Here is a 55,646-nt window from a genome sequence, read left to right as displayed (position 1 = left end):
GCGCTACAACCCACTCGGCCGCACCGGCCTGTACGTGTCCGAACTGTGCCTCGGCACGATGACCTTCGGCGGCGAGGGCTTCTTCGCCTATATGGGCCAGGTCGGGCAGGACGAGGCGGACGGGCTGCTCAAGGCGGCGGTCGATGCCGGCGTCAACTTCATCGATACCGCCAACGTCTATTCGCAAGGCCTGTCCGAACAGATCACCGGTCAGGCAATCAAGAACGTCGGGCTGAACCGCGCCGATGTCGTGGTCGCCACCAAGGTGCTCGGGCCGATGGGCGACGGCCTCAACAGCCGTGGCGCGTCGCGCGTCCACATCATCGACCAGTGCAAGGCGAGCCTCAAGCGGCTCGGCACTGATTACATCGATCTCTACCAGATCCACGGCTTCGACAACGCGACGCCGATCGAGGAGACGCTGCGCGCGCTCGACATCCTCGTCCAGCACGGCCATGTCCGCTATGTCGGCGTGTCGAACTGGGCGGCGTGGCAGATTGCCAAGGCGGTCGGCATCACCGAACGGCTCAACCTTGCGCGGCCGCAGTCGGTACAGTCCTATTACACGATCGCCGGCCGCGACATCGAGCGCGAGATCGTGCCGATGCTGCAATCGGAAGGGCTGGGGCTGATGGTGTGGAGCCCGCTCGCCGGTGGCTATCTGTCGGGCAAGTACCGTGACGAGGGCGCAGAAGGCCGCCGCGACACCCGCCAGTTCCCGCCGGTCGACGAAGTGCGCGGCAACGCGGTGCTCGACGCGATGGCGGCGATCGCTGAGACGCACGGCGTGTCGGTGGCGCGGATCGCGCTCGCCTGGCTGCTCCATCAGCCGGTGGTGACCAGCGTCATCGTCGGTGCCAAGCGCCGCGAGCAGCTCGACGACAATCTCGCCGCCGCGCAGATCGTGCTGTCGGCGGACGAGCTCGCCACGCTCGATAGGGTCAGCAAATTGCCCGGCGAATATCCCGGCTGGATGCTGGAGTTGCAGGGCGGCTACCGCGACAATGTGCTGAAACAGCCGGCGCGGGGCAGCTAAGCGCGCATGGCGGCGACCCGGATCGGCGTTCTCGGCGGGTCGTTCAACCCGGCGCACAGCGGCCACCGCGCGATCAGCCTCGCCGCGCTCGATGCGCTCGGGCTGGACGAAGTGTGGTGGCTGGTGTCGCCGGGTAACCCGTTGAAGGCGGCGCGGGGAGACATGGCGCCGCTTGCCGCGCGGCTTGCCTCGGCGCGGGTTATGGCGCGGCACACGCCGATCCGGGTGAGCGATCTGGAGGTGCGGCTGGGTACGCGCTACACCGTCGACACCATCGCGAAACTTACCCGGCGCTACCCGAAAAAGCACTTCATCTGGCTGATGGGTGCGGACAATCTCGCCCAGTTCGACCAGTGGCGCGGGTGGCGGCGGATCGCGCGTGAGGTTCCGATTGCGGTTATCGCCAGACCGGGTTATGAGCATGACGCTCGCGCGGCCCCCGCGATGGGTTGGCTGCGGCGCTCGATCCGGCCCGCACGCCAGGCAAAACGCTGGACGAAGTGGAGATTGCCGGCACTCGTGCTGTTGCGCTTCCGTCTCGACCCGACCTCGGCGACCCGGCTGCGTGCAGCCGATCCCGCCTGGCAGCTTCGTTTCGCCGAATCACCCGGGAATCCCCCGACCCTCAACGTATCATAGGAACCAACTTGGCCTCAGCTTCCCCATCGTATCGCGCGTCCGAACCCGAGGAGGTCGCGGCGCTGCACGCGCTCGTCATGACGTCGCTCGACGACGATCAGGCGGTCGAGACGATCTCGATCCCGCTCGCCGGCAAATCGACCATCGCCGACTACATGGTGATCGCGAGCGGCCGCTCGACCCGGCAGGTGGCGTCGATGGCGCAGAAGCTGGTCGAGAAGATCAAGGCCGAACTCGGCCGCATCGCGCGGATCGAGGGGCTGCCCACCGCCGACTGGGTGCTGATCGACGCGGGCGACGTAATCGTCCACCTGTTCCGCCCGGAAGTGCGCAGCTTCTACAATCTGGAGCGGATGTGGGCGTTCGGCGATGCGCCGACCCCGCCTGCCGTGCCGGATGTGACGCCCGAGGCGCCGGAGGCCTGAAGGCTTCGGCGCATTCCTTTCGTTAGCGTCGCTTCCCCGGCCTGCGCCGGGGAAGAATAGAGGCCGAAATGCTGCTCCACATCGTCGCACGCGGTCGGATCGGGCGCGGGCCGGAGGCGGAGCTGGTCGAGCGCTATGCCAAGCGGCTCGCCTGGCCGTTCCGCATGACCGAACTCCCCGACACCGGCGGCAAGATGCCGGCGGTCGATCCGGGCACCCGCATCGTCATGCTCGATGAAACCGGTGAGATGCTCGGCTCGCGCGATTTCGCCGGCCGGCTGGAAAAGTGGCGCGACGGCGGCGTGCGCGAAACGCGCTTCCTGATCGGCGCGGCGGACGGTTTCGACGATGCGCAGCGCAGCGGCGCCGACCTGCTGCTGTCGTTCGGCCGTGCGACGTGGCCGCATCTGCTTGCCCGCGCGATGCTCGCCGAACAATTGTGGCGCGCGACGAGCATTCTTGCCAATCACCCCTATCACCGCGAAGGATAGCGCGATGCGCTGGCGGTGGATCATGGGGGCGGGCGGTGCGGGCGTGCTGATCGCCGCGATCGCCACGGCGCAGACCGTGCCCGCCGATCAGGTTCGCCGGCTTGAGGATGCCAAGGCGCAGTCCGCCGCCGCCGCCGCACGCTCGGCCGCGCTGGAGGCACGCGCCGCCCACGAGAAGGACGAGGCCGCGCAGGCCAGCGCGCAGGAGGCGGCGGTGGCCGCGCGCGTCCAGCAGGCGCAGGCCGACATCGCAGCCGGGCAGGCGCGCGCCGCGATCACCGCGCGGCTGCTGGCGGACCAGCGCGCACGCCTGGCGGTGCAGCAGGGGCCGATCGCGCGGCTGATCGCGGCGTTGCAAGCGCTCGCCGCGCGTCCGGCGATGATCAGCCTCGTCCAGCCCGGCTCGGTCGACGATCTCGTCCATGTCCGCGCGGTGCTGGCGAGTGCCATGCCGGTGGTGCGCGCCCGCACCGCCGCCTTGCGCACTGATCTCGACCGCACCCGCGCGTTGCAGGCCAGCGCCGCACTCGCCGCCACCGCACTCGCCGAAAGCCGTACCCGACTCGAGACGCAGCGCCTTGCGCTCACCCGGCTGGAGGCGGAGCATCGCCTGAAGTCGCAGGCGCTCGGCCGTGATGCGCTGTTCGAATCGGACCGCGCCATCGCGCTCGGCGAACAGGCGCGTGATATCGTCGATCTGATGAGCAAGCTCGGCGACGCGGCGACCACCCGTGCGAGCCTTGCCGCGCTGCCCGGCCCGCTGCCGCGCCCGTCACGGCCCGGCGAAGTCGCCTCCGCGCTCGACGCGCCCGTCTGGTCCGCCGCATCGCCGCCCTACAAGTTGCCGGTCGCGGGAAAGGTGGTGATCGGCCTTGGTGAACTGTCGGACGCCGGCGTGCGCTCGCGCGGGCTGACGTTCGCGGTTGCATCCGGCGCCAGCGTCGTCGCACCGGCGGCCGGTCGCGTCGCCTACGCCGGGCCGTTCCGCAGCTACGGCACGATCGTGATCCTCGACCACGGCGGCGGCTGGACCACCCTCGTCACCGGCCTCGGCGCGGCGTCGGTCGCGGTCGGCGCGCAAGTTCCGCAAGGTGCTGCGATCGGCGTGGCGGCGAAGCGCGACGATCCGCGAGTCACGATCGAACTGCGCCGTCGCGACCGCCCGGTCGATATGGTGCCGCTGATCGGGTGAGCATTGGCGTCGCGAACGCAACGCTCGCTCACCCGGCGTTCAGCCGCGAGCGCGCTATGATCGCGCTGGAAATCCCGCTACGGTGGGCGGTAGCCCCTTTGCGACCGATGGAATTGCCTGCCTGATGTCCCGTCTGTTTCCGCGTGCCCTGCTTCAAGCCACCGCGATCGCGGCCGTCCTCGCGATCGTGCCGATCGGCACCGGTGCGATGGCGGCGGTCGATACCGGCACCTACAAAGAAATCGCGATCTTCATGGACGTGTTCAACCGCGTGAAGGCCGAGTATGTCGACAAGGTCGACGACAAGACGCTGGTGAAGGGCGCGATCGACGGGATGCTCGCCGCACTCGATCCGCACAGCAGCTACGAAACGGGATTGGATTACGACAACCTCCGCATCCAGACCAGCGGCAGCTACGGTGGGCTCGGCCTCACCGTCACGATGGAGGACGGCGCGGTCAAGGTGATCGCCCCGCAAGAGGATACGCCGGGTTGGCGCGCGGGCATCAAGTCGGGCGATTACATCACGCATATCGACGGCAAGCTGATCTTCGGCATGACGCTGGACGAGGCGATCCAGCAGATGCGGGGCAAGCCCGGCAGCAAGATCACGCTGACGCTGCAACGCCCCGGCGTGTCCGATCCGCTCGTCAAGACGATGGTGCGCGAGCAGATCGTGCAGAAGCCGGTCAAATGGTCGGTGAAGGGCAATGTCGGCATCATCAACATCAACACCTTCTCCGAACATACCGGCGATGCCGTGAATGCGGCGATCCGGGGTATCGACAAGCAGCTCGGGCATCTCCCGACCGGCTATGTCGTCGATCTGCGCGACAATGGCGGTGGCCTTCGCGACGAAGCGATCGCGGTCGCCGACAATTTCCTGTCATCGGGCGTGATCGTCTCGCAGCGCGGGCGCGACCGCTCGGACGTCGAGACCTTCTATGCGGAAAGCTATTTCAAGGGCGATCCCTCGCACGGTCTGCCGGTGATCGTGCTGACCAACGCCGGCACGGCATCCGCGTCCGAGATCGTCGCGGGCGCTTTGCAGGATCATCACCGCGCGCTCATTATGGGCGAGCGGTCGTTCGGCAAGGGTTCGGTGCAGACCGTGATCGACCTCGGCGACAACGCCGCGCTGCGGCTCACCACCTCGCGCTATTACACGCCGTCGGACCGATCGGTGCAGGAGGGCGGGATCGAGCCGGACGTGCTCGTGCCGCAGATTTCCGACGCCGATTACAAGAAGCGCCCGGTGTTCCGCGAGGACGATCTGCGCCGCCATCTCATCAACGAGATCAAGAACGACGATTCGGTAATCGAGTCGGACAGCAAACCCGATCCGCGCTTCTCCGCCACCCCCGAGCAGCTCAAGGCGAAGGGGATCGACGATTTCCAGCTCGATTATGCGATAAAGACGCTCGCGCGGCTCGGCCCGGCAGCGCAAGTCGCCGCGAAGCGTTGAGGGGCACATGACCAACCAGACTCACCTCGCGCGCTGGATCGCGCTGCTCGTCCCGCTCGCGCTGTTCGGCGGCGCGCTCGGCTTCCAGTATATCGGCGGGCTGTATCCGTGTGAGATGTGCTGGTGGCAGCGCTATCCGCATATCGTCGCGATCCTGCTCGCGCTGGTCGCGTTCATCTTCCCGGACCGGCGGTTCCGCAAGGCGCTGATCGCGTTCGCGGGCGTATCGATCATCGTCAGCGGACTGATCGGCGTCTATCACGCGGGTGTCGAATATCACTGGTGGGAGGGTATCACCGCGTGCAGCTCCACCATGAGCGGGCATGGCGGGTCGGCCAGCGACATGCTTGCCCGCATCATGAAGGCGCCGGTGGTGCGCTGCGACGTGCCGCAATGGACGCTGTTCGGCATTTCGCTCGCCGGGTTCAACGCGCTGATCTCGATTCCCGCCGGGTTGATCGTGCTGGCGCTGCTGCCGAAGGGACGCAGATGAGCTGGAAACCGGGTGACGCGCGGCGCGACACGCGCTCGATGGTGCGGGTCGATCAGGCCGGCGAATATGGCGCGACCCGTATCTACGCCGGGCAACTCGCAATCATGGGCGATCGCACCCCTGCCGCGCGCGCGATTGCCGGGATGGCGGGGCAGGAGGAGCGCCACCGCGCGTTCTTCGACGCGATGATGGCGGAGCGTCGCGTCCGCCCCACGCTGCTGCAACCGTTCTGGAACGTGGCGGGTTTCCTGCTGGGCGCCGGCACCGCGGCGCTCGGCCCCGAGGCGGCGATGGCGTGCACCGCTGCGGTCGAGACCGAGATCGACAAACATTACGAGGACCAGCTCGTCGCGCTCGGCGACAGCGATCCGGAACTGTCGGCGGCGATCCTCGATTTCCAGGCCGAGGAGGTCGAGCATCGCGAGACCGCGATGGCGTCGGGGGCGGAGTCGGCACCCGGCTACCTGCTGCTCAGCGGCGCGATCCGGCTCGGCTGCCGCGTCGTGATCGAGGCGGCGAAACGCATTTGAACCGGCTTGGCCGGGACAGGAGTAAGGCAATGAGGAAGCAGGTTTCGCAGGTCTTCATGGCGCTCGGCGCGGCGGCTGCGCTGCTGCCGACCCCGGTGCTGGCGCAGGGCAAGCAGGTGCCGACGCTGGTGATCTACGGCGAGCAGAAATGCCCGACCGATACCGACGGCAACGAGGTCGTCGTCTGCGTGCGCCGGCCGGCGAGCGAGCAGTTCCGCATTCCCAAGGAACTGCGCGACTTCAAAGTGACGCCGGAGAACGAAAGCTGGGCGGCCAAGGTCGTCGCCAACGATCATGTCGCCGATACCGGGATCGGCAGTTGCAGCAACGTCGGCGCGGGCGGCGCGACCGGTTGCTTCCTGCAACAGTCGGAGATCAACCGCGCCACCAACAAGGAACGCGCCAAGGATCAGCGCGTGCTGCAATCGACGATCGATCAGTAAAGTCACGGCCGGGGGCGCTATGACGGGAACGACAGCGGCCGCGTGTCGGCCGGCACCGCTTGCCGGGGACGCTTGTGGGACGGGGCTTGTGGTCGCGACGGCTCTGCGGCTGCGGTCAACGCGGTCGCTCGATCGCAGACTGTTCGGGTGATGCAGGGTAAGACGATGGTGCGCGGGCCACACGGCGTCGCGCTGGCGCTGTTCGCGCTGGTATGGTTTTCCTGCGTGTGGTTCGGATCGTGGGAACTGAACCCCAACAATGCGACGCGCCTGTTCGCCACCTTCGCCATCGCCGAACGCGGCGAGGCGAAGATCGATCGCTACCAGTCGCTGACGATCGACAAGGCGCAGTTCGGCGACCATTATTACATGGACAAGGCGCCGGGCATGACGCTGATGGCGTTGCCGGCGGTCTGGGGGCTGGAAAAGCTCACCGGCGTGCGATCGAGCGATCAGGTGATCGACGCGACCAACCCGCGGCTGGCCAGCTTCATGCGGCTGCGGCTTCGCGTGGCGGTTGCGATCGGGGCGGCGATCCTCACCGCCTTTGCCAGCGTGTTGTTGCTCGATATGGCGACCGGCGTGACCGGCAGCCCGGCGGCGGGGCTGTACGCGGCGCTGGCCTATGCGCTCGGCTCGATCGTATGGGGCTGGTCGACGACGATGCTCGGCCACGCGCCCGTCGCCGCACTGCTGCTGATCGCGACCTGGGCGATCTGGCGCGGCACCGCGACCCCGCGCGACCTCATGCGCTGGCGCTATCCGGTGATGGCGGGGCTGGCGCTCGGCTGGGCGGTGGTGATCGAGTTTCCGGCGGCGCTTGGCGGCGTGGCGCTCGGCGGGTGGGCGATCTGGCGGACGCGCGAGGTCGCGTGGCGGGCGCGGCGTAGCATCCTCGGGGTTGCCCTGTGTGGCGGCGTAGCGGCGCTCTTGCCGCTGTTAGCCTATAACCTGTTCGCGTTCGGCATGCTGTTTCGGCTGGGATATCAGGGCGTCGTCGGCTTCAACGGCATGCAGCAGGGGCTGTTCGGCCTGACCTATCCAAAGCCCGCCGCGTTGTTCGGCATCGTGTTCGGGGTGCGACGCGGCTTGTTGTGGGTGTCGCCGGTCATATTGTTGGGTGCGTTCGGATTGATAAGGATGGTCCGCGCCCGCGAAACTCGCGACATCGGCATCGCGGCGGCAGTGGTGATCGCCATCGTGCTGACCGTCAACGCCTCCTACATCTATTGGGACGGCGGTGCCTCGATCGGCCCGCGCCACTCGGTGCCGGCGATCCCGTTCCTGGCGCTCGGGCTGGCGGTACTGTGGCAGCAGTGGGAGCGGCCGGGGCAGCGCATCGTGCTGGTGGCGCTGCTGACGGTCTCGGTCGCGATCAACCTGATGATCGCCTCCACCGACGTGTTCGGATCGGAGGTCTACGCCAATCCGCTTTGGCAACGCACCATCAAGGCGATGTTTTTGCCAGGAAACCTCAGCACGATCCCGAACGATTTCTTCGGCTGGTCGGCGTGGCGCGGATTGTTCCTGTACGGCGATGTCGCGGTGCCGCTGCTGGTGCTGATGCTGGTGTGGACGCGCACGGCGGAGCGGCGGGTGCGAGCGGCCTAGCGCTTCTTCAGGCCATGCATGCGGTGCCAGACGAAGAACGCCACCGCGACCAGCAGCATGACCGCGATCGCCACGTCCGCGCTGTGGAAGGCCGCCTTTACGCGCGGATCGCTATCCCATTTCTCGCCCAGCGTCATGCCGAGCCACGCCAGCGCGAAGCACCACGGCCACGAGCCGAGGAACGTATACAGGTGGAACGGCACCAGCGGCATCCGCGCCACGCCGGCGGGAAAGGCGATGAACGAGCGGATCAGCGGCAGCAGCCGCGCGATCAGTACGGCCGGGCCACCGAAGCGGGCGAAGAACCGGTCGGCGGTGTCGAGCTCGCCTGGCCCAACCAGCACGTAGCGGCCCCAGCGTTCCGCGAGCGGGCGACCGCCGCGCTTGCCGACCTCATAGGCGACGATCGAGCCGAGGTTGCAGCCGATCGCGCCGGCGGTTGCCACCAGCAGCAGGTGAAGCTCGCCCTTCCACACGAGATACCCCGCAAATGGCATGATAATCTCCGACGGCAGCGGGATGCATGCCGATTCGATCGCCATCAGCAAAGCGATGCCGAGATAGCCGCCGCTGGAGATGATGTGGATGATGATGCCGGCGAGGACACCCAGTATCTTTTCGATCATCCGTGCGCTCTGCCCTGAATTGGCCGCAAATCACCAGAGCAAAAGCAGGCAAATACGATGCTACACATGGAAATCCGGCGGCTGTCGCCCTATTTCCATGAGGCATGGACTTCGGAAAGGCCGCGATGACCGCCGATGACGACAAACGCGCCGCCGCTCATGTCGCGGCCGACGACGTGGCGGACGGGATGCTCGTCGGCCTTGGTACCGGATCGACCGCCGCGTTCCTGATCGCGCGGCTGGGCGAGCGCGTGCGATCCGGGTTGAAGATCCGCGCGGTCGCAACCTCGCAGCGGAGCGCCGACCTGGCGCGCGAGGTCGGCATCAAGGTGCTCGACTTCGCCGATGTCGCGGCGGTCGATCTCGTCATTGACGGCGCGGACGAGATCGACGATCGGCTTTATGCGATAAAAGGCGCGGGCGGGGCGATGCTGCGCGAGAAGATCGTCGCGGCGTCCGCGGCGCAGATGATCGTGATTGCCGACGGGTCTAAGCGCGTCGACCGGATCGGCGCGGCCAAGCTGCCGGTCGAGGTGTTGCCGTTCGCCTACCGTTTCGTGCGCCGTATGTTGGGTGATCTCGGCGCGGAGGTGGTGCTGCGTGGCGGCGCGGAGGAGCCGTATCGCACCGATCAAGGCAATCTCGTCCTCGATTGCCATTTCGGCTCGATCGCGGACCCGCAGGCCCTTGACGCCGCTCTGTCGGCAATACCCGGGGTGCTTGGCCACGGCCTCTTCCTTCGGGAAGTTGGTAGCGCTATCATCGCAGAGCACGGGCAGGTGACACGCGTCGACCGTCCCGTATAAAGAAGATCGTGACGCAGCTGCATCGTCTCCTGATATTTTAGGACGAGTGCCACGCAACTACATCAGCGCGGTGGCGTTAGCCGTCGACGAGAAGAAAGGCCTTATTTCATGTCCGACGCCCCGACCATCAGCACCACGCCCGGCCTGCATGAGGACGGCTCGCCCGAGCGGTTGGCGATCGACACGATCCGCACGCTGTCGATGGATGCGGTGCAGGCCGCCAATTCCGGACATCCCGGCACGCCGATGGCGCTGGCGCCGGTCGGCCATACGATCTGGACCAAGTTCCTGCGCTACGATCCCGCGACGCCCGATTGGCCGAACCGCGACCGGTTCGTGCTGTCGGTCGGTCATGCCTCGATGCTGCTGTATTCGCTGATCCACCTCGCCGGCATCGAGGAGATCGACAAGGACGGCAAGAAGAGCGGCAAGCCCGCGTTGAGCCTCGACGACCTCAAGGGTTTCCGCCAGCTGTCGTCCAAGACGCCGGGCCATCCGGAATATCGCCACACCACCGGCGTCGAGACGACGACCGGGCCGCTCGGCGCGGGCGTGAGCAACGCGGTCGGCATGGCGATCGCAGAGCGTTGGCTGGCGGCGCGCTACAACAAGCCGGGCTTCACGCTGTTCGACCACGACGTCTACGCGCTCGCTGGTGACGGCTGCATGATGGAGGGCGTATCCTCCGAGGCGGCGTCGCTCGCCGGGCACCTCAAGCTGTCCAACCTGTGCTGGATCTACGACAGCAACCACATTTCGATCGAGGGCGACACCGCGCTCGCCTTCGACGAGGACGTGGGCAAGCGCTTCGAGGCGTATGGCTGGAATGTCATCCATGTGAACGACGCCAACGATACGGCAGCGCTCAGCGCCGCGTTCGACACGTTCCGCGCCACCACCGACAAGCCGACCTTCATCGTCGTGCATTCCATCATCGGCTGGGGATCCCCGCGCGCCGGCAGCGAAAAGGCGCACGGGGAGCCGCTCGGCGAGGAGAACATCCGCCTCACCAAGCAGGCCTATGGCTGGCCGGAGGACGCCAAGTTCCTCGTGCCGGATGGCGTGGCCGAGCATTTCAAGAAGGCGATGACCGATCGCGGTGTGCCGCTGCGCGAGGCATGGCAGGCGAACTTCGCCAAATATCACGACGCGCATCCCGAACTCGCCGCCGAACTCGACGATCTGTTCGCGAGCAAGCTGCCCAAAAACTGGGAAGCCGCGCTGCCGACCTTCGACGCCGATGCCAAGGGCCTCGCCAGCCGCGATTCGGGCGGCAAGGTGCTCAACGCGCTCGCCAAGGAAATCCCGTGGCTGGTCGGCGGTGCCGCCGATCTTTCGCCGTCGACCAAGACCGACATCAAGGGCATGGCCTCGTTCGAGGCGGATAATTACGCCGGCAGCAACTTCCACTTCGGCGTGCGCGAACACGGCATGGGCGGCGTGGTGAACGGCATGGCACTGTCGTACCTGCGTGCTTACGGTTCGACGTTCTTTGTCTTCACCGATTACATGCGCGCGCCGATCCGCCTCTCCGCGATCATGGAACTTGGTGTGGTGTGGGTGTTCACGCACGATTCGATCGGTGTCGGCGAGGACGGTCCGACCCATCAGCCGATCGAGCATCTCGCCATGCTGCGCGCGACGCCGGGCCTCGACACGATCCGCCCGGGCGATGCCAATGAGGTGTCGGTCGCGTGGAAGGCTGCGCTGGAGTCCGGTAACAACCCGACCGCACTGGTGCTGTCGCGTCAGGCGCTGCCGACGCTCGACCGCAGCAAATATGCGTCGGCCGAGGGACTGATGAAGGGTGGTTATGTGATCGCCGATTCGGAAGGCGATCCCGAGCTGATCCTGATCGCCACCGGCAGCGAGTTGAGCCTCGCCATCGCCGCGCACGATAAGCTGGTCGAGCAGGGTGTCGCCTCGCGTGTCGTCTCGCTGCCGAGCTGGCATCGCTACGAAATGCAGGACGCCGCCTATAAGGAGAGCGTGCTGCCCAAGGGCGTGCGCGCGCGCCTCGCGATCGAACAGGGCGGCGAGATCGGCTGGGATCGCTATGTCGGCCTTGACGGTGCCACCATCACCATGTCGACGTTCGGCGCATCGGCACCGCTCGCCAAGTTGCAGGACAAATACGGCTTCACCGTCGACAATGTCGTCAAGGTGTCGCGTGAATTGCTCGGAAAGGATGCATAATGAGTCTCCTCAAGGATCTCACCAGCCACGGTCAGGCGCTCTGGCTCGATTTCGTCGATCGCAAGTTTCTGGAGGCCGGCGGCCTTCAGAAACTGGTCGATGAGGACGGCCTGACGGGCGTGACCTCGAACCCGTCGATCTTCGAAAAGGCGATGGGCCACGGCGATGCGTATGACGAGACGCTCGCCGGCTATGACAAGGAGCATCCCGGCGCGGCGACGATGGACCGCTACGAGTATCTCGCGATCCAGGACATCAAGGCCGCGGCCGAGACGTTGGCGCCGGTATACGAGAAGCTCGACGCGAAGGACGGCTATGTCAGCCTCGAAGTGTCGCCGTATCTCGCCAACGATACCGACGCGACCATCGCCGAGGCGCAGAAGCTGTGGGATGCGGTCGACCGTTCCAACCTGATGATCAAGATCCCCGGCACCCCCGCCGGCGTGCCCGCGATCGCAGCGACGATCGCGGCGGGCATCAACGTCAACGTCACGCTGCTGTTCTCGAACTCGGCGTATCAGGCGGTTGCGCTCGCCTATGTCGAGGGGCTGGAGCAGCGTGTCGCGCGGGGCGAGCCGATCGACCGGATCGCCAGCGTGGCGAGCTTCTTCGTCAGCCGGATCGACAGCAAGATCGACGACAAGATCGACGCGCGCGTCAAGGACGGAGACCCCGAGAGCGAGGCGCTGAAGGCGATTCGTGGCAAGGTGGCGATCGCCAATGCCAAGCTCGCCTATGACTGGTTCCTGGAGTTCTCCAAGAGCGCACGCTGGCAGGCGCTCGCCGCCAAGGGCGCGCAGGTCCAGCGGCTGCTGTGGGCATCGACCGGCGTGAAGAACCCTGATTATCGCGACACGCTGTATCTGGACGAGCTGATCGGGCCAGACACCGTCAACACCGTGCCGCCCAAGACGATGGACGCGTTCCGCGACCACGGCACGCCTGGCAACACGCTGGGCGAGGGCATTGCCGAGGCGCGGCATGTGCTGTCGGAGACGGAGCGGCTCGGCCTCGACCTCGACGGCGTGACCGACGTACTGGTCGAGGAGGCGGTCGCATCCTTCTCCAAGGCGTTCGACGACCTGCTCGGCGCGATTGCCGCGAAGCAGCCTGCAACCGCCTGACCCTTCGCCCGTTTCGTATCGGCGACGTCGAGACACCTGAGCCAGTTACCGGCCCCTCGACGTCGCTCGGGCCGCAGCGCGTTGGAGGAATGACATGAAAATCGGTATCATCGGCCTTGGCCGGATGGGCGGCAACATCGCGCGGCGGCTGATGCGCGCGGGCCACGAGACGGTGGTGTTCGACCGTGACGAGAAGGCGGTGGCCGCGCTGGTCGGCGATGGCGCGGTGGGCGCGTCCTCGCTGGCTGACATGCAGGGCAAGCTGGCCGATCCGGCGATCTACTGGGTGATGCTGCCGGCGGGCGAGCCGACCGAGCAGACCGTTGCCGCGATCGGCGAGCAGTGCGGCCCGGGCGGGATTATTATCGACGGCGGCAACAGTTTCTACAAGGACGATATCCGTCGCGCCAAGGCGCTCGCCGAGAAGCAGGTCCATTACGTCGATGTCGGCACGTCCGGCGGCGTATGGGGCTTGGAGCGCGGCTATTGCATGATGGTCGGCGGCGACGACACGACGATCAAGACGCTCGACCCGATCCTGGAGGCGCTCGCCCCCGGCCTCGGCACGATCCCGCGTACGCCCGGCCGCGATGGCGGCGGCATGGATGCGCGCGCAGAGCTGGGCTACATCCACGCCGGTCCGGCGGGTGCGGGCCACTTCGTCAAGATGGTGCACAACGGCATCGAGTACGGCCTGATGCAGGCCTATGCCGAAGGCTTCGATATCCTGAAAGGCAAGGCGTCGGAGCATGTCGCCGAGGACGAGCGGTTCGATCTCAACCTGACCGACATCGCCGAAGTATGGCGGCGTGGCAGCGTCATCTCGTCGTGGCTGCTCGACCTCACCGCGATCGGCCTGGCCAAGGATCAGATGCTCGAGCAGTTCTCCGGCAACGTCGCCGACTCGGGCGAGGGCCAGTGGACGATCGACGCGGCGATGGAGGAGAAGGTGCCGGCTAACGTCCTCACCGCCGCGCTGTATGCGCGCTATCGCAGCCGGGTCGAGCATACCTTCGGCGACAAGCTGCTGTCGGCGATGCGCTTCGGGTTCGGCGGCCACGTTGAAATGCCGCAATGAGCGCTGGTGCCAAGCATGGTATCCGGCTGTTCATCTCCGATCTCGACGGTACGCTGGTCGACAAGAAGAAGCAGCTTACGCCCGGTACGATCGCGGCGGTGGCGCGGCTGAAGGCGGCGGGGATCGGCTTCACCGTGATCTCCGCGCGGCCGCGTTCGGGGGTGATGCCGATCGTCGAGACGCTGAAGCTGGACGTGCCGATCGGCGCGTTCAACGGCGGCACGATCTTCAGGCGCGACGGCACGGTGCTTAGCCAGCACCGCATCCCGCCTGCCGTGGTGAAGGGCATCTTCGAAATGGCCAAGGGGCTTGAGGTCGCGCCGTGGCTGTTCGCGGACGATCGCTGGTTCGCGCTTGCCGAGGAAGGTCCGCACTTCGCCAGCGAGCGAGTGTCGTCGGATCAGGCGCCGGTCGTGGTGGAGGATTTTTCGGAATGGTACGACCATGCCGACAAGATCACCTTCGTCAGCGATGATCCGCCGGTGCTCGCCGGGCTGCTGGAGAAGGCGCAGGCGGCGTATGGCGATCAGGCGACGATCGGCCAGTCGCAGACCTATTATCTCGACGTGACCGCCAAGTCGGCCAACAAGGGCGACGGGATCGTCGCACTGGCGGAGAGCTTCGGCGTGCCGCTCGACCAAGTCGCGGTGATCGGCGATCAGTTCAACGACTTGCCGATGTTCGCGCGCGCGGCGGTGTCGATCGCGATGGGGCAGGCGCCGGACGGCGTGAAGGCGAAGGCGCAGCACGTCACCGCCGCGAATGATGCGGACGGTGTAGCGCAGGCGATCGATTCGATCATCCTCGCCTGACAGTCTCCGGATGCAAGCACTTCCCCACCGTCGCCGGTGGGGGAAGTGCTTGCATCGGAGCATCACGCCGGGATGGGGACGCCCTCCGATTGCGGGGTCAGCGTGGCGTCAGTTTCATCAGCGCGCCGTCGTCCTGCAGTAGCCAGATCGCGCCGTCGGGGCCTTGCACCACGTCGCGGATGCGCGTGTTCATCGGCCACTGGTCGGCCTTGGTCGCCTTGTCGCCGTCAAGTTTCACGCGGATTAGCGCCTCGCCCGACAGCGCGGCGATGAACGCCGAACCCTTCCACTGCGGGAACAGGTCGCCCGAATAGATCATCAGCCCGCCGGGCGAGATCGACGGGTTCCAAAACGTTTTGGGCGGCTCGAAGCCATCGCCGGGCTTGTGATCCGGAATGTCGGTGCCGTCGTAGTTGCTGCCGTTCGACGCCTTGGGCCAACCGTAGTTCTTGCCCGGCAGGATGACGTTCAGTTCGTCGCCACCCTTCGGCCCCATCTCGATCTCCCACAGGCGGCCACCTGTATCGAACGCGAGACCATATGGGTTGCGGTGGCCCATGCTCCAGATTTCCGCCGGAGCGGTGTTCGTGCCCTCGACAGCCTGCTGCGTGCCCTTCTCCTTGAACGCGGCGCCCGTGTTGTCGGGCGGATCGAACACGGTGACGGTCGGCGTGCCGACCTGCTGCGCGAAGGGGTTGCCCGGTGCGGGTTTGCCATCGAGCGTGAGGTGGAGGATCTTGCCGAGCTTCTGGTTGGTATCCTGCGCGGGCGTGAAGCGCTGGCGCTCGCCCGAGGACAGGAACAGCGACTTGCCATCGGGCGCGAAGGCGATCACCGCGCCGAACTGCCCGCCCTTGCCGTTCGACCCCGACCGCCAGATGACGTTCGAGCCCTGCAACTGCGTACCCACCAGCGTGGCGCGGGCAAGCGCAAGTCCGACGCCGTTCGGGCGGTTTTCGGAATAGGTGAGGTAGAGCGCGTGGCTCGACGCAAAATCGGGCGCGAGCGCCACGCCAAGCAATCCGCCTTGTTCGACGTCGGCCACCTTGGGCACGCCGGCCACGTCGCGGATGTGGCCGCTCGGGTCGCGCAGCTTCAGCTTGCCGGCTTTCTCGGTGACGAGCAGGCTGCCATCCGGCAGGAACGCCATCGCGAAGGGCGAGTCGAACTGGCCCTGTTTCGTTGCCGTGAAAGGCGGCCCGGACTGGGTGGACGCGACGCCGGTGCCGTTCCCTCCTGCATTGGCGGACGGAGGGGTGCAGGCCACGAGGGCGAGCAGCAACGCGGGGGCGAGGCGGATCATGGGAGCGATCCTAGCGTCATGGCCGCACCTGCCAAGCGCCAAATGCGGATATGCTTGCCAGCGTGCGGCTTTCGGCCTATATCCACGCCATATTCTCTACATCGTTATGGTGAAGAGGTCGGAGCCACCCGGTTCCGGCGGCAACCCTGCTTGTTTGGAGCAAAGATGGCGGACCCCGATCGGGCCAAGCTGACCGCGTTGATCGAACCCGAGGCGAAGGCGCTTGGGTTCGACCTGGTGCGCGTGAAGCTGTTCGGCGGTTCGGGCGACCTGACGCTGCAGGTGATGGCCGAACGCCCAGATACGCGCCAGCTGACGATCGACGATTGCGCCGAACTGTCGCGTCGCATCTCGGAGCGGATGGACGAGCCGGAAGCGGAAGGCCGCGACCTGATCAACGAGGAATATCGCCTCGAAGTATCGTCGCCCGGCATCGATCGCCCGCTGACGCGGTTGCAGGATTTCGCCGACTGGGCGGGGCATGACGCGCGCGTCGTGCTGGCGCAGCCGGTCGAGGGTCGCAAGCAGATCACCGGTCCGATCAAGGGCGTCGATGGCGATCGCATCACCATCGAGGTGCGCAAGCAGGGCGACATGACGATCGGTTTCGCCGATGTGGGTGACGCCAAGCTGGTGTTCACCGACCGGCTGCTCGCTGCGACCCGGCCGCTTTCGATGGAAGGCGCCGACGAGGAAGAAGTGCTCGAAGACGATTCGGACGAAGACGTATCTGGCGAAGATGCGGCGCTGGAGAGCGCCAAGGATAAGGGACTGAACTGATGGCCACCGCCGTTTCCGCCAATAAGGCCGAGCTGATCGCGATCGCGAACTCGGTCGCCAGCGAAAAGATGATCGACAAGGGCATCGTCATCGAGGCGATGGAAGATGCGATCCAGCGTGCTGCCCGCGCGCGCTACGGCGCCGAGAACGACATTCGCGCCAAGCTCGACCCCAACAGCGGCGATCTGCGGCTGTGGCGCGTGGTCGAAGTGGTCGAGGCGGTCGACGATTTCTTCAAGCAGGTGAACCTCAAGGAAGCCGAGAAGCTCCAGAAGGGTGCGGAGATCGGCGACTATATCGTCGATCCGCTGCCGCCGATCGAGTTCGGCCGGATCGCCGCGCAGGCCGCCAAGCAGGTGATCTTCCAGAAGGTCCGCGATGCCGAGCGTGACCGCCAGTTCGAAGAGTTCAAGGATCGTCAGGGCGAGATCATCACCGGCGTGGTGAAGCGTGTCGAGTTCGGTCACGTCGTGGTCGATCTCGGCCGGGCGGAAGGCGTGATCCGCCGCGACCAGCAGATCCCGCGCGAAGTGGTGCGCGTCAACGACCGCATCCGCTCGTTGATCCTCAACGTGCGCCGCGAGAACCGCGGCCCGCAGATTTTCCTCAGCCGCGCGCATCCCGACTTCATGAAAAAGCTGTTCGCGCAGGAAGTGCCGGAAATCTATGACGGCATCATCGAGATCAAGGCGGCGGCACGTGACCCGGGGTCGCGTGCCAAGATCGGCGTGATTTCCCACGATTCGAGCATCGACCCGGTCGGCGCGTGCGTCGGCATGAAGGGCAGCCGCGTGCAGGCCGTCGTGCAGGAGATGCAGGGCGAGAAGATCGATATCATCCCGTGGTCGCCCGATATCGCCACCTTTGTCGTCAACGCGCTGCAGCCGGCCTCTGTCAGTCGCGTGGTGATCGACGAGGAGGAGGAGCGGATCGAGGTGGTCGTGCCCGACGATCAGCTGTCGCTGGCGATCGGCCGTCGCGGCCAGAACGTGCGGCTCGCCTCGCAGTTGACCGCCAAGGCGATCGACATCCTGACCGAAGCGGATGCGAGCGAGAAGCGCCAGAAGGAATTCGTCGAGCGCACCGAGATGTTCCAGGGTGAGCTCGACGTCGACGAGACGCTCGCGCAGTTGCTGGTCGCGGAGGGCTTCACCAACCTTGAAGAAGTCGCTTATGTCGAGGCGGACGAAATCGCCGCGATCGAGGGCTTCGACGAGGATCTCGCCGCCGAATTGCAGAGCCGCGCGACCGAGGCGCTCGAGCGCCGCGAGGAAGCCAACCGGACGCTGCGCCGTGAACTCGGCGTCGAGGACGCTCTCGCGACGATGCCGTATCTGACCGAGGCGATGCTCGTCACGCTGGGCAAGGCGGGCATCAAGACGCTCGACGATCTCGCCGATCTCGCGACGGACGAACTGGTGCAGAAGAAGCGCCAGGAACAGCGCCGCCGCAATGAGGACGCGCCCAAGCGCGAAACCCGCAGCGAGGATCGCGCCGGCGTGCTCGGCGAATATGGTCTGTCCGACGAGCAGGGCAACGAGATCATCATGGCCGCCCGCGCGCACTGGTTCGATGATGAGCCTGCGGCGGACGCCACGAGCGAGGAAGCGTAAGCGCCATGCCGTTCGTCAGCATCCGATTGGCCGGGTCCGCCACGCGCGAGCAGAAGGCGGGCGTCGTTGCCGACGTCACCGCCAGCCTCGTCGCGCGGCTCGGCAAGCCGGCGGCGGCGGTACAGGTGGTGATCGAGGAAGTCTCGACCGAGAACTACGGGGCCGGCGGTCAGTTGATCGCCGACCGGGACGCGGGCCAGAGTGTGCCCAAGCCAGTGCAGGAGGACGCGCATGCGGAATCCCCACGATGAGGCGCTAGGCTCGCCAACATCATCGGATCGTCGGGGCAAACGCGGAACCGCGTCTGCCGCCGACGAGGCCGTGCGGAAATGCATCCTGACCGGGGACCGTGCGCCGCGTGAGGCGCTGGTTAGGCTGGCGCTGGCGCTGGATGGCGCGGTGCTGCCCGATGTGCGCGCCAAGGCGCCGGGGCGGGGCGCCTGGATCGGCGTGACGCGCGCCGAGCTTGAGACGGCGATCAAGAAGGGCAAGTTGAAAGGTGCGCTCGCGCGCGCGTTCAAGACCGGACCGATCGCGATCCCCGACGACCTGCCGGAGCGACTCGCCGATGCGCTGGAGCGCGCCGCGCTCGACCGGCTTGGGCTGGAGTCGCGATCGGGCACTTTGCTGACCGGCTCGGAAAAGATCGAGACCGCAGCGCGGTCCGGCCAGCTTCACCTGCTGCTCCACGCCTGCGATGCCGGCGCCGACGGCAACCGCAAGCTCGACCAGGCATGGCGCGTCGGGCGCGATGCCGAAGGCTCCGATCTCAGGGGCTTGGTTTTGCCGGTGCCGCGCACCATATTGGCCGTGGCGCTGGGACGGCAGAATGTGGTACATATCGGCCTGACGGAGCGTAATGCCGCTGCGCGCGTGGAAGAAGCGCTCCACCGCTGGCTGCATTTTCTCGGACCCGACCCCATCCTCTCGTCTTGCGAAACGGCCTCGCAGGGCGCATCGGCGTCGCAACACGACGCCGAGGCAGAGATTTCCGGGCCGGAGCCCGATGCCGATACGACGTTACGAGGAATTTGAGTGAGCGATACGGATAACGAAAAGCCGAAACTCGGCATGCGCCAACCTCTTGGGGTGAAGCGTACCGTCGAAACTGGCGTGGTCAAGCAGAGCTTCAGCCATGGGCGTTCGAACAACGTCGTGGTCGAGGTGAAGCGTGCGCGCACGTTGCGCCGCCCGGGTGAGCCCGAGCCGGCTGCCGCCGCGCCGGCACCCGCCACGCCGCCTGCTCCGGCGCCGAGCACGCCTGCACCGCAGGCGCGCGCGCCCGAGCCGCGTACCAGCCCGGTATCGCCCGCCAATTTGCTGCTGTCGCGGCAGGAGCTTCAGGCGAAGCTTCTGCGCGAGGCGGAAGAGGCGCGGATGACTGCGCTTGAAGAAAATCGCCGCCGTGACGAGCGCATCCGCCTCGACGCGATCGACGAAGAGCGCCGCCGCGCCGAGGAGCGCGCCCGCGCCGCCGAAGCGCCTGCACCGGCCACCGAGCCTGCCCCCGCGCCCAAGCCGGAGCCGATCGTCGAGGCACCGGCGCCCGCCCCTGCGCCGGTCGTCGAGGCGCCTGCTGCACCGGAACCGGTATCTGCGCCGACGCCAGCACCCGCTGTGGCGCCTGCCCCCGTGCAGGCGAAGGCTCCGGTACGTGCGCCGGTCGCGCCGCCTGCGCCGCCGCCGCCGTTGACGATCACGCTCGATTCGAGCCTGCCTGCGCCGCGTTTGTTCACGCCGGTGCCGCGCCCGGAGCGGCCGCGTCCGGCCCCGGCGCCCACGCCGGCACCCGCCGCGGCGGCAGCCACGCCGGCCAGCACGAATACGACCGCTGCTACGCCATCGGGTGGTCTGGCGCCGAAGCGTCCGGGCAGCGAACCGCCGCGCCCGACGCAGCGTGACCGCAAGGGCGACGATCGCCGCACCGCCGGCAAGCTCACCGTCAACCGCGCGCTTGGCGATGGTGACGGCGCGCGCGCCCGCAGCCTTGCCGCGCTGAAGCGTGCGCGCGAGAAGGAGCATCGCCGCATGGGTGGCCCGCGCGAGGCGCAGGCCAAGCAGGTCCGCGACGTGCAGGTGCCCGAGACGATCACCGTGCAGGAACTCGCCAACCGTATGGCCGAGAAGGGCGCGGATCTGGTCAAGACGCTGTTCAAGATGGGCATGCCCGTCACGATGACGCAGACGATCGACCAGGATACCGCCGAGCTGCTCGTCACCGAGTTCGGCCACAACATCGTGCGCGTGAGCGATTCGGATATCGATCTCGCGATCGAGACCGAGGGCGATGCCGAGGCGACGCTGAAGGCGCGTCCGCCGGTCGTCACGATCATGGGCCATGTCGATCACGGCAAGACCAGCCTGCTCGACGCGCTGCGCGGCACGGACGTGGTGCGCGGCGAAGCTGGCGGCATCACCCAGCACATCGGTGCGTATCAGGTGACGCTCAAGGACAAGTCGAAGGTGACGTTCCTTGATACGCCGGGCCACGAAGCGTTCAGCGAGATGCGCGCACGTGGCGCCAACGTGACCGACATCGTCGTGCTCGTGGTCGCGGCGGACGACAGCATCAAGCCGCAGACGGTGGAGGCGATCAACCACACCAAGGCGGCCGGCGTGCCGATGATCGTGGCGATCAACAAGGTCGACAAGCACGAGGCCAACCCGCAGAAGGTCCGCGAGGCGTTGCTTCAGTACGAAGTCGTCGTCGAGGAAATGTCGGGCGACGTGCAGGACGTCGAAGTGTCGGCGATGAAGAAGACCGGGCTCGATACGCTGATCGAGAAGATCCAGCTTCAGGCCGAACTGCTCGAACTGCGCGCCAACCCCGACCGTATGGCCGAGGGCGCGGTGATCGAGGCGAAGCTCGACAAGGGTCGTGGACCAGTCGCGACGATCCTCGTAAACCGTGGTACGCTCAAGGTCGGCGACGTGTTCGTCGTCGGCGCGGAGAGCGGCAAGGTCCGTGCGATGACCAACGACAAGGGCCAGCAGATCAAGGAAGCCGGCCCGTCGATGCCGGTCGAGGTGCTCGGCCTTTCGGGCGTGCCGCGCGCGGGCGATCTGCTGTCGGTGGTGGAGAACGAGGCGCGTGCCCGTGAAGTCGCCGAATATCGTCAGAGCGTCATCACCAACAAGCGTACCACGTCGACCCCGGCAAGCCTGGAGAGCATGTTCTCCGCGCTCAAGGACAAGCAGGCGATCGAATATCCGCTCGTCGTCAAGGCCGACACGCAAGGTTCGGTCGAGGCGATCGTGTCGTCGATCAACAAGATCTCGACCGATGACATCAAGGCACGGGTGCTGCACTCGGGCGTCGGTGGCATCACCGAAAGCGACGTGACGCTGGCCGGGGCTTCGGGGGCGCCGATCATCGGCTTCAACGTCCGCCCGAATGCCAAGGCTCGCGAGATCGCCGAGCGTCAAAAGGTCGCGTTCAAATACTATGACGTGATCTACGACCTGATCGACGAGATCCGCGCGGGCATGGCGGGCGAGCTTGGGCCGGAGGCGTTCGAGACGGTGGTCGGCCGCGCCGAGATCCGCGACGTGTTCTCCGCCGGCAAGCACGGCAAGGCGGCGGGTCTGCTCGTTACCGAAGGCAACATTCGCAAGGCGCTCAAGGCACGCATCACGCGCAATGACGTCATCATATACCAGGGCGAAATCGCTTCGCTGCGCCGGTTCAAGGATGACGTTGCCGAGGTCCGGGCTGGTCTGGAATGCGGTGTGACGTTCACGTCGAACTTCGTCGACATCAAGGCGGGCGACTTCCTCGAAACCTTCGAGGTCGAACTGCGCGAACGCACGCTGTGATTGACGCGGGCGAGCGGCGGGTAATGCGCCGTTCGCCTGCATCGACACGAGCTGATGCGGTGGTCGCGTTGCAACGGCGAGGCTGAACGATGCGGCGTTCGCGCCGGACCGCCCGTGAACCGGTGGCGCGGGTGATCGTGCCGCCGCCGACCGCGTGCTGGCTCTGTGGCCGACCTTTGGGCCGCAAAATCGAACAGCATCATCCGTTGCCGAAAAGTCGCGGCGGGCGTGAGACGGTGCCGGTGCATCCGATCTGCCACCGTGCGATCCACACCGCCTTCACCAACGCCGAACTCGCGCAGCCCGGTGTTGCGGCGGCGGTCGCAACGGACCCGCGACTGACGAAGTTTCTCGCGTGGATTGCCGACAAACCTCCCGACTTCCATGCGCCGACCGCGCGTCGTACAAAGTGACATCATGAGACCAGCCGAAACCCCCGAAACCCGTTCCGTCCGCCTGCTCCGCGTCGGCGAACAGGTGCGCCATGCGCTGTCCGACATCCTGATGCGCGGCGACGTGCATGACGAGACGCTCGCCAGTCATGCGGTGACGATCACCGAGGTGCGGATGTCACCCGATCTGCGCCATGCGACCTGCTTCGTGAAGGCGCTGCTCGGCAAGGACGAGGAGGCGGTGCTCAAGGCGCTGCGCACCAACACCGCCTATCTCCAGCGTGAGGTCGCCGGGCGCGTGCAGACGCGGTACGCCGCCAAGCTGAAGTTCGTCGCCGACGAAAGCTTCGACGAAGGCAGCCATATCGACCAGTTGTTGCGCGCGCCGCATGTTGCGCAGGATCTCGGCGACAGCGAAGACTGACCCGCGAAAGTCGTCAGATGGCCAAGCTCTATTTCTATTATGCGTCGATGAACGCGGGCAAATCGACCAACCTGCTGCAGGCCGATTTCAACTACCGCGAGCGGGGCATGCGCACGTTGCTGTTCACCGCCGCGATCGACGATCGCTTTGCGGCGGGGACGATCACGTCGCGGATCGGTCTGGTGGCGCCGGCGCTGGCGTTCGACGCGGAGACAGACCTCGCAGCAATTGCATTGGCACAGTCGGAACCCCCGGCCTGCGTGATGGTCGACGAGGCGCAATTCCTGACAGCGGATCAGGTCGATCAGCTTGCCTCGCTGGCGGACCGGCACGGCATCCCGGTGTTGGCGTACGGCTTGCGAACCGATTTTCGCGGGAATTTGTTCGCGGGGTCGGCGCGGCTGCTGGCGTTGGCTGATTCGCTCATCGAGATCAAGTCGGTGTGCGAGTGCGGGCGCAAGGCGACGATGAACCTGCGCGTCGATGCGGCGGGGCGGGCAGTCACGCATGGTACGCAGACCGAAATTGGCGGCAACGATCGCTACATTGCGCTGTGCCGCCGGCATTTCAGCGAGCGTTCAGCCGGCGTGCGGTAACGGCCCGAACAGCACGTTCGGAGGTTTCGCATGCTTAGACCCATGATCCTCGCCACCATGCTGCTGGCGCTGCCGGCAATCGCGGTTGCGGATGTGAAAGGCGATGCCAGGGCCGGCGGCTGGCCGCCTGAGCAGATCGGCAAGGAAACCAGCATCCCGTTGCTCCGCAGCCAGAACCTCTACAATTTCGAGACGGATGGGGATCGCGGCGCCTGGCTGCAGGATCAGCAGCGGCGCTGGTATTACGCCAAAGTGCTGGGGCGTTGCCTTGGCCTCAGCTTTGCGACACGGATCGGGGTGGACACGCGCTTCAACGGCGGGTCGCTCGATCGCACCGGTACGTTGCTGGTCGATGGTCAGCGTTGCCCGATCGACAGCCTGACCGCGAGCGCGGGGCCGCCGCCAAGACCCGGCAAGCTCAAGCCCGGCCTCAATCGTATCACGCGGGGCTGACGGCACGACGTTCCGCCGCTAGGCGCGGCGGATGCATGGCTGGATCATTCTCGACAAACCACTTGGGCTAGGATCGACGCAAGGCGTCTCGGCGGTAAAGCGCGCGCTCAGGCAGGGCGGCTACGGCAAGTGGAAGGTCGGGCATGGCGGCACGCTCGATCCGCTCGCCACCGGCGTGCTGCCGATCGCGGTGGGGGAGGCGACCAAGCTTGCCGGGCGGATGCTCGACAGCGACAAGGTGTACGACTTCACGATCCGCTTCGGCGAACAGACCGATACGCTCGATGCGGAGGGCAAGGGTGTAGCCACCAGCGACGTGCGGCCGACGCGGACGGCGCTCGAGGCGGTGCTGCCGCGCTTCACCGGGCCGATCGAGCAGGTGCCGCCGGCCTATTCCGCGCTGAAGGTGGATGGCGAGCGCGCCTATGATCTCGCGCGGGCAGGCGCGGAGGTGGTGCTGGCCACGCGCGCGGTGACGATCCACGCGCTGACGGTCGCGGCCGTCGCCGATGCCGGGGTGCTGGAGGAGGTGACGCTCAGCGCGCATGTCTCCAAGGGCACCTACATCCGCAGCCTTGCGCGCGACATTGCGCTGGCGCTCGGCACCGTCGGCTATGTCACCATGCTGCGACGGACCAAGGCGGGGCCGTTCGATCTGTCGCAGGCGATATCGCTGGACAATCTCGACCAACACGCTATGGCGCGCACCCTTGAACAGAGACTCCTGCCGCTGAGGGCGGGGCTGGACGACATCCCGGCTCTATCCCTCACCCCCGACCAGGCAGGGGCGCTCCGACAGGGGCGTGTACTGGCCGGGATCGCCGCTGTAGATGGCCTCCATTTCGCGCTGCTGGGTGATGCACCCGTCGCGCTGGTCGAGGTTACGGATGGTAACGTCCGGGTCGAACGCGGCTTCAACCTGTAACGATGTCGAAGGAAAATATATGACGATCACCGCAGAGAAGCGCCAGGAACTCATCAAGACGCACGGCCGCGCCGAAGGCGACACCGGCAGCACCGAAGTGCAGGTCGCGATCCTCACCGAGCGCATCCGCAACCTGACCGAGCATTTCAAGGGCCACGCCAAGGACAACCATTCGCGTCGCGGCCTGCTGATGATGGTCAACAAGCGTCGTTCGCTGCTCGACTATCTCCGTCACAAGGATGGTCAGCGGTATCTCGATCTCATCGCGAAGCTTGGTCTTCGCAAGTAACCGAAACGGCGCCTCCGGGCGCCGTTTTTTTGTCTCCGCCTGACGCGGGGACTTGGCAAACACTCTAACGCTGCGCGCCGGAATACGGTACGCAGCACCTGAGCCCCGGCAGACCGCCGGGGAACACCTTGGGCGGCGGCAATTCGGCTCGCCTCCCACGTCGGGGCCAAGACAGGCTCCACCCCGCGCGGACCGGTCAAGTCCGCAGATAGGCCCCGACCGGCATCTGGCCGGCGGTGTTGAAGGAAATCCCATGTTCGATACCAAAACCAGCAGCATCCAGTGGGGCGGCAAGACCCTCACGCTGGAAACGGGCCGCGTTGCCCGCCAGGCTGACGGCGCGATCATCGCGACGCTCGGCGAAACCGTCGTTCTCTGCGCCGTCACGGCGGCACGTTCGGTGAAGGAGGGGCAGGACTTCTTCCCGCTCACCGTCCACTATCAGGAAAAGTACAGCGCGGCCGGCCGCATCCCCGGCGGCTTCTTCAAGCGTGAGCGCGGCGCGACCGAGAAGGAGACCCTGGTCTCGCGTCTCATCGACCGTCCGATCCGCCCGCTGTTCCCCGAAGGGTTCTACAACGAGATCAACGTCATCGCCCAGGTGCTGAGCTATGATGGCGAGAACGAGCCCGACATCCTCGCGATGGTTGCGGCATCGGCTGCGCTGACCATCTCGGGCGTGCCGTTCATGGGCCCGATCGGCGCGGCGCGCGTCGGTTACATCGACGGCGAGTACATCCTCAATCCGACCAACGAGCAGATCAAGGCAGGCGACCTCGATCTCGTCGTCGCCGCCACCGGCGACGCCGTGATGATGGTCGAATCGGAAGCCAAGGAGCTTTCCGAAGAGGTCATGCTCGGCGCGGTGCAGTTCGCGCACAAGGCATGCCGCGAAGTCGTCAACGGGATCATCGATCTCGCCGAGCAGGCTGCCAAGGACCCGTGGGAAATGGCCCCGCAGGCCGACCTGTCGGCTGCCAAGGACAAGCTCAAGAAGCTGATCGGCAAGGACATCGCCGCCGCCTACAAGGTTACCGACAAGTCCAAGCGTTCGGGCCTGCTCAACGAGGCGCGCGCCAAGGGCAAGGCTGCCTTTGCCGATGCGACCCCGCAGGACCAGATGGCTGCCGGCAAGCTGATGAAGAAGCTGGAAGCGGAAATCGTTCGCGGCGCCATCCTCAAGGACGGCCAGCGCATCGACGGCCGCAGCACCAAGCAGATCCGTCCGATCGAGGCGATGGTCCACTTCCTGCCGCGCACGCATGGTTCGGCGCTGTTCACGCGTGGCGAGACGCAGGCGATCTGCACCACCACGCTCGGCACCAAGGATGCGGAGCAGATGATCGACGGTCTGACCGGTCTTTCGTACGAAAACTTCATGCTGCACTACAACTTCCCGCCCTACTCGGTCGGTGAAGTCGGCCGCTTCGGTGCGCCGGGGCGTCGTGAAGTCGGCCACGGCAAGCTCGCTTGGCGCGCGCTGCATCCGGTGCTGCCGTCGAAGGACGAGTTCCCGTACACGATCCGCGTTCTGTCGGACATCACCGAGTCGAACGGCTCGTCGTCGATGGCGACGGTGTGCGGCGGTTCGCTGTCGATGATGGATGCGGGCGTTCCGCTCAAGCGTCCGGTGTCGGGCATCGCGATGGGCCTGATCCTCGAAGGCAAGGACTTTGCGGTTCTGTCCGACATCCTCGGCGACGAGGATCACCTCGGCGACATGGACTTCAAGGTGGCAGGCACCGAGGCCGGCATCACCACGATGCAGATGGACATCAAGATCGCCGGCATCACCGAGGAGATCATGAAGGTCGCGCTCGATCAGGCCAAGGAAGGCCGCGCGCACATCCTCGGCGAAATGTCGAAGGCGCTGTCGTCGACCCGCAACGAGCTGTCGGCACACGCACCGCGCATCGAAAGCTTCCAGATCGACAAGTCGAAGATCCGTGAAGTGATCGGCACCGGCGGCAAGGTGATCCGCGAGATCGTCGCCACCACCGGCGCCAAGGTCGACATCGACGACGAGGGCGTCATCAAGGTGTCGTCGTCCGATCCGGCGCAGATCGAAGCCGCGATCAAGTGGATCAAGGGCCTCGTCGAGGAAGCCGAAGTCGGCAAGGTCTATGACGGCAAGGTCGTCAACCTGGTGGACTTCGGTGCGTTCGTGAACTTCATGGGCGGCAAGGACGGTCTCGTCCACGTCTCGGAGATCAAGAACGAGCGTGTCGAGAAGGTCTCGGACGTCCTCAAGGAGGGCCAGGAGGTCAAGGTCAAGGTTCTCGAGATCGACCCGCGTGGCAAGGTTCGCCTGTCGATGCGCGTCGTCGATCAGGAAACCGGCGCCGAGCTGGAAGACTCGCGCCCCGCACGCGAGCCGCGTGAGGGTGGCGACCGTGGTCCGCGTGGGCCCCGTCGTGACGGTGACGGTGGCCGTGGTGCCCCGCGTGGGGACGGTGGCCGTGAAGGCGGCCGCGGCGGCGAAGGTCGCGGCGATCGCGGTGAAGGGCGCGGCCCCCGCCGCGAAGGCCGTGGCCCCAAGCGCGAGTCGCAGGGCGAGAACGGCGAGGGCCCAGCGCCGGAGTTCGCGCCGGCCTTCCTGACCGGCGATCGCGACTGATCTCTCGTGGTCTAGCGACGAACGAAAGAGGCTCGGGGGCAACCCCGGGCCTTTTTTGTTGGGGGCATCGGCAAAGCGGATGACCGCGATGACGTGTCGGGTGCGCAGAATGCAGATTTTGGGTGTTAGCCTTTGTCAGCACTCAACCATGGGTTAGACGTGCACAACCGGCAGCCGCGCTGCTAGGGCGGAGCAGGGCTATGGGAATCGGGCGAGCAGGCGCTTTCATCGCACTCTTTGCGGTCACCGCTCCGGCTTTCGGGCAAACAACGCCTTATCCGCTTGAGCGCTATCGCGTCACGCTCAAGGGTGGCGGACTAGGGGTAGACGTAGACGAGACCGTCATCGTTTCGATCGTGGTGCACGATGGCAAGCGAGAACGCTGGATCGCCGAACGACGGCGGCGCGATCACAATTGGTGTGCCAGCCAAGTCAACGGACAATGCTCGGCAGGCGACAAGACCGTTCACGACTGGATCGACGGCAATTCCTGTCCCGCCTTGACCGCTGCATTGGAGGATCTTGCGCGGCTGAAGGTCGGCGGGTTCGCTCCGCCTGCCCGTTCGGGCAGGATCATGATCACGGACACGCCGTTGCTGACGGTGAGCGGTACGCCCGACGGGATGACCGGCTACGGCGCTCATATGGCGTTGGCGGGGTTTACCGGACCAGTGGTCGATTGGTGGTCTCGTTCGGAGCGCTCCCTCGCCCAATGCTGGATCCCCAACAGGCTGACAAGCAACGGACGGCAACTCGACGCTCAACTCACGCCGTAATCAGCCACACCCGATCATCTGACGTTGTGATGGATGATGGGCGAGCTACTCGCCGCCGAGCGCCTCGATCCTCGCGGTCGCTTCCGCCACGCCGGGATTGGCTGCGCTCCCGGTCATCGCTTCGAACATGTCGGTCAGCTTGGCGTAGCGGGTGCGCGCCTCGCGCCACAGCGCGATCGCGCCAGACACATCGCCGACCGCTTCGGCCTGAGTCGCGGCACAACGCACCGCGTTCGCCACGTCCAGCGGCGGCGCGTCGGGCACCTGCGCGTAGAACCATAGCGCCTGTGCGACGTCCGCTTCCGCATCGCCAGCGCGGTCGCCTTCGATCAGCATGTCGGCGCGGTGACGCAGCGCCTGAGCCAGCGCGAGCGGGTTGCTGCCGCCGCGCAGCATCTCGACCGCGACGGTCTGGTGGTCGATCGCCGCCGCCAGATCGCCCGATTGGCGGGCGGCCTGTGCGGTGCCAAGCAGAGCTTCGATCTGGTTCATGCGCGTTCGATCAGATAGTTCATGCGCGCCGCTGCGATCGGCCGGGCGGGATCGTCCTGCCACGCGCTTGCATCCACGTTGGCGACGCGGGTGCCGAGCCGGGTAACGATGCCGCGCGCGAAGGTCGGTTTGTCGCGCCCGCCACGCATGAAATCGACTGTGAGGTTGATCGGCTTGATCCGCGCGTCGCTTTCGATGCCGAGCGCGTGGCGCAGCGCGATGATCGACGCGACTTCGAGGAAACCGCCGATCGCGCCACCGTGCAGGAAGCCGGGGCGTCCGATTACGCTGTCGGCATACGGCAGGCTGAGCAGCGTGGGGTCGCCGTCCACAGCTGTTACGCCGAGGAAGCGCGCGTAAGGGATGCCGTCCATCACAGATCCGTGAACATGAAGGTGCCGGCGACATTGGCGATCGGATCGGCCGGGTCGCCGTCATGCGCCACGCCGCGCACGAACGATATCGCACGGGTGACGCGGTAGCATTCGCCACGGCCGATCACGGTCCGCCCCGGCGTGGCCGGCCGCACGTAATCGATGCGCAGATCGAGCGTGGCGTGCGGCCGCGCGACGCCGACCTTCATGCGCACCGCGAAACTGGTCGCGCTGTCCATCAGCGCGAGGATTGGCCCGGAGGCAAGCACCCCGCGCGAAAGATCGCCTATCAACGCTTCACGATATGGCAGCGCCAGTTCTGCCCAATCGGGACCGTGCGCGCGATATTCGATGCCGAGATGGCCGCCATGATGTCCCTCCATCATGCCGGCGAAATCTTCCGGGACGAAGCTGCTGGGATCGGGAAGCGCCATGCGGCCTCCCTACCGCATCGCGGCGGCGCTGCAAGTCTGCGCGGGATTACAGCGATGTAACTGTCCGGCACGGCCGGCACCGACCTACCGATCCGGCAGCGCAATCATGCGCGAGGAGACGAACATGGCAGAGTTGAGCATCGACATCGATCAGATCGCGCAACTGGAAACACAGGTCGGCACGTTCGGCAGCATCGGCGGACTCGAGTCGGGTGGCGACGATATGTTCGAGTATCTGGTCAGCATCGCCAAGCTGACCCGGCCACAGAGCTGATGACGCTGGACCGCGCAGCGCTGGACGCGGCGGCGGCGCGGTCTTCGCGTTTCGCCGCGTCGTTTGCCGATCATCCGGTCACCCGCATGCTGGAGCATGCCTTTGCTGGTGACGATGCCGAACAGCTTGCCGATGCGGCCGAGTTGCTGCTGGCGCGTGGGGACTGGCTGGCGGAACTGCTCGCGCCGATGGTCACCGAGCTACGTGCCGACCCGTTGTTCGAGCCGCCGTTCGAGGCGCAACGTGACACGGTCCGGTTCAGCACGGTGCTGTTCGAACGACCGGCCGTCACGCTCACCGCCACGATCGTCTCCGCCGATGCGTTGGCGGTAGCGCCGCCTGTGCGCTCCGTTACGATTGCGGGCAGGCTCAGCGTGATCCGCTATGTTCGTGGCGGCGGCGCGCGCCGCCAGGTGTGGACGGCCGACCCGGCCGATGGTGACTTCCGCGCGGCCGGCGCGGGTCCGTGCGCCCTCACGCGCGACCAGCCACTCGCGGATGCTATGGTAGTGCGGCTCGACGGTCGCACGCAGGGGCAGGTGATCGCGGGCGCGACATCCGATCTGGTGACCGTCACCGCGACGATCCGGCCCGGTGCCTCGCTTTATGTGCGGGAATACGCCCTAGCAGACGGTGCGCTGCTGCGCTGTGCGATGCTCGACGAGCGGCCGGCGCGTACGCAGATGTTGCTTGCCTATCTGCGCCTGGCGGGGCGCAAGGATGCCGGCGCATGTTTCGCCGCTGCGGCAGGAGACGCGGCGTTCTTCCTGCGCTGGCCGGCGATGCGCGAGTGGCTGGCGCTCGATGCGCCGGCCGCGCTGCCGCACTTGCACGCGATGGCCGAGGCCGATCCGCACCGCGAGGTGCGCACCGCTGCACGCGCGACGCTGGCGGCGATCACGACCAGACAGGGAGCAGCGGCATGCCACGGGTGATCGCAACCGACCGCGCGCCGGGGATCGGGCTCGACGATCTCGCCGAGGCGCTCGACACCGCGCGCTTCGATGTCCGCGACGAGGAGGCCCTCGTTACGCTTGGCCCGCTGCTGGCACGTCTCGGGCGCAACCCGCACTTCCTGGGCGATCTGGTGATCGCCGAACTGGAGCGACGCTGTTTCGGTCAGGCTGCCGATAATGCTTATGGCGCGCAGGTGTTCATGCTCAAGCCGCCCAACGGCCGCTACCTGTTGCGCGCGAATTTCTGGCCCGCGCGCGGCGATGCGGTGGTACGCGCGAGCGGTACCGCGTCGTTCTTCTACGATCTGCCACACGATCATAACTTCCCGTTCCTGACCTATGGGTACGAAGGCCCCGGCTACTGGAGCGATTATTACGACTATGACGTGACGGCGGTGGCGGGGCTACCCGGCGAGCACGCCGGGCTCCGCTTCGTCGAGAGGTCGCGCCTCGAACCGGGCAAACTGATGCTCTACCGTGCGCGGCGCGACGTGCACGTGCAATTGCCGCCGGACAGCTTTTCCGTGTCGCTGAACATCCTGTTCTACGATGTGGCGCAACCGTGGCTGGAGCAGTTCCAGTTCGACGTGGCGCAAGGGACGATCGCCACCGGGCTGACCACCGCGCCGGCGGAGGGGCTGGTCACGTTGGCGGCGCAACTCGGTGGGCCGACTGGCATTGCGCTCTGTGAAGAGTTTGCCGCGCGCCATCCAGTGCCACGGATGCGCGCGACCGCCTATGCGGCGCTCGCTTCGGCGTTGCCGGACCGCGACGCGCGTGCAGCGCTACTTGCCACCGCTGCGGGTGATGCCGATCGTTATGTCACAGGGCATGCCAGGCTGCGGCTGGCGAGGATCGAGCAGGCTGCAAACCAATCCATAACGGAGTGAACCTCCCTCCATTGCGGTATCAACACGGTAGCATGGCACCGTAGTGGATGAAGCTCTGGTCTTTGGCGGCGTGCGGGCCGGTTTAGCGGCAGAGGCGATCGCGCGTGGAGTGCGCTTGATTGCAGCCGGCGGGCGTGTCGCGGTGGCCGGAGTGGCGCTCCGCTATTCAGGCGTGGCTTGCCCCGTGCAACTGCCGACGCTGCATGTCGTGGAGGGCGGGGAGGGTGCGGTAACGGAGGCGCTCGATGCCGGCGCGCACGACGCGGTGCCGGCGGCAGCAAGCGACGCGTTGATCGCGGCGCGACTGGCGGCGTTGCTGCGGCGTACGGGCACGGTGGCGCCGGTGCGTCTCGGCCCGCTCACCATCGACCGGCTCGAACGCAAGGCGACACGCGATGGCCGACAACTCGGTCTGCGTCCGCGCGAATATGCGATCCTGCTGTACCTGGCCGGCTCGGTCGGCACGATCGTCCCCCGCGAAACCTTGCGGGAGGCGGTGTGGAACATGCGGTTCCACCCGGGCACCAACGCGCTGGAAGTGCAGGTCTCGCGATTGCGCGAGAAGCTCGACAAGGGGTTCGCCACGCCGATGCTGCACACCGAGAAAGGTGTCGGTTACGGGCTGATCGTGCCGGTCGGCGATCCTCTATAGCGAAAGGGCAGGTCCGCGATTGCGAACCTGCCCTTCATATCTTTACGTTAAGCTTGCGCGATCAGCCCGCTGCGGGCGACCGGCGACCGCCGCCGCCCGACGACTGGCGACGCGGGCCACCGGGACGGCCACCGCCGCCACCCGGACGGCCCTGACCACCGGGCCGGCCCGCGCCACCGGCGGGACGACCTGCGCCACCTGCCGGACGCTCGCCGGTCGGGCGGGCCGAATGCGTCGCGCGCGGCCCTTGGCGGTGACGGCCGGAATCATCGACACGGCGCTCGGGCGTGTCCGAACCAGCCGGGCGTGCCGCCTTGATGCGGGCCTGCTCGGCGCTGAAATCGGCCGGGAGCGGCAGTGGCGTCGGCTTGACCTTGGTCAGCCGCTCGATGTCGCGCAGGAACGGCTTCTCGTCATCCGCGCAGAAGCTGATCGCCACGCCCGACGCGCCCGCGCGCGCGGTGCGCCCGATGCGGTGGACATATTGCTCCGGCACGTTGGGCAGCTCGAAGTTGAACACATGGGAAACGCCCGACACGTCGATGCCGCGCGCGGCGATATCGGTCGCGATCAGCACGTTGACCTTGCCGGCCTTGAACTCGCCGAGTGCGCGCTCACGCTGCGGCTGGCTCTTGTTGCCGTGGATCGCGTTGGAGGCGATGCCGTTGGCGGCGAGCAGCTTCACGACGCGGTCGGCGCCATGCTTGGTGCGGGTGAAGACGAGGCAACGCTCGATTTCCGGATTGCGGAGGTGGATGGTGAGCAGCGCCTGCTTCTCGGACTGGTTCACCAGCGTGACAAACTGGTCGACGCGTTCCGCCGTGGAGGCCACCGGCGCGACCTTGACGGTGGCGGGATCGGTCAGGAACTGATCGGCAAGATCGCGGATCGCGGCGGGCATCGTCGCCGAGAAGAACAAGGTCTGGCGCTGCTTGGGCAGCATCCGCACGATCTTCTTGAGCGCATGGATGAAGCCGAGGTCCATCATCTGGTCGGCCTCGTCGAGGACGAGGATTTCCAGCGTGGCGAGGCTGACGAAACGCTGCTCGATCAGGTCGAGCAGACGGCCCGGCGTGGCGACGAGGATGTCGACGCCGCGCATCATGTCCTGACGGTTCTTGTTGATGCTGACGCCGCCGAACACGGTGGCGACCGACATCTTGGAGAACTTGCCGTAGTCGCGCGCGCTCTCGGCAATCTGGCTGGCGAGTTCGCGGGTCGGCGCGAGCACCAGCATGCGGCAATGCGTCGGCAGGATACGCTTGTCGTTGGCGATCAGGTTCTGGATCGAGGGCAGCACGAACGCGGCGGTCTTGCCGGTGCCGGTCTGCGCGATGCCGAGCAGATCGCGGCCTTCAAGCAGCATCGGGATCGACTGCTGCTGAATCGGGGTGGGGGCGGAATAGCCCTTTGCCTCGAGCGCGCGGACAAGCGGTTCGGCAAGGCCGAGTTTGACGAAAGACATGGGGAGAATATCCAATATCAGGCCATGCCCGCGCGCGCCAAGGCGAACGGGTGGCGGGGGAAACCGACACCCCGCGTGAATAGGGAAGCCTTGCGAAAACAACCGGGGCGGAGCTTCGAACCTCTCGGTTCGATCACGCTGCAATACGCCTCGATGGCGGCGATATGTCTGCTGCAACGCGGAAAGTCAATGCCAACGCCGAAAATCTGCCCGCGGGGCGGGTCCGATCTGACTTAACCTGCGTTAGAGTACGTGCCAGGGAGTTACAGTTATGTGTCATGTACTGATTATCGAGGACGAACCATTACTCGCGTTCGACCTGCAGGACATGCTGTCAACCGTCGGTGCCACCAGTTTCGCGTTTGCCGAAACCGAGGATCAGGCGGTGAGCGAGGCCCGGCTACGACGGCCTGACGTCATCACCTCGGACGTGATGTTGCGCGAGGGGACCGGCCCGTGTGCGGTCCAGACGATCCTCAGCGAGATGGGGCCGTTGCCGGTGATCTATATCACGGCCACGCCGGATCAGTGCGAACCATGTGAGCCGTCTTCGGCGATCCTGGCGAAGCCGGTGCTGGGCATGGTGGTGCGCGACGCGTTCCGGGCCGTCGCGCCACACAGCGATTGAAGATCACAACCCGCCGCCGGCCAGTGCGGCGAGCAGCAACAGCGCGACGATATTGGTAATCTTTATCATTGGGTTCACGGCTGGCCCTGCCGTGTCCTTGTAGGGATCACCCACGGTGTCGCCGGTCACCGCCGCCTTGTGTGCCTCGCTGCCCTTGCCGCCGTGGTTGCCGTCCTCGATGAACTTCTTGGCATTGTCCCACGCGCCGCCGCCCGACGTCATCGAGATCGCGACGAACAGGCCGGAGACGATCACCCCGAGCAGCATCGCACCGAGCGCCGCAAAACCTGACGCCTGACCCGCTACCAGCGTGACGATGCAATACACCGCGATCGGGCTGAGCACCGGCAGCAGCGATGGAACGATCATCTCGCGGATCGCCGCGCGGGTGACGAGATCGACGGTGCGCGCGTAGTTGGGGCGGCTGGTGCCGGCCATGATGCCGGGATTGGTGCGGAACTGCTCGCGCACCTCTTCCACCACCGCGCCCGCCGCGCGCCCCACTGCCGTCATCCCCATCGCACCGAACAGATAGGGCAACAGCGCGCCGAGCAGCAGCCCGACGATGACATACGGATTGGAGAGCGTGAAATCGACGGTCAGGCCGCTGAAATATTCCTTCAGGTCGCTGGTATAGGCGCCGAACAGTACCAGCGCCGCCAGTGCCGCCGAGCCGATCGCATAACCCTTGGTCACCGCCTTGGTCGTGTTGCCGACCGCATCGAGCGCATCGGTGCGGGTACGAACGTCGTCCGGCAGCCCGGCCATTTCCGCAATGCCGCCGGCATTGTCGGTGACCGGGCCATAAGCGTCGAGCGCCACCACCATGCCGGCCTGGCTGAGCATCGCCGTCGCCGCGAAGGCGATGCCGATCACGCCGGCAAGCTGGAACGCGGCAACCACCGCGACGACGATCACGACCGTCGGCATGGCGGTTGATTCGAGGCTGATGGCGAGGCCCTGGATGACGTTGGTGCCGTGGCCGGTTTCGGAAGCCTTGGCGATGCTGCGCACCGGGCGGTAGTTGGTGCCGGTGTAATATTCGGTGATCCACACCAGCAAGCCGGTGACGGCAAGGCCGATCATCATCGACCAGAACAGGCTCATGCCGGTAATGCCGCCGGTCGCCTGCGGATCGAGGAAGCCGTTCGTGCCAAGCGGTGCCGACAGGTCGCCGAGCGTGTAGCGTGTGGCGAGATAGATCGCCGGCACGGACAGCAAGGCCGAGGTCCAGAACCCCTTGTACAGCGCACCCATGATCGTTCCGCCGCCGAGGCGTACCGCATAGGTACCGAGAATCGAGGTGATGATGCACACGCCGCCGACGATGAGCGGTAGCGTCATCAGCGCGAGGAGCTGGTCGGCGGATTTGAAGGCAAGCGCGATAGAGATCATCGTCACGCCGAGCGTCACCACGTACGTTTCGAACAGATCGGCGGCCATGCCCGCGCAATCGCCGACATTGTCGCCGACGTTGTCCGCGATCACGGCGGGGTTGCGCGGATCGTCCTCGGGGATACCGGCCTCGACCTTGCCGACGAGATCCGCGCCGACGTCCGCTGCCTTGGTAAAGATACCGCCGCCCAGCCGCGCGAAGATCGAGATCAACGATGCGCCGAACGCCAACGCGGTGAGCGCCTCGATAATAACACGGTCCGCCGGGGCATGATGCGCGACCGCGACCAGATACCAGAAGAAGCCCGAGATCGACAGCAGGCCGAGCCCGGCCACCAGCATCCCAGTTACCGCTCCGGACCGGAAGGCGAGGGTGAGGCCGCCCTGCAAGCTGGTCCGCGCGGCCTCGGCGGTACGGACGTTGGCGCGGACCGAGATGTTCATACCGACATAGCCTGCCGCGCCGGACAATACCGCGCCGATGAGGAAGCCGATCGTCGACACGATGCCGAGTGTCACCGCCAGGATGATCGCCACCACCAGCCCGACGATCGCGATGGTGCGGTACTGCCGGCCGAGATACGCCTTGGCGCCTTCCTGGATGGCGGCGGCGATATCCTGCATCTTGTCGTTGCCGGGCGGTGCGCGCAGCACCTGCCCGCTGGTAAAGGCGCCGTAGATCACGGCAATCAGGCCACAGATGATGGCGGCATAGACGATCGTCATGCTGATCCTTCCCCTAAATGCCAGGGGCGGATGGTCGGCTGCGTGGCCGCCTCCGTCCTCTATAACGGCAAAGTATAGGCGTGCGATCTGCGTTGGCAACCGGCTTGCCATGATGCGGCAAAGCCAGTTTGGCGGATGGCTACTGCGGGGCTACGATGCGTGGAGATAGCCTAATCTTGCCGGCAGCGGCACCGCGTCGTCGCCATCGACCAGCGTCAGCCCCGACCCGGCGCCAAACCGCCCGATGCGGGTCGCGGCGACCGGCAGGGAGGCAGCCATCGGCAGCGCGAACAGCAGTTCGTAATCGTCGCCCGCCGTCGCGGCGGTGAGCCGGTCAGCGCGCGCGGTGCCGAGCGCCTTCAACGCAGGCGATAGCGGTACGGCGGCAAGGTCGATCTCGACTGCGACGCCGCTGGCCGCCGCCATCCGCTCGGCATCGATGAGCAGGCCGTCCGACACGTCCATCATCGCGCTGACGACCGGGCCGAGCGCGCGGCCCTCGGGCAAGCGGGGGTTGGGACGACGATAGGCGGCGAGCAGCGCCGCCGCGCCGTCGCCACCGCGCGCGACCGCTAGGCCGGCACCGGCATCGCCGATCGTGCCGGTGACGTACAGCGCGTCGCCCGCGCGTGCGCCACTCCGGCCCGGCACCACCGCGCCGCCGCTGCCGATCGCGGTAAGGCCGAGCACGCGCGCATCGCCCGCCGGCTGTGCGACCGTATCGCCGCCCAACAGCGGCACGCCGAACGCAGACAGCGCATCGCCCAGCCCGGCGACGAACGCCGCATCCCACGCCGCATCGCCGGTGAGGCCGTACCCCATCAGCACGCCGAGCGGCGTCGCACCCTTCGCCGCAAGATCAGACAAGTTCACCGCGAGCAGCTTCCATGCGACGTCGGCGGGCGGATCGCCGGTGAGGAAGTGCACGCCCTCGACGAGCATGTCGTGGGTCAGCACCAGCGGGCCGGGCAGCGGTGTCAGCACGGCGGCATCGTCGAGGAGAGCACGCGCGGCGGGATCGCGGGCGAGACCGCGCAACGCCGCGATGAAGGCGCGTTCACTCATGCGCTTGCTTTCCATGCCGTCCACCGAAGCCCCGTAAAGTTTTCTATAACGGAAAGGAATGCCGCTCCGGCCGCGACGAGAGAGGAAAAGTACCGCACGCGATGATGGCAGTATTGACCTGTATTGGCGGCAAGCACGACCACGGCTTGCTGATACTCGCCGCCGTGCTGTGCATCGCCGGATCGCTGGCGGCGCTGCGCCTGTTCGGCCGTGCCATGATGAACGAGGCCGGATCGGAGCGGCACGCGTGGTTGTTGCTCGCCGCGGTGGTCGCCGGCTTCGCGATCTGGTGCACGCATTACGTCGCGACCCTCGCCTATATCGGCACCGATCCCGATGCGCGGGGCGCGGCGCTCGCGGCGGTGTCGCTGTTGGTCGCCATCGCCGGCGCCTACACCGGCTTCGCGATCGCCGCCATGCGCACCGGCCGCCGTGCGAGCTGGGCCGGCGGTGCCGTGCTCGGGCTGGCGATCGGCGTGACGCATTATCTTGGCGCGTTCCTGGCCGAAAGCGAGCGGGCCGCCTCGTGGCACGCCGACTCCATTGCCGCATCGCTGCTGATGGTGCTGCTGTTCGGCGCGCTTGCGCTCGCCGCTGCCCGAGGCACCATGCGCGGGTTGCCGTCGCGCGCGGCCGCACCGTTGCTGGTTGCGGCGATCTCCAGCCTCCATTTCACCAGCGTCGTCGCGGTCGAGACGCTGCATCGCCTCCCGGTCAAGGCGTCCGAGGGGACCGAGGTGCTGGCGATCGCCGCCGCGCTGGTCGGGCTGGTGGTGATCGCGGCCGGCGCGATGAGCTGGCTGATCGATTCGCGACTGCGCCGCACGCTCGGCGATCAGTTGAGCCTGATGGCGCTGACCGATCCGCTCACCGGCCTGCCCAACCGCGCCGGGTTCGAGGCGCATCTTGCCGGCGAAATCGCTTGGGCGGAGCGCACGCACGCGCGCTTTGCGGTGGTGTCGATCGACATGGACCGGTTCGACACGATCAACGACGCCTATGGCCATCTGTTCGGCGATCTCGTGCTGCGCGCGGTGGCGGCGCGGCTGAACGATGGCGCAGATGAGGGCGAACGGGTCGCGCGGCTTGGCGGCGACGAATTCGGCGCGCTCAAGCGGTTCGCCACCTCCGCCGAACTGACCGGCTTCCTCGCGCGGCTCCGCGAAGCCTGTTCGCGCGCGATCGAGATCGAGGGCGTCCGCGTCGAGATTGCCGCATCCTTGGGCGTGGCGATCTACCCCGAGGATTCGGCCTCCGCCGACATGCTCGTCAACAATGCGGCGCTGGCCCGGCACCGTTCGACCAGCGAGGAGCCGTTGTGCTTCTACAACGGCTGCGTCGACGATGTGGTGCGCAGGCAGCGCGCGATCGCCTCCGATCTCAAGATGGCGATCCAGCGCGGGCAGTTGCAACTCTACTATCAGCCGCAGACCAGCCTCACCGATGGAGCGCTCGTCGGGTATGAATCGCTGGCCCGCTGGAACCACCCGGTGCGGGGGCCGATCTCGCCTGCCGAGTTCATCCCGGCGGCGGAGAAGCACGGACTGATCGGCGTGCTGGGCGACTGGGCGTTGCGGCAGGCGTGCGAGGATGTGGCGCGGTGGAGCGGATCGACCAAGGTCGCGGTCAACGTATCGCCGAGCCAGTTGTCCGACCCCGATCTGCCGCGCCGCATCCACGAGGCGCTGATCGCGTCTCGACTCGCGCCCTGGCGGCTGGAGATCGAGCTGACCGAATCGGCGATCATGGCGGACCGGACGCAGGCACTGCACGCGCTGCGGCAGATCAAGGCGCTCGGCGTCGCGGTCGCGCTCGACGATTTCGGTACCGGCTATTCCTCGCTGGAGGTGTTGGGCTCGTTCCCGTTCGACAAGATCAAGCTCGACCGCTGTTTCGTGATGCGGCTCGAACAGAGCGCCCAGGCGCTGGGTATCGTACGCGCGGTGCTGGCGATCGGGCGGACGTTCGGCATCCCGGTGCTGGCCGAGGGAATCGAGACGCCCGCGCAATATTCGATCCTGCGCGCCGAAGGCTGCGCGCTGGGGCAGGGCTATCTGATGGGCCGCCCGATGCCGCAGCCGCAGATGGAAGGCTATACCCCCGGCGAGATGCGGCGGGCGGGATAGGCCTCGCGCTCAGCTCGCGCGGCGCACGTCCTTGGAAATGGCGTCGAGCAGGCCGTTGACGAAACCCGTCTCGCGCCGCTCGAAAAAGGCGTGCGCGACATCGACATATTCGCTGATGACCGTTGCGGTCGGCACGTCGACGCGGGCGAGCAGTTCGTAGGTGCCCGCACGCAGGATCGCGCGCATCGATTTGTCGAGCCGTTCCAGCGTCCAGCCGCTGGCAAGCTTACCCCGGATCGCGGCGTCGATCTCCTCGCCGCGCGCGGTCGTGCCGGTTACGACATCGTCGAAGAAGGCAACGTCGGCCTCGGCATATTCGGCATCCTCGATCGTCGCGCCCAGACGGTGCGCGTGGAATTCGTGGAGCAGGCGGGGCACCGGCGTGCCCTCCATCTCATGCTGGTAGAGGGCCTGGGTGGCGGCGAGGCGCGCGGCGGCGCGGGCCTTGGAACGGGCGGCGGTACGGGAGGACATTCGCGCGCCTTAGCGAAGACGCACGAAAAATCCCACCCCGTTCGTACCTACAACCGCAGCGCCACCGACTTGGCGTGTGCGGGCAGCCCCTCGGTTTCCGCCAGCGCCACCGCCGCCGGGCCAATGGCGGCAAGGCTGGCGGGGTCGAGTTGCAGGAAGCTGGTGCGCTTCATGAAATCGAGCACCGACAGACCGCTGGCGAAGCGCGCACGCCGTCCGGTCGGCAACACGTGGTTTGGGCCAGCGACGTAATCGCCAATCGCCTCCGGGGTATGCCGGCCGAGGAACACCGAGCCGGCATGGCGGACGCGATCGAACAGCGCCTGCGGGTCGTCGCAGGCCAGTTCGAGATGTTCGGGCGCGAGCCGGTCGACCAGCGGGATCGCCTCGGCTAGGCTGGCGGTGACGATGATCGCGCCGTTCGCGTCCCAGCTCTGCCGCGCAGTGTCGGCGGTGGAAAGCTCGCCGATCTGGAGATCGACCGCCTCGGCCACGGCATCGCCAAAGGCGGCATCGTCGGTGAACAGGATCGACTGGCTGGTCGGATCATGCTCGGCCTGGCTGAGCAGATCGGCAGCGATCCATTCGGGATCGTTGCGACCGTCCGCAACGACGACGATCTCGCTCGGGCCCGCCACCATGTCGATGCCAACCATGCCGTAGACCTGCCGCTTTGCTTCGGCGACCCAAGCATTGCCGGGGCCGGTGATGACGTCGACCGCCGGAATCCGCTGTGTACCGTAGGCGAGTGCGGCGATCGCCTGCGCGCCGCCGATCCGCCACACCTCGTCCACGCCCGCGATATGCGCGGCGGCAAGCACCAGCGGATTGACCTCGCCGTTAGGTGTCGGCGTGACCATCACCAGCCGCTCGACCCCGGCGACGCGCGCGGGGATCGCGTTCATCAGCACCGAAGAGGGGTAGGCCGCGCGCCCGCCCGGGATGTAGATGCCCGCCGCTTGAATCGCGTTCCAGCGCGCGCCGAGCCGGACGCCGGCGTCATCGGTGGTGTCGCTGTCGGCGGGTTTCTGCTTCTCGTGATAGGTGGCGATGCGCGCGGCGGCGAGATCGAGCGCGGTGCGCAGATCGGCCTCAAGGCCTTCGTAGGCTGCGATCCACTCCGACTTCTCGATGCGCCAGCCGGTGGCGTTGAGGTCGTGGCGGTCGAACTTCTCGGTGAACGCCGCCACCGCCGCATCGCCCTCGTCGCGGACGCTGGCGAGGATGGTGCGGACGTCGCGCGCGACATCGGCGTCGCTCTCACGGCGCGCGTTGACGAGGGCTGCGAAGTCGCGCTCGAACGACGGATCGGAGGCGGTGAGGCGGATCATGCCGCCAGCTCCATCGCGACGGCCTGCCGGAACCGCTCGACCAGCGGCACGATTTCCGCGCGCGTCTTGAACGCGGCGCGGTTGACGACGAGCCGGGACGACACCTCGGCGATCACCTCGACCTCGACCAGACCGTTTTCCTTGAGCGTGCGGCCCGACGAGACCAGATCGACGATGCGCGGCGCGAGGCCGAGCAGCGGCGCCAGCTCCATCGCGCCGTTCAGCTTGACGCATTCGGCCTGCACGCCGCGCGCCTCGAAATGCTGTGCGGTGACGTGCGGATATTTGGTGGCGATGCGGACGTGGCTCCAGCCGCGCGGATCGTCGCCCGCCGCCATCTGCGCGGGTTCGGCGACCGACAGCCGGCAATGGCCGATACCGAGATCGACCGGCGCGTACAGTTCCGAATAGTCGAACTCGGCGAGTACGTCCGACCCGACGATGCCGAGTTGCGCCGCACCATGCGCGACGAAGGTGGCGACGTCGAACGCGCGCACGCGGATCAGGTCGATGCCGGGCGTCTCCGTGTGGAAGCGCAGCGCGCGGCTGTTCTCGTCGCTGAATGCGGCTTCGGGTACGATGCCGGCACGCTTCAGCAGCGGCACCGCCTCTTCGAGGATGCGGCCCTTGGGCACGGCGATGATGATGGGATCGGTCATGTCGGCGTGGCTCTACCGGCGCGCCCGCGCCGGTGCAACACGCGGTGGCGGCGAAGCCCTACGAGTTCGCCACCACCGCTTCCACCACCGATTGCATCAACTGCTGGCGTTGCGGGATGGTACGCGGGGTATCGCCGATCATCACCGCGATCGCATAAGTGCGCCCGTCCGGCGCCATCAGCAACCCGACATCGTTGTAGCCGGCGGTGCGCCCGGCCAAGTCCTGGCCGGTGCCGGTCTTGTGGCCGAAGCTCCACCCGGACGGCACCGCGCCGCGCATCCGCTGCTTGCCGGTCTTGGAGGATTTCATCGTGTCGATCAGCAGCGCGGTCGACGCTGGCGACAGCAGATCGCCCTTCTTGAGCCGGGCGAGCGCTTTGGCGATCGCGCGCGGGGCGGCACCGTCTGGCGGATCGGCGACGTAGCGCTCGAACGCGGCGACCCGCTCCGCTTGTGGTAGCCGCGATCGCGCTACCGCGAAGGTATTGCCGTAGGAATATTCCGGCTTCCACGTCAGGCCGGCGGTGCCGCTTTGCAGCAGCTTCTCGCCCGGGCCGAAGCGGATGTTGCCAAGGCCCTTGCGCGCGATGAAATCGCGCACCGCGCTCGGCCCGCCGACGTAGCGCAGCAGCCGGTCGTTGCAGGTGTTGTCGCTCATCGTCAGCGCGCGGCGGAGCAGTTCGCCGACCGTGGTCTGATATCCGCCGTTCTTGAGCAGTGCGGCGATCGGCTGGTGGAACAGCGTGAGGTCGGCCTCGGTGAGCGTGATCGGATCGTTGAGCGTGAGGCGACCGCGATCGCGGAAATCGAGCACGGTCATCGCCACCCACAGCTTGCTTACGCTTTGCTGCGGCAGGCGCAGGTCGCCGTTGCTCTCGACCGTCCAGCCTTTGTCGACGCTGTGCACCGCCACGCCGACTCGGCCGTCGAAGCTTTGCGCGACCGCGTTGATCGAGCGGGCCAGCGCAGCGGGCGCCGCGACCGGCAGCGGGACCGAGGGCGGCACCGCCATCACCACTTGCGTGGTCTGCTTCTCCGGCGTTTGCGTTGCGGTGCGAGCATCATGGACACAGGCGCACAGCGCCAAGGCTAGCAGGATGCCGGAATACGGCCGGGAGGATTCGAACGCCAATGTCTCGGTCACTTCATGGTTGCCTGCCGGCCCCTTCTCGCAGGAAAGGCAAAAATGCTGAAACTTTCGTATGTTGCAATATCGCATTGTTGCGCAACCGCCTCAACGCGCGGTGAAGCGCGCCGATAAGGCGGCAGGGCGAGTCGGCTTAGGGAACCAACACGGTATCGATCGCGTCCGGCAGCATGTCGGGATAGTCGAGCGTGTAGTGCAACCCGCGCGATTCCTTGCGATGCAGCGCCGAGCGCACAATCAGCTCGGCGGTCTGGAGCAGGTTGCGCAGCTCGATCAGGTCGGGCGTGACGCGGAAGTGGCCGTAATAGTCGTTCACCTCGTCGGTGAGCATGCGGATGCGGTGCTGCGCGCGTTCCAGCCGCTTGGTGGTGCGCACGATGCCGACGTAATTCCACATGAAGCGCCGGATCTCGGTCCAGTTCTGCTTGATGACGACCTCCTCGTCCGAATCGGTGACGCGGCTTTCGTCCCACGCGCGGATGCTGGGCGGCGGCGGCAGGTCCTCCCAATGTTCGGTAATGTGGCGCGCACACGCCTCGCCGAACACGAAACATTCGAGCAGCGAGTTCGACGCCAGCCGGTTGGCGCCGTGCAGCCCGCTTTCCGAACATTCGCCCGCCGCATACAGGCCGGGCAGATCGGTGCGCCCGTCGAGGTCGATCACCACGCCGCCGCAGGTATAATGCTGCGCGGGGACGACCGGGATCGGCTCCCGGGTCATGTCGATGCCGAGACCGAGCAGCTTCTCGTGAATGTTGGGGAAATGCTCGCGGATGAACTCCGGTCCCCGGTGGCTGATGTCGAGGTGGACGTAATCGAGCCCGAGCCGTTTGATCTCATGGTCGATCGCGCGCGCCACCACGTCGCGCGGCGCGAGTTCCGCGCGGGGATCGAAATCGGGCATAAAGCGATAGCCGGTTTCGGGGAGCAGCAGATGGCCGCCCTCGCCGCGCACTGCCTCGGTGATGAGGAAGTTCTTGACGTCGAGATTGTACAGGCAGGTCGGGTGGAACTGCATCATCTCCATGTTGGAGACGCGCGCGCCCGCCCGCCACGCCATTGCGATACCGTCACCGGTCGCGCCGCGCGGGGCTGTCGAGAACAGATAGGTGCGGCCAGCACCACCGGTCGCGAGGATCGTCGCACGCGCGGTGAACAGCTCGACACGGCCCGTTTCGCGGTTGACCGCATAGACCCCCCAGACATGGCCGGCGCCCGAATAGCGCTGCTCATGCTTGCTGGTGGCGAGGTCCACGCACACCATGTCGGGCAGCAAGCGGATGTTCGGGTGCGCCTCCGCCGCCGTCTGTAACGCGACCTGCACCGCGTGGCCGGTCGCGTCCGCGACATGGACGATGCGGCGGTGGGAGTGGCCGCCCTCGCGCGTCAGATGCGGCGCGTTCCCGTCCATGTTGAACGGCACGCCGAGTTCGGTCAGCCGCGCGATCGCCTTTGGCGCGTTCTCCACGACGAACTCGACCGTGGCGCGATCGTTGAGACCGGCGCCGGCGATCATCGTGTCCTCGATATGGCTCTCGAACGTGTCGCCCGGTTCCAGCACGGCGGCGATGCCGCCCTGCGCCCACGCGGTCGAACCTTCGTTGAGCTTGCCCTTGGCGAGCACCGTCACCTTGAACCGATCGGCGAGGTTGAGCGCGGCGGTCAGTCCAGCCGCGCCCGAGCCGATGATGAGGATGTCGGAGGTTTGCGCTTCAGCCATCGGCTATCATTCCGTTCGGGGACAGGCGGCGCGTCGGGTCACGCCGCGTGCGCGTTGGCGGCGCGGGTCAGGTTGAGGAACACGTCCTCGAGATCGGCCTCGCGCGTGCTGACATCGACGATGCCGAACCCGTCGGACTGGATCGCCGCGAGCACGCCGCCCGCGTTCACCCGGTCCTTGCGGTAGGTGATCTCCAGCGTGCGATCACCCTTCAGTGTGATCTTCTCGAAACTGTCGTGCACCGGCACGGTGGCAACATCGCGATCGACCGTGACCGCGACGATCTTCTCCTGCGCCATGCCGACCAGTTCGCGCGTCGGCTGGTTGGTGATGAGACGGCCGTGGTTGATGATGGCGATGCGGTCGCACAACTCCTCGGCCTCCTCAAGGTAATGCGTGGTCAGCACCACCGTCACGCCCTGTTCGTTGAGGCTCTTCACATAGGCCCAGAGCTGCTGGCGAAGCTCGATGTCGACACCGGCGGTGGGCTCGTCGAGCACCAGCACGGGCGGCGAATGCACCATCGCCTTGGCGACCATCAGCCGCCGCTTCATGCCCCCCGACAGCGTGCGGGCGTAAGCGTTGGCCTTGTCCTCAAGATGCACCGCGCGCAGCAGCTCCATGGATCGACGTTCGCGCTTGGGCACGCCGTACAGCCCGGCCGCGATCTCCAGCGTCTCCACGGGCGAGAAGAACGGGTCGAACAGGATCTCCTGGTTTACGATACCGATCGAAACTTTCGCGTTGCGCGGGTGCTGGTCGATATCAAAACCCCAGATCGTCGCCGATCCGCTGGTCTTGTTGACGAGGCCGGCGAGGATGTTGATGAGCGTCGACTTGCCCGCGCCGTTCGGGCCCAGCAGCCCGAAGATCTGACCGCGCGGCACATCGAATGTCACACCATCGAGCGCGCGCTTGCCGCCCTGATAGGTCTTGCACAGATCGGCGATGGAGATGGCGGCTTCGCTCATGGCTCACGCGCATACGCCCTCAATCGGCGGGTGCAACCCTAAAGGACGTGCGCACCCCGAAAGGCGATTGAGTGCGCGCGCGTGGCTTGCTATCCGCGTGGTCATGATCGCACCGCCCGAAACCTCCCGCGTCTCCCAGCCCCGCGTCGCCTGTGACGGCGCCAGCGACATTCCCGGCGGCGCCGCGCTCGGCCACCCGCGCGTGTTCCTCGAGATTGACGAGAAGGGTTACGTCGATTGCGGCTATTGCGACCGCCGCTTCATCCTGATCGGCGGGCCGGCGGATGGCGTCGACCAGTCGACGTTGCCGGACATTTCCGAGGGCGCCAGCCACTGATCCGGTATCGTCGTGTGGTGACATCGCTTTCGCGGTGCCTATATTGACGCGATGACCAGTCCAACCGATCCGCGCGCCTTCCTGTATCACGATGGCCAGCTTTCCCCCGATGCGGCGCTCGCGCTGACCGAAAGCGCTTTGTCGCGTGCCGATGACGGCGAACTCTACCTGCAATATCGCAAGTCCGAGGCGTTCGGCTTCGACGACGGGCGGCTGAAGACGGCCAGCTACGATACGCACTCGGGCTTCGGTCTGCGCGCCGTCTCGGGTGAAACCACCGCATTTGCCCATGCCAACGAACTCTCCGCCGACGCGATCCGGCGTGCGTCCGAGACGATGGCGCTGATCGACCCGTCGACCGGCCCCAAGGCGGCGCCGCCGCGCGCCACCAACCGCCACCTCTACACCGCCGCCGATCCGCTCGACCTCGTGCCGTTCGCGGACAAGGTGAACCTGTGCCAAACGATCGACGCCGCCGCCCGCGCGCGCGATCCGCGCGTGGCGCAGGTGTCGGTTTCGCTGATGGGAAGCTGGCAGGTGGTCGAGATCGTCCGCCCCGACGGTTTCATCGCGACCGACGTGCGGCCGCTGGTGCGCCTCAACGTATCGATCGTGGTCGAGCAGAACGGCCGTCGCGAGACCGGTAATCACGGGCTCGGCGGGCGTTATCTTTACGCGGATCTGTTCGAGCCGGCGACGTGGAACCGCGCGATCGACATGGCGCTGGCGCAGGCGCTGGTGAACCTCGATTCGGTCGCCGCTCCCGCTGGCGAAATGACCGTGCTGCTCGGGCCGGGCTGGCCGGGTATCCTGCTGCACGAGGCGATCGGCCACGGCCTCGAAGGCGATTTCAACCGCAAGGGCACCTCTGCCTTCTCCGGCCGCATCGGCGAGCGGGTTGCGGCTCCGGGCGTGACGGTGGTGGACGACGGTTCAATCATGGACCGGCGCGGCTCGCTTTCGATCGACGATGAGGGCACGCCGACACAGGAGAACGTGCTGATCGAGGACGGCATCCTCAAGGGGTATATCCAGGACCGCCTCAACGCGCGGCTGATGGGCGTGGAGCCGACCGGTAACGGCCGCCGCGAGTCGTTCGCGCACGCGCCGATGCCGCGCATGACCAACACCTTCATGCGTGGCGGCAACGACGATCCGGCCGAACTGCTGTCCCGTGTGAAGACCGGCATTTTCGCCAAGTCGTTCGGCGGCGGGCAGGTCGATATCGTCTCGGGCAAGTTCGTGTTCTCCTGCACCGAGGCGTATCGGATCGAGAACGGCAAAATCGGCGCGCCGATCAAGGGTGCGACGCTGATTGGTGACGGGCCATCATGTCTCACCAAGGTCAAGGGCATCGGCAACGACTTCGCGCTCGACGAGGGTGTCGGCATGTGCGGCAAGGGCGGGCAGTCTGTGCCGGCCGGCGTCGGCCAGCCGACCTTGCTGGTCGAAGGGCTGACGGTCGGCGGGACGGCGGTCTAGCGGCGCAGCCGCTATGAGCGCGCGCCGCTCGGCCGGCCGCGCGACAGCGAGGACCGATGGCGTGGTTTTGCCACGCCGACTCAGCGATCAGATCCCTGAATCAGCACATCAAGCGCGGCCTTGATGCCGTGTTCATGCTCCAGCAGTGATGCGACTGGAAGCCGCAGTAGCCGCGCGTCCACCGTGCTCGCAAAGTGCGCCTTGAAGACCAGCCGCTCTGAGCCGACCATGAGTATTGAATTTAGTCACGCTGATACTGTCCGCCTTCATGGAGCGCCTGAAGCGCAACCACAAGCCGCGTGCTGACATCGGCAACAGATCGGCCTGACAGTCGACTACAAGCGCCATCAGAATGGGCGGTATCTTTCCAGCGGCAGCCCGTGCTGCTCCACCACCGCTTCGTCGAGCGACAGGTTGACTGAGCGGCGCTTGCCGGCAGATACGGGTTTGGCGGACATGCGCATACGCTGTGCGCATCAGGCAGGCGGGTCAATTGGAGGCACGGATGAGCAACTGGCCCGAGCTCGACTGGTCCGCCTGGCGCGAAACCGCGATCGCGCTGCAACTGCGCACGCAAATCATCGGCAAGGTCCGGCTCGCGCTGACGCCGTGGCTCAACCATAGCTGGCATGTGCCGCTGTATGTCTCGGCGCGGGGGCTGGCCACCTCGGCGATTCCGGTCGGCGACCGCATCCTCGAGATCGACTTCGATTTCCTGCACGACCGGCTGGTCTTCATGACCAGCGACGGGCGCAGTCGCGGCATTGGCTTGCACGCCGGCAGCATCGCCGAATTCCACAAAGCGGTGATCGCCTGCCTCGACGATCTCGACGTGCCGAGCACGTTTGACGCCACGCCCAGCGAAATGCCCGAGGCCGCCCCCTTCGCCGAGGATCACGCCGAACGGCCGTATGACGCGCAAGCGGCGCGGGCGTTCTGGCAGGCGCTGATCCGCATCGCGCGCGTGTTCGGAGAATTCCGCACCGGCTTCCTCGGCAAGGCGAGCCCGGTACACTTCTTCTGGGGCAGCTTCGATCTTGCCGTGACCCGCTTTTCCGGGCGCGACGCGCCGCGCCATCCCGGCGGCCTTCCGGGCCTGCCCGATGCGGTGACGAGCGAAGCGTACAGCCACGAGGAGGCGAGCGTCGGCTTCTGGCCGGGCAGCGACGCCTATCCGGCCGCCGCCTTCTACGCCTATGCCTATCCCGCGCCGGATGGCTTCGCCGCGGCGCGGATCGGACCAAAGGCGGCGGCCTGGGACGCGACGCTCGGCGAATTCATCCTGCCCTATGATGCGGTCCGCGCCGCGCCCGACCCCGACAAGGCGATCCTTGCCTTCTGCCAGTCGACCTACGATGCCGCCGCCGATCTCGCCGGATGGGACCGGGACAGTCTCGAATGTCCGCTCGGCCGGCCCCGCGTGCCGCGCGTGGTCGCCTGATGGCGATTGTCGAAATCGGCCGCTTCAACCGCAACGAAGCGCATATCGTGATCGGACGGCTCGATTCCGAGGGGATCCCCGCGTTCGCGCTCGACGCCAATGCGAGCATCGCCGATGGCAGCTACCTGTTCATCCCGGTGCGGGTGATGGTGGACGAGGATGATGCCGACGCTGCACGCCGGATCATCGCCGACGCTGCCTGAAATTCGGGCAGTCGTCCGTATCTGCTTAAAATTTACCTGTCGGTAAGATTTTGTTCCCGTCGCGGGCCGCAAAAATCCGTCGGTTCAACTTGGCACGGGGATTGCGACGCTCTGTTTGGAATAAAGCGAACAGGGGGCGTCGGGTGAAGCTCGTTATTGCCATCATCAAACCATTCAAGCTCGACGAGGTGCGCGAGGCGCTTACCGAGATCGGCGTGGCCGGCATGACCGTCAGCGAAGTGAAGGGGTTCGGCCGCCAGAAGGGCCAGACCGAAATTTATCGCGGTGCCGAGTACAGCACCAACATGGTGCCGAAGATCAAGATCGAGATCGTCTGCGCGTCCGACCTTGCCGACAAGGTGGTCGAATCGATCCAGGCATCGGCCAACACCGGCGCGATCGGTGACGGCAAGATCTTCGTGCTCGATGTCGGCCAGGCGGTGCGGATCCGCACCGGCGAGACCGACGAGACCGCATTGTGAAGGGGGCAGTGATGAAACAAGGATTGAAGATCGCCGGCGCCGCCGGCATCGCCGCGCTGGCATTTGCAGCACTTCCCGCCTGGGCACAGGCGGCGGCCCCGGCGCCGACCGTCAACAAGGGCGATACGGCATGGATGATGACGTCCACGCTGCTGGTGCTGATGATGATCGTGCCCGGCCTGGCGCTGTTCTACGGCGGCCTCACCCGCGCCAAGAACATGCTGTCGACGATGACGCAGATCGGCGCGGTCGCCTGCCTCGCGATGCTGATCTGGGTGATGTACGGCTACACGATGGCGTTCGGTGACGGTGGCAACGCTTTCGTCTCTGGCTTCGGCAAGGCGTTCCTCGCCGGCATCACGCCGGATTCGACCGCCGCGACCTTTACCGCCGGTGTCGCCATTCCCGAATATGTCTTCATCTGTTTCCAGATGACGTTCGCCGCGATCACCGTCGCCCTGGTGCTCGGCTCGGTGGTGGAGCGCATGAAGTTCTCCGCCGTGATGGTGTTCGGCGCGGTGTGGCTGACGATCGTGTATTTCCCGGTCGCGCACATGGTGTGGGCATCGGGCGGCCTGTTCTTCAAGATGGGCGCGCTGGATTTCGCGGGCGGCACTGTGGTGCACATCAACGCCGGCGTGTCGGCCTTGGTCGCCGCGCTGATCCTCGGCAAGCGTATCGGCTATCCGACCGAGCGCATGGCGCCGCACTCACTGACGATGACCGGTATCGGCACCGGGCTGCTGTGGGTGGGCTGGTTCGGCTTCAACGCCGGCTCCGCACTGGAGGCGAACGGTTCGGCGGCACTGGCCATGATCAACACCTTCGTCGCCACCGCTGCCGCGGCGCTCGCCTGGATGCTGGTCGAGCGGGCCAACGGCCACAAGGGTTCGGCGCTGGGCTTCTGCTCGGGCATCGTCGCCGGCCTCGTCGCGGTCACGCCGGCGGCAGGCAATTCCGGCCCGTTCGGGGCGATCATCCTCGGCGCCGTTGCGTCGGTGGTGTGTTATTATGCGGTTTCGTTCCTCAAGCCCAAGCTCGGCTATGACGACGCACTCGATGCGTTCGGCGTGCACGGCATCGGCGGTATGATCGGTGCGGTCGGCACCGGCATCGTCTACGCCCCGACGCTCGGCGGCCCGGGCAAGCCCGATTTCAACATGGGCCACCAGTTGCTCGTCCAGATCGAGGCGGTCGCCACCACGATCGTCTGGGCCTCGGTCGGCACGGTGATCGCGATCTACGTCGCCAAGGCGGTGACCGGGCTCAGGGTTTCGCCCGACGTCGAACGCGAAGGCCTCGACATCGGCGAACACGGCGAGCGCGCCTACAATTGATCCAGTTCGGGGCCGGCGTTCCCGGCCCCCCACCGCGTTCCTCCTGCGGACGACCTTTGGCCGGTGCGGCGACGCACCGGCCTTTTTTTGGCACGCGATGCTCTCGGCGGCAGGAGCGATGCGCTGATCCATCGGTGCGAAGGCGTTGCGGTGGGCGTTGCGACCACGCCACAGCCGCGGCTCCTCATCGGCGGTCACGCCCATGTGACGCCGCATCGCTCAGGTCCTCGGTACGATCAGCCGTGGGTTGCGATTTCCCGCATCGGGGGGTGTGACCCTGTTAATGGCCACGCACAGGGCCGGCGCGGGCGCGCAGGCCCGGTGCGATCGATGACGCTACAGCAGTGATGGGCTGAACATTGGTGCGGGTGCTCCACGCCCGCGCGGGGAAGCCCTGCGGCTGGCGCGGCAGCCACCATGGCGGCTGTTAGGCGATCAGCAGGCCTGCCAGCGCTGCCGACATCAGATTGGCGAGGCTCCCCGCCGCAAGTGCGCGCAGCCCGAGTTTGGCGATCATCGGGCGCTGGTTGGGGGCGAGGCTGCCGGTCGACGCCATCTGGATCGCGATCGAGCTGAAATTGGCGAAGCCGCACAATGCGAAGGTGACGATCGCGATAGTGTGCTTGCTGAGACCGGGCATCTTGCCGAGCTGATCGAATGCCACGAATTCGTTCAGCACCACCTTGGTGCCGAGCAGCCCGCCCGCCGCCTGCGCTTCGCTCCACGGGATGTTGAGCAGCCACGCGACCGGCGCCAGCACCGTGCCGAGGATCTCCTGAAAGCTCAGCTCCGGATGACCGAACAGCCCGCCGGCCGCGCCGAGGATGCCATTGGCGAGCGCCACCAGCGATACGAACGCCAGCACCATCGCCCCCACCGCAACCGCGATCTGCACGCCGGTGCGTGCGCCCTCGGCAGCGGCCTGGATGACGTTGGCGGCGCGCTCCTCGCGCGGGGCCTCGATCGCGCGGATGGTCTGATCCTGAAGGTCGATCGGCGCGCCGCTGTCGAGCGGCAGCTCGCCTTCGATCAGCACGGGCGGGTCGGGCATGATGATCTTCGCCATCAGCAGGCCGCCGGGCGCGGACATGAACGACGCCGCGAGCAGGTACGGCAGCGCGCCCGGCCCGAGGAACAGCGCATAGGCGGCGAGGATGGTGCCCGCCACGCCCGCCATGCCGACCGTCATCACCGCGAACAGCTGCGATGGCGCGAGGCTGGCGAGATAGGGGCGGATCACCAGCGGCGCCTCGCTCTGCCCGACGAAGATGTTGGCGGCGGCGCACAGCGACTCGACTTTGCTGACGCCGACCACACGCTCGATCGCACCGCCGATCCAGCGCACGATGAGCTGCATAACGCCGATATGGTACAGCACCGACACCAGCGCCGCGAAGAAGATGATGACCGGCAGCGCGCCAAGCGCGAACGCGTGCGCGGGGTAGATGCAGTGCGCGGCGGTGGCGTCGAGTGGCTGGTGCACCGGCCCGCCGAGTGGCTGCGCGGTGGTCATCACGCAGGCCGGGTTGGTTAGATCGCCGAAGATCACGCGCGTGCCCTCGCCGGCATAGCCGAGCAGCGCGGTGACGCCGTTGGCCATGCTCTGGATGACGACCCGACCGACCGGCACGTACAGCACCAGCACCGCGATCGCGATCTGCAACCCGAATGCCGCGCCAACCACGCGCGGGCGGATCGCACGCCGGTTGGTGGAGAGCGCGAATGCGATCAGGAGGATGACGACGATACCGGCGATGCCGATCAGGAATTTGGTCATGCGGTTCGTTCGCGCCCAGTCGTGCGGTGCCGCCCCCGGGCACCTTTTTCGCGCGCACCATACAGGGCGAGGGCCGCCGCGCCAGAGAGAACGTCGCACGGCCGCCATGCGTAAGCACCGGATATTGGCCGCTTTGACGAAACCGTGAAACGGGCTAGCGTGCAGCGGATGCAAAAGCCGCCCCTCGTCATCCCGCGTTCGCTGTTCTTCTTCTCCATCTTCTACGGCGGCATGGTGTGTATCGCCGGCGTGCTCGGCAACAAACAGGTTTCGCTCGGCCCGGTGTCGGCGTTGGGGCCGATGTTGGGGCTCGGGCCGCTCGCGATCGAGGCCGGGATCGCCGCGTTCCTGCTGCTCGTCATCACCTCCAGCGCGGTGGCGGAACTGCATGGCGGCGTGACCGCGACGCGGCTGGTGCGGTTCGGGTTCGTGCCGCTGGTGGTATCGGTGCTGCTGTCGCTGCTGGTGCTGGCGCTTCCGGCCGCGCCCGACATGGCGCCCGACCGGCGGGCGGCGTTCGCGATGATGATGGGCGGCACGCCGCGCATATGGCTCGGCGGCATTATCTCCTACGGCATCTCGCAGACGCTCAACGTGACGATTTTTTCGATGCTGAAAGGGCGCGAGGGCGGCCGGATGCTGTGGCTGCGCGCTGGCGTGGCGAGCATCCTCAGCCAGATCGTCGATACCTTGCTGTTCGTGACGATAGCGTTCGCAGGCGTGTTCCCGATCGGCGAGCTGCTGATCGGGCAGATGATCGTCAAGGTGCTGTTGTCGGCAGTGCTGGTGCCGCCGCTGATCTACCTGTTCGTAGCGTTCGGGCGCCGGCTGGACGCCTGAGCCGAACGGCACGTGCGCGGAAGGCTACTAATCCCCACCGGAAATCGCTAAGGGCGCGCGCATGACCGATCATTCGCCCTTTCCCGCGCTGCTCGCCAAGGCGGAAACGCTTGTCGAGGCGTTGCCGTATATGCAGCTTCACGCCGGCGCGACCTTTGTCGTCAAATATGGCGGCCACGCGATGGGCGATCCCGAGGCAGCGCGCGATTTTGCCGAGGATGTCGTGCTGATGAAGGCGGTCGGGATCAACCCGGTCGTCGTCCACGGCGGCGGTCCGCAGATCGGCGCGATGCTCAAGCGGCTCGGTGTCGAATCGCGCTTCGTCGATGGCCTGCGCGTCACCGACGCAGAGACCGCGCGGATCGCGGAGATGGTGCTGGCGGGATCGATCAACAAGGAAATCGTCGGCTGGATCGATCAGGCCGGCGGTCGCGCGGTCGGCATTTCGGGGCGCGACGCCAATTTCGTCACCGCCGAAAAGGTGGGTCGCTCCAAGCCGGACAAGTTGCAGGGCATCGAACGTCACGTCGATCTCGGCTTCGTGGGGGAGCCCGTGCACGTCGACCGGCGCATCATCGACACGCTGTCCGATGCGGGCGTGATCCCGGTGATCGCGCCGATCGCGCACGGCAAGGACGGCCAGACCTACAACATCAACGCCGATACGATGGCGGGTGCGATCGCCGCCGCGCTCGGCGCGGAACGCTTCTTCCTGCTGACCGACGTGCCGGGCGTGCTCGACAAGAACAAGGACCTCGTCACCGATCTCGATCCGGCCGGTGTCGCCGCCTTGCGTGCGGACGGTACGATCACCGGCGGCATGATCCCCAAGCTCGAAACCTGCGTGATGGCGGTGGAGAATGGCGTCGAGGCGGCGGTGATCCTCGACGGGCGCGTGCCGCATGCCATGCTGCTCGAAATCTTCACCAAGCGCGGCGCGGGTACGCTCGTCCATGCGTGATGCTGGTCGCGCAGCCGAAAAGCGGGTAGGCGTTGGCCCACGGTTTATCGGAGGCA

Annotated in this window: 58 protein-coding genes (1 of these 58 running past the window's edge); 42 read left to right on the top strand and 16 right to left on the bottom strand. The window is 66.6% G+C overall.

The features are described from left to right. The 10 genes from L8F97_RS07150 to L8F97_RS07105 all read left to right on the top strand — a co-directional run. On the top strand, positions 1–1,036 hold the 3' portion of the coding sequence (locus L8F97_RS07150; protein WP_242147948.1) for an aldo/keto reductase. The gene continues 2 nt to the left of window position 1, outside the view; only the last 1,036 of its 1,038 coding nucleotides appear in the window; its start codon straddles the left edge of the window (only 1 of its three bases is visible, at position 1); the stop codon is at positions 1,034–1,036. 6 nt (positions 1,037–1,042) lie between these two features. After that, positions 1,043–1,675 (top strand): nicotinate-nucleotide adenylyltransferase, encoded by a 633-nt coding sequence (locus L8F97_RS07145; protein WP_242147946.1) that lies wholly within the window; start codon positions 1,043–1,045, stop codon positions 1,673–1,675. Positions 1,676–1,752: 77 nt separating this feature from the next. Next, entirely contained in the window at positions 1,753–2,100 is a 348-nt protein-coding gene (rsfS, locus tag L8F97_RS07140; RefSeq protein ID WP_242148288.1) for a ribosome silencing factor, read from the top strand. Positions 2,101–2,168: 68 nt separating this feature from the next. Beyond that, entirely contained in the window at positions 2,169–2,591 is a 423-nt protein-coding gene (locus tag L8F97_RS07135; protein WP_242147944.1) for a 23S rRNA (pseudouridine(1915)-N(3))-methyltransferase RlmH, read from the top strand. Beyond that, on the top strand, positions 2,560–3,783 hold the full coding sequence (locus L8F97_RS07130) for a murein hydrolase activator EnvC family protein (RefSeq protein ID WP_242147942.1): 1,224 nt from the start codon (positions 2,560–2,562) through the stop codon (positions 3,781–3,783). Before L8F97_RS07135 ends, L8F97_RS07130 begins: the two co-directional genes overlap by 32 nt. Positions 3,784–3,907: 124 nt before the next feature. After that, positions 3,908–5,248, top strand: coding sequence for a S41 family peptidase (locus tag L8F97_RS07125; protein ID WP_242147940.1), 1,341 nt, complete (start codon positions 3,908–3,910; stop codon positions 5,246–5,248). A 7-nt stretch (positions 5,249–5,255) separates the two neighbouring features. Next, positions 5,256–5,741, top strand: coding sequence for a disulfide bond formation protein B (locus tag L8F97_RS07120; RefSeq protein WP_242147937.1), 486 nt, complete (start codon positions 5,256–5,258; stop codon positions 5,739–5,741). Beyond that, on the top strand, positions 5,738–6,271 hold the full coding sequence (locus L8F97_RS07115) for a demethoxyubiquinone hydroxylase family protein (RefSeq protein WP_242147936.1): 534 nt from the start codon (positions 5,738–5,740) through the stop codon (positions 6,269–6,271). The genes L8F97_RS07120 and L8F97_RS07115 overlap by 4 nt, the downstream gene beginning before the upstream one ends. A gap of 29 nt (positions 6,272–6,300) precedes the next feature. Further along, the gene (locus L8F97_RS07110; protein ID WP_242147934.1) at positions 6,301–6,714 is read left to right on the top strand and encodes a hypothetical protein; all 414 of its coding nucleotides are present in this window, start codon (positions 6,301–6,303) and stop codon (positions 6,712–6,714) included. 150 nt (positions 6,715–6,864) lie between these two features. Beyond that, complete coding sequence (locus L8F97_RS07105; RefSeq protein ID WP_242148287.1) at positions 6,865–8,325, top strand: hypothetical protein; 1,461 nt, start codon at positions 6,865–6,867, stop codon at positions 8,323–8,325. Here the strand turns inward: L8F97_RS07105 and L8F97_RS07100 are convergent. Next, on the bottom strand, positions 8,322–8,951 hold the full coding sequence (locus L8F97_RS07100) for a DedA family protein (RefSeq protein ID WP_242147932.1): 630 nt from the start codon (positions 8,949–8,951) through the stop codon (positions 8,322–8,324). The genes L8F97_RS07105 and L8F97_RS07100 overlap by 4 nt on opposite strands. A 125-nt stretch (positions 8,952–9,076) precedes the next feature. On the opposite strand from L8F97_RS07100, the gene rpiA reads away from it, so the two are divergent. From rpiA to L8F97_RS07075, 5 genes are all read left to right on the top strand, one after another. Continuing rightward, positions 9,077–9,757, top strand: coding sequence for a ribose-5-phosphate isomerase RpiA (gene rpiA / locus L8F97_RS07095; protein WP_242147930.1), 681 nt, complete (start codon positions 9,077–9,079; stop codon positions 9,755–9,757). A gap of 108 nt (positions 9,758–9,865) precedes the next feature. Continuing rightward, the gene (tkt, locus tag L8F97_RS07090) at positions 9,866–11,953 is read left to right on the top strand and encodes a transketolase (RefSeq protein ID WP_242147927.1); all 2,088 of its coding nucleotides are present in this window, start codon (positions 9,866–9,868) and stop codon (positions 11,951–11,953) included. Next, on the top strand, positions 11,953–13,077 hold the full coding sequence (gene tal, locus L8F97_RS07085; protein ID WP_242147925.1) for a transaldolase: 1,125 nt from the start codon (positions 11,953–11,955) through the stop codon (positions 13,075–13,077). The genes tkt and tal overlap by 1 nt, the downstream gene beginning before the upstream one ends. A gap of 94 nt (positions 13,078–13,171) precedes the next feature. Continuing rightward, positions 13,172–14,155, top strand: coding sequence for a phosphogluconate dehydrogenase (NAD(+)-dependent, decarboxylating) (gnd, locus tag L8F97_RS07080; protein ID WP_242147923.1), 984 nt, complete (start codon positions 13,172–13,174; stop codon positions 14,153–14,155). Then, a complete protein-coding gene (locus L8F97_RS07075; RefSeq protein WP_242147921.1) occupies positions 14,152–14,967 on the top strand; it encodes a Cof-type HAD-IIB family hydrolase in 816 nt (271 codons plus the stop codon). The genes gnd and L8F97_RS07075 overlap by 4 nt, the downstream gene beginning before the upstream one ends. A gap of 97 nt (positions 14,968–15,064) precedes the next feature. On the opposite strand, the gene L8F97_RS07070 is transcribed toward L8F97_RS07075, so the two are convergent. Then, the gene (locus tag L8F97_RS07070; RefSeq protein ID WP_242147919.1) at positions 15,065–16,270 is read right to left on the bottom strand and encodes a PQQ-dependent sugar dehydrogenase; all 1,206 of its coding nucleotides are present in this window, start codon (positions 16,268–16,270) and stop codon (positions 15,065–15,067) included. A 165-nt stretch (positions 16,271–16,435) separates the two neighbouring features. Between L8F97_RS07070 and rimP the strand changes: the two genes are divergently transcribed. From rimP to L8F97_RS07005, 13 genes are all read left to right on the top strand, one after another. After that, positions 16,436–17,050 (top strand): ribosome maturation protein RimP, encoded by a 615-nt coding sequence (rimP, locus tag L8F97_RS07065; protein ID WP_242147918.1) that lies wholly within the window; start codon positions 16,436–16,438, stop codon positions 17,048–17,050. Next, positions 17,050–18,663, top strand: a complete 1,614-nt coding sequence (gene nusA, locus L8F97_RS07060) for a transcription termination factor NusA (RefSeq protein WP_242147916.1) — start codon at positions 17,050–17,052, stop codon at positions 18,661–18,663. The genes rimP and nusA overlap by 1 nt, the downstream gene beginning before the upstream one ends. A 5-nt stretch (positions 18,664–18,668) precedes the next feature. Beyond that, positions 18,669–18,914: a tautomerase family protein gene (locus tag L8F97_RS07055; RefSeq protein WP_242147915.1), complete on the top strand. Its 246-nt coding sequence runs from the start codon at positions 18,669–18,671 to the stop codon at positions 18,912–18,914. Then, positions 18,895–19,698, top strand: coding sequence for a DUF448 domain-containing protein (locus L8F97_RS07050; RefSeq protein WP_242147913.1), 804 nt, complete (start codon positions 18,895–18,897; stop codon positions 19,696–19,698). The genes L8F97_RS07055 and L8F97_RS07050 overlap by 20 nt, the downstream gene beginning before the upstream one ends. After that, entirely contained in the window at positions 19,699–22,479 is a 2,781-nt protein-coding gene (gene infB, locus L8F97_RS07045; protein WP_242147912.1) for a translation initiation factor IF-2, read from the top strand. An 89-nt stretch (positions 22,480–22,568) separates the two neighbouring features. Further along, a complete protein-coding gene (locus L8F97_RS07040; protein ID WP_242147910.1) occupies positions 22,569–22,892 on the top strand; it encodes an HNH endonuclease in 324 nt (107 codons plus the stop codon). A 4-nt stretch (positions 22,893–22,896) separates the two neighbouring features. Continuing rightward, entirely contained in the window at positions 22,897–23,295 is a 399-nt protein-coding gene (gene rbfA, locus L8F97_RS07035) for a 30S ribosome-binding factor RbfA (RefSeq protein ID WP_242147908.1), read from the top strand. Between the two features lie 17 nt (positions 23,296–23,312). Then, positions 23,313–23,891, top strand: a complete 579-nt coding sequence (locus tag L8F97_RS07030; RefSeq protein ID WP_242147906.1) for a thymidine kinase — start codon at positions 23,313–23,315, stop codon at positions 23,889–23,891. A gap of 30 nt (positions 23,892–23,921) precedes the next feature. Then, positions 23,922–24,344, top strand: coding sequence for a DUF6491 family protein (locus tag L8F97_RS07025; protein ID WP_242147904.1), 423 nt, complete (start codon positions 23,922–23,924; stop codon positions 24,342–24,344). A 31-nt stretch (positions 24,345–24,375) separates the two neighbouring features. After that, positions 24,376–25,269: a tRNA pseudouridine(55) synthase TruB gene (gene truB / locus L8F97_RS07020; protein WP_242147903.1), complete on the top strand. Its 894-nt coding sequence runs from the start codon at positions 24,376–24,378 to the stop codon at positions 25,267–25,269. A 19-nt stretch (positions 25,270–25,288) separates the two neighbouring features. After that, positions 25,289–25,558: a 30S ribosomal protein S15 gene (rpsO, locus tag L8F97_RS07015; protein WP_242147901.1), complete on the top strand. Its 270-nt coding sequence runs from the start codon at positions 25,289–25,291 to the stop codon at positions 25,556–25,558. A 253-nt stretch (positions 25,559–25,811) separates the two neighbouring features. After that, entirely contained in the window at positions 25,812–28,175 is a 2,364-nt protein-coding gene (pnp, locus tag L8F97_RS07010; protein WP_242147899.1) for a polyribonucleotide nucleotidyltransferase, read from the top strand. A 200-nt stretch (positions 28,176–28,375) separates the two neighbouring features. Continuing rightward, complete coding sequence (locus L8F97_RS07005) at positions 28,376–28,951, top strand: hypothetical protein (protein WP_242147897.1); 576 nt, start codon at positions 28,376–28,378, stop codon at positions 28,949–28,951. Between the two features lie 45 nt (positions 28,952–28,996). Here the strand turns inward: L8F97_RS07005 and L8F97_RS07000 are convergent, their stop codons facing one another. Genes L8F97_RS07000 through L8F97_RS06990 form a run of 3 tightly spaced genes read right to left on the bottom strand, consistent with a single transcriptional unit; the run spans position 28,997 to position 30,251 of the window. Next, positions 28,997–29,443: a hypothetical protein gene (locus L8F97_RS07000; protein ID WP_242147895.1), complete on the bottom strand. Its 447-nt coding sequence runs from the start codon at positions 29,441–29,443 to the stop codon at positions 28,997–28,999. After that, complete coding sequence (locus tag L8F97_RS06995; protein ID WP_242147893.1) at positions 29,440–29,817, bottom strand: PaaI family thioesterase; 378 nt, start codon at positions 29,815–29,817, stop codon at positions 29,440–29,442. Before L8F97_RS06995 ends, L8F97_RS07000 begins: the two co-directional genes overlap by 4 nt. Continuing rightward, positions 29,817–30,251 carry a PaaI family thioesterase gene (locus L8F97_RS06990; RefSeq protein WP_242147891.1) on the bottom strand — a complete coding sequence of 145 codons (435 nt, stop codon included), beginning with the start codon at positions 30,249–30,251 and terminating at the stop codon, positions 29,817–29,819. The genes L8F97_RS06995 and L8F97_RS06990 overlap by 1 nt, the downstream gene beginning before the upstream one ends. 124 nt (positions 30,252–30,375) lie before the next feature. On the opposite strand from L8F97_RS06990, the gene L8F97_RS06985 reads away from it, so the two are divergent. The 4 genes from L8F97_RS06985 to L8F97_RS22830 are packed head-to-tail and all read left to right on the top strand — an operon-like array spanning position 30,376 to position 33,023. After that, the gene (locus tag L8F97_RS06985; RefSeq protein WP_242147890.1) at positions 30,376–30,525 is read left to right on the top strand and encodes a hypothetical protein; all 150 of its coding nucleotides are present in this window, start codon (positions 30,376–30,378) and stop codon (positions 30,523–30,525) included. Continuing rightward, complete coding sequence (locus tag L8F97_RS06980; protein ID WP_242147888.1) at positions 30,525–31,460, top strand: hypothetical protein; 936 nt, start codon at positions 30,525–30,527, stop codon at positions 31,458–31,460. The genes L8F97_RS06985 and L8F97_RS06980 overlap by 1 nt, the downstream gene beginning before the upstream one ends. Further along, complete coding sequence (locus L8F97_RS06975; RefSeq protein WP_242147886.1) at positions 31,448–32,371, top strand: transposase; 924 nt, start codon at positions 31,448–31,450, stop codon at positions 32,369–32,371. Before L8F97_RS06980 ends, L8F97_RS06975 begins: the two co-directional genes overlap by 13 nt. Before the next feature lie 43 nt (positions 32,372–32,414). Next, positions 32,415–33,023, top strand: a complete 609-nt coding sequence (locus L8F97_RS22830; protein ID WP_242147884.1) for a winged helix-turn-helix domain-containing protein — start codon at positions 32,415–32,417, stop codon at positions 33,021–33,023. 61 nt (positions 33,024–33,084) lie between these two features. On the opposite strand, the gene L8F97_RS06965 is transcribed toward L8F97_RS22830, so the two are convergent. Continuing rightward, entirely contained in the window at positions 33,085–34,488 is a 1,404-nt protein-coding gene (locus L8F97_RS06965) for a DEAD/DEAH box helicase (RefSeq protein ID WP_242147882.1), read from the bottom strand. Between the two features lie 271 nt (positions 34,489–34,759). Between L8F97_RS06965 and L8F97_RS06960 the strand changes: the two genes are divergently transcribed. Then, a complete protein-coding gene (locus L8F97_RS06960; protein ID WP_242147880.1) occupies positions 34,760–35,116 on the top strand; it encodes a response regulator in 357 nt (118 codons plus the stop codon). A 3-nt stretch (positions 35,117–35,119) separates the two neighbouring features. On the opposite strand, the gene L8F97_RS06955 is transcribed toward L8F97_RS06960, so the two are convergent. Both L8F97_RS06955 and thiL read right to left on the bottom strand, forming a co-directional pair. Continuing rightward, positions 35,120–37,237 carry a sodium-translocating pyrophosphatase gene (locus tag L8F97_RS06955; RefSeq protein ID WP_242147878.1) on the bottom strand — a complete coding sequence of 706 codons (2,118 nt, stop codon included), beginning with the start codon at positions 37,235–37,237 and terminating at the stop codon, positions 35,120–35,122. A gap of 150 nt (positions 37,238–37,387) precedes the next feature. Beyond that, positions 37,388–38,302, bottom strand: coding sequence for a thiamine-phosphate kinase (gene thiL / locus L8F97_RS06950; RefSeq protein ID WP_242147876.1), 915 nt, complete (start codon positions 38,300–38,302; stop codon positions 37,388–37,390). 101 nt (positions 38,303–38,403) lie between these two features. On the opposite strand from thiL, the gene L8F97_RS06945 reads away from it, so the two are divergent. After that, positions 38,404–40,428, top strand: a complete 2,025-nt coding sequence (locus L8F97_RS06945; RefSeq protein WP_242147874.1) for a putative bifunctional diguanylate cyclase/phosphodiesterase — start codon at positions 38,404–38,406, stop codon at positions 40,426–40,428. A gap of 9 nt (positions 40,429–40,437) precedes the next feature. On the opposite strand, the gene nusB is transcribed toward L8F97_RS06945, so the two are convergent. From nusB to L8F97_RS06915, 6 genes are all read right to left on the bottom strand, one after another. Then, the gene (gene nusB, locus L8F97_RS06940; protein ID WP_242147872.1) at positions 40,438–40,902 is read right to left on the bottom strand and encodes a transcription antitermination factor NusB; all 465 of its coding nucleotides are present in this window, start codon (positions 40,900–40,902) and stop codon (positions 40,438–40,440) included. 47 nt (positions 40,903–40,949) lie between these two features. Then, positions 40,950–42,233 (bottom strand): histidinol dehydrogenase, encoded by a 1,284-nt coding sequence (hisD, locus tag L8F97_RS06935; RefSeq protein ID WP_242147870.1) that lies wholly within the window; start codon positions 42,231–42,233, stop codon positions 40,950–40,952. Continuing rightward, on the bottom strand, positions 42,230–42,892 hold the full coding sequence (gene hisG, locus L8F97_RS06930) for an ATP phosphoribosyltransferase (RefSeq protein ID WP_242147868.1): 663 nt from the start codon (positions 42,890–42,892) through the stop codon (positions 42,230–42,232). The genes hisD and hisG overlap by 4 nt, the downstream gene beginning before the upstream one ends. Positions 42,893–42,950: 58 nt before the next feature. Further along, positions 42,951–44,036 carry a class A beta-lactamase gene (gene bla / locus L8F97_RS06925; RefSeq protein ID WP_242147866.1) on the bottom strand — a complete coding sequence of 362 codons (1,086 nt, stop codon included), beginning with the start codon at positions 44,034–44,036 and terminating at the stop codon, positions 42,951–42,953. Between the two features lie 136 nt (positions 44,037–44,172). After that, a complete protein-coding gene (nadB, locus tag L8F97_RS06920) occupies positions 44,173–45,759 on the bottom strand; it encodes an L-aspartate oxidase (RefSeq protein WP_242147864.1) in 1,587 nt (528 codons plus the stop codon). A gap of 38 nt (positions 45,760–45,797) precedes the next feature. Next, complete coding sequence (locus L8F97_RS06915; protein WP_242147862.1) at positions 45,798–46,730, bottom strand: ABC transporter ATP-binding protein; 933 nt, start codon at positions 46,728–46,730, stop codon at positions 45,798–45,800. 103 nt (positions 46,731–46,833) lie between these two features. Here L8F97_RS06915 and L8F97_RS06910 point away from each other — a divergent pair, with 103 nt between their 5' ends. Together L8F97_RS06910 and tldD are read left to right on the top strand one after the other, a co-directional pair. After that, positions 46,834–47,067, top strand: coding sequence for a zinc-finger domain-containing protein (locus L8F97_RS06910; RefSeq protein ID WP_242148285.1), 234 nt, complete (start codon positions 46,834–46,836; stop codon positions 47,065–47,067). Positions 47,068–47,118: 51 nt separating this feature from the next. Further along, entirely contained in the window at positions 47,119–48,549 is a 1,431-nt protein-coding gene (gene tldD, locus L8F97_RS06905; protein ID WP_242147860.1) for a metalloprotease TldD, read from the top strand. A gap of 80 nt (positions 48,550–48,629) precedes the next feature. On the opposite strand, the gene L8F97_RS06900 is transcribed toward tldD, so the two are convergent. Then, on the bottom strand, positions 48,630–48,785 hold the full coding sequence (locus L8F97_RS06900; RefSeq protein WP_313931924.1) for a CcdB family protein: 156 nt from the start codon (positions 48,783–48,785) through the stop codon (positions 48,630–48,632). A gap of 269 nt (positions 48,786–49,054) precedes the next feature. Here L8F97_RS06900 and L8F97_RS06895 point away from each other — a divergent pair, with 269 nt between their 5' ends. The 4 genes from L8F97_RS06895 to L8F97_RS06880 all read left to right on the top strand — a co-directional run bounded on the left by L8F97_RS06895 (position 49,055) and on the right by L8F97_RS06880 (position 52,012). Then, on the top strand, positions 49,055–49,990 hold the full coding sequence (locus tag L8F97_RS06895) for a DUF5996 family protein (RefSeq protein WP_242147856.1): 936 nt from the start codon (positions 49,055–49,057) through the stop codon (positions 49,988–49,990). Beyond that, positions 49,990–50,193, top strand: coding sequence for a DUF2007 domain-containing protein (locus tag L8F97_RS06890; RefSeq protein WP_242147854.1), 204 nt, complete (start codon positions 49,990–49,992; stop codon positions 50,191–50,193). Before L8F97_RS06895 ends, L8F97_RS06890 begins: the two co-directional genes overlap by 1 nt. Before the next feature lie 143 nt (positions 50,194–50,336). Beyond that, positions 50,337–50,675, top strand: a complete 339-nt coding sequence (locus L8F97_RS06885) for a P-II family nitrogen regulator (protein ID WP_242147852.1) — start codon at positions 50,337–50,339, stop codon at positions 50,673–50,675. An 11-nt stretch (positions 50,676–50,686) separates the two neighbouring features. Beyond that, on the top strand, positions 50,687–52,012 hold the full coding sequence (locus tag L8F97_RS06880) for an ammonium transporter (protein WP_242147850.1): 1,326 nt from the start codon (positions 50,687–50,689) through the stop codon (positions 52,010–52,012). Between the two features lie 427 nt (positions 52,013–52,439). Here the strand turns inward: L8F97_RS06880 and L8F97_RS06875 are convergent, their stop codons facing one another. Then, a complete protein-coding gene (locus L8F97_RS06875) occupies positions 52,440–53,789 on the bottom strand; it encodes a NupC/NupG family nucleoside CNT transporter (protein WP_242147848.1) in 1,350 nt (449 codons plus the stop codon). A 168-nt stretch (positions 53,790–53,957) separates the two neighbouring features. On the opposite strand from L8F97_RS06875, the gene L8F97_RS06870 reads away from it, so the two are divergent. Both L8F97_RS06870 and argB read left to right on the top strand, forming a co-directional pair. After that, the gene (locus L8F97_RS06870) at positions 53,958–54,629 is read left to right on the top strand and encodes a queuosine precursor transporter (protein ID WP_242147846.1); all 672 of its coding nucleotides are present in this window, start codon (positions 53,958–53,960) and stop codon (positions 54,627–54,629) included. Between the two features lie 61 nt (positions 54,630–54,690). After that, positions 54,691–55,590, top strand: a complete 900-nt coding sequence (gene argB / locus L8F97_RS06865; protein ID WP_242147844.1) for an acetylglutamate kinase — start codon at positions 54,691–54,693, stop codon at positions 55,588–55,590. The last annotated feature ends 56 nt before the right edge of the window (positions 55,591–55,646 follow it).

Origin of the sequence: Sphingomonas sp. BAUL-RG-20F-R05-02 (assembly GCF_022662305.1) — a bacterium.
Classification (GTDB): Bacteria; Pseudomonadota; Alphaproteobacteria; order Sphingomonadales; family Sphingomonadaceae; genus Sphingomonas.
Note: the sequence above shows the minus strand (reverse complement) of the source record. Positions and strands in the feature narration are given on the sequence as shown.

Bases quoted from the DNA above. Each gene is read 5' to 3' on its own strand.
- L8F97_RS06880 (WP_242147850.1), top strand. From the start codon at position 50,687: ATGAAACAAGGATTGAAGATCGCCGGCGCCGCCGGCATCGCCGCGCTG.
- nusB (WP_242147872.1), bottom strand. From the start codon at position 40,902: ATGTCCTCCCGTACCGCCGCCCGTTCCAAGGCCCGCGCCGCCGCGCGC.
- hisG (WP_242147868.1), bottom strand. From the start codon at position 42,892: ATGACCGATCCCATCATCATCGCCGTGCCCAAGGGCCGCATCCTCGAA.
- L8F97_RS07025 (WP_242147904.1), top strand. From the start codon at position 23,922: ATGCTTAGACCCATGATCCTCGCCACCATGCTGCTGGCGCTGCCGGCA.
- tkt (WP_242147927.1), top strand. From the start codon at position 9,866: ATGTCCGACGCCCCGACCATCAGCACCACGCCCGGCCTGCATGAGGAC.
- hisD (WP_242147870.1), bottom strand. From the start codon at position 42,233: ATGATCCGCCTCACCGCCTCCGATCCGTCGTTCGAGCGCGACTTCGCA.
- L8F97_RS07110 (WP_242147934.1), top strand. From the start codon at position 6,301: ATGAGGAAGCAGGTTTCGCAGGTCTTCATGGCGCTCGGCGCGGCGGCT.
- L8F97_RS07050 (WP_242147913.1), top strand. From the start codon at position 18,895: ATGCGGAATCCCCACGATGAGGCGCTAGGCTCGCCAACATCATCGGAT.
- L8F97_RS06895 (WP_242147856.1), top strand. From the start codon at position 49,055: ATGAGCAACTGGCCCGAGCTCGACTGGTCCGCCTGGCGCGAAACCGCG.
- L8F97_RS07135 (WP_242147944.1), top strand. From the start codon at position 2,169: ATGCTGCTCCACATCGTCGCACGCGGTCGGATCGGGCGCGGGCCGGAG.
- L8F97_RS06875 (WP_242147848.1), bottom strand. From the start codon at position 53,789: ATGACCAAATTCCTGATCGGCATCGCCGGTATCGTCGTCATCCTCCTG.
- rpsO (WP_242147901.1), top strand. From the start codon at position 25,289: ATGACGATCACCGCAGAGAAGCGCCAGGAACTCATCAAGACGCACGGC.
- nadB (WP_242147864.1), bottom strand. From the start codon at position 45,759: ATGGCTGAAGCGCAAACCTCCGACATCCTCATCATCGGCTCGGGCGCG.
- L8F97_RS06965 (WP_242147882.1), bottom strand. From the start codon at position 34,488: ATGTCTTTCGTCAAACTCGGCCTTGCCGAACCGCTTGTCCGCGCGCTC.
- rimP (WP_242147918.1), top strand. From the start codon at position 16,436: ATGGCGGACCCCGATCGGGCCAAGCTGACCGCGTTGATCGAACCCGAG.
- L8F97_RS07125 (WP_242147940.1), top strand. From the start codon at position 3,908: ATGTCCCGTCTGTTTCCGCGTGCCCTGCTTCAAGCCACCGCGATCGCG.
- L8F97_RS07000 (WP_242147895.1), bottom strand. From the start codon at position 29,443: ATGAACCAGATCGAAGCTCTGCTTGGCACCGCACAGGCCGCCCGCCAA.
- L8F97_RS06945 (WP_242147874.1), top strand. From the start codon at position 38,404: ATGATGGCAGTATTGACCTGTATTGGCGGCAAGCACGACCACGGCTTG.
- L8F97_RS07070 (WP_242147919.1), bottom strand. From the start codon at position 16,270: ATGATCCGCCTCGCCCCCGCGTTGCTGCTCGCCCTCGTGGCCTGCACC.
- L8F97_RS06975 (WP_242147886.1), top strand. From the start codon at position 31,448: ATGCCACGGGTGATCGCAACCGACCGCGCGCCGGGGATCGGGCTCGAC.
- truB (WP_242147903.1), top strand. From the start codon at position 24,376: ATGCATGGCTGGATCATTCTCGACAAACCACTTGGGCTAGGATCGACG.
- thiL (WP_242147876.1), bottom strand. From the start codon at position 38,302: ATGAGTGAACGCGCCTTCATCGCGGCGTTGCGCGGTCTCGCCCGCGAT.
- L8F97_RS07030 (WP_242147906.1), top strand. From the start codon at position 23,313: ATGGCCAAGCTCTATTTCTATTATGCGTCGATGAACGCGGGCAAATCG.
- tal (WP_242147925.1), top strand. From the start codon at position 11,953: ATGAGTCTCCTCAAGGATCTCACCAGCCACGGTCAGGCGCTCTGGCTC.
- L8F97_RS06910 (WP_242148285.1), top strand. From the start codon at position 46,834: ATGATCGCACCGCCCGAAACCTCCCGCGTCTCCCAGCCCCGCGTCGCC.
- tldD (WP_242147860.1), top strand. From the start codon at position 47,119: ATGACCAGTCCAACCGATCCGCGCGCCTTCCTGTATCACGATGGCCAG.
- L8F97_RS06995 (WP_242147893.1), bottom strand. From the start codon at position 29,817: ATGGACGGCATCCCTTACGCGCGCTTCCTCGGCGTAACAGCTGTGGAC.
- L8F97_RS07115 (WP_242147936.1), top strand. From the start codon at position 5,738: ATGAGCTGGAAACCGGGTGACGCGCGGCGCGACACGCGCTCGATGGTG.
- L8F97_RS06960 (WP_242147880.1), top strand. From the start codon at position 34,760: ATGTGTCATGTACTGATTATCGAGGACGAACCATTACTCGCGTTCGAC.
- L8F97_RS06870 (WP_242147846.1), top strand. From the start codon at position 53,958: ATGCAAAAGCCGCCCCTCGTCATCCCGCGTTCGCTGTTCTTCTTCTCC.
- gnd (WP_242147923.1), top strand. From the start codon at position 13,172: ATGAAAATCGGTATCATCGGCCTTGGCCGGATGGGCGGCAACATCGCG.
- rsfS (WP_242148288.1), top strand. From the start codon at position 1,753: ATGACGTCGCTCGACGACGATCAGGCGGTCGAGACGATCTCGATCCCG.
- L8F97_RS07145 (WP_242147946.1), top strand. From the start codon at position 1,043: ATGGCGGCGACCCGGATCGGCGTTCTCGGCGGGTCGTTCAACCCGGCG.
- nusA (WP_242147916.1), top strand. From the start codon at position 17,050: ATGGCCACCGCCGTTTCCGCCAATAAGGCCGAGCTGATCGCGATCGCG.
- pnp (WP_242147899.1), top strand. From the start codon at position 25,812: ATGTTCGATACCAAAACCAGCAGCATCCAGTGGGGCGGCAAGACCCTC.
- L8F97_RS07105 (WP_242148287.1), top strand. From the start codon at position 6,865: ATGCAGGGTAAGACGATGGTGCGCGGGCCACACGGCGTCGCGCTGGCG.
- rpiA (WP_242147930.1), top strand. From the start codon at position 9,077: ATGACCGCCGATGACGACAAACGCGCCGCCGCTCATGTCGCGGCCGAC.
- L8F97_RS06990 (WP_242147891.1), bottom strand. From the start codon at position 30,251: ATGGCGCTTCCCGATCCCAGCAGCTTCGTCCCGGAAGATTTCGCCGGC.
- L8F97_RS07040 (WP_242147910.1), top strand. From the start codon at position 22,569: ATGCGGCGTTCGCGCCGGACCGCCCGTGAACCGGTGGCGCGGGTGATC.
- L8F97_RS06915 (WP_242147862.1), bottom strand. From the start codon at position 46,730: ATGAGCGAAGCCGCCATCTCCATCGCCGATCTGTGCAAGACCTATCAG.
- L8F97_RS06890 (WP_242147854.1), top strand. From the start codon at position 49,990: ATGGCGATTGTCGAAATCGGCCGCTTCAACCGCAACGAAGCGCATATC.
- L8F97_RS06955 (WP_242147878.1), bottom strand. From the start codon at position 37,237: ATGACGATCGTCTATGCCGCCATCATCTGTGGCCTGATTGCCGTGATC.
- L8F97_RS07100 (WP_242147932.1), bottom strand. From the start codon at position 8,951: ATGATCGAAAAGATACTGGGTGTCCTCGCCGGCATCATCATCCACATC.
- L8F97_RS07005 (WP_242147897.1), top strand. From the start codon at position 28,376: ATGGGAATCGGGCGAGCAGGCGCTTTCATCGCACTCTTTGCGGTCACC.
- argB (WP_242147844.1), top strand. From the start codon at position 54,691: ATGACCGATCATTCGCCCTTTCCCGCGCTGCTCGCCAAGGCGGAAACG.
- L8F97_RS06980 (WP_242147888.1), top strand. From the start codon at position 30,525: ATGACGCTGGACCGCGCAGCGCTGGACGCGGCGGCGGCGCGGTCTTCG.
- L8F97_RS07120 (WP_242147937.1), top strand. From the start codon at position 5,256: ATGACCAACCAGACTCACCTCGCGCGCTGGATCGCGCTGCTCGTCCCG.
- L8F97_RS07075 (WP_242147921.1), top strand. From the start codon at position 14,152: ATGAGCGCTGGTGCCAAGCATGGTATCCGGCTGTTCATCTCCGATCTC.
- L8F97_RS07055 (WP_242147915.1), top strand. From the start codon at position 18,669: ATGCCGTTCGTCAGCATCCGATTGGCCGGGTCCGCCACGCGCGAGCAG.
- rbfA (WP_242147908.1), top strand. From the start codon at position 22,897: ATGAGACCAGCCGAAACCCCCGAAACCCGTTCCGTCCGCCTGCTCCGC.
- L8F97_RS06985 (WP_242147890.1), top strand. From the start codon at position 30,376: ATGGCAGAGTTGAGCATCGACATCGATCAGATCGCGCAACTGGAAACA.